Source organism: Pseudomonas sp. A-RE-22, from assembly GCF_019956035.1.
Classification (GTDB): Bacteria; Pseudomonadota; Gammaproteobacteria; order Pseudomonadales; family Pseudomonadaceae; genus Aquipseudomonas; species Aquipseudomonas brassicacearum.
The window spans coordinates 1-57671 of the sequence record NZ_JAHBCZ010000011.1; the positions used below are offsets into that span (position 1 = coordinate 1).

At 61.6% G+C, this 57671-nt stretch carries 50 protein-coding genes, 2 tRNA genes and 2 pseudogenes (1 of these 54 running past the window's edge); 15 read left to right on the plus strand and 39 right to left on the minus strand.

The genetic code is table 11. From position 1 onward, the window contains the following. The 6 genes and pseudogenes from KGA89_RS06325 to KGA89_RS06350 all read left to right on the plus strand — a co-directional run. Positions 1-88 (plus strand): annotated as a pseudogene (locus KGA89_RS06325) (TetR family transcriptional regulator); the annotation flags it as partial. A gap of 180 nt (positions 89-268) precedes the next feature. Beyond that, positions 269-769, plus strand: coding sequence for an urease accessory protein UreE (gene ureE, locus KGA89_RS06330; RefSeq protein ID WP_018606250.1), 501 nt, complete (start codon positions 269-271; stop codon positions 767-769). Then, the gene (locus KGA89_RS06335) at positions 766-1455 is read left to right on the plus strand and encodes an urease accessory protein UreF (RefSeq protein ID WP_223470934.1); all 690 of its coding nucleotides are present in this window, start codon (positions 766-768) and stop codon (positions 1453-1455) included. The genes ureE and KGA89_RS06335 overlap by 4 nt, the downstream gene beginning before the upstream one ends. A 9-nt stretch (positions 1456-1464) precedes the next feature. Further along, positions 1465-2079 (plus strand): urease accessory protein UreG, encoded by a 615-nt coding sequence (ureG, locus tag KGA89_RS06340; RefSeq protein ID WP_003197309.1) that lies wholly within the window; start codon positions 1465-1467, stop codon positions 2077-2079. A gap of 32 nt (positions 2080-2111) precedes the next feature. Continuing rightward, positions 2112-2684, plus strand: a complete 573-nt coding sequence (locus KGA89_RS06345; protein WP_003197307.1) for a HupE/UreJ family protein — start codon at positions 2112-2114, stop codon at positions 2682-2684. Positions 2685-2814: 130 nt separating this feature from the next. Then, a complete protein-coding gene (locus KGA89_RS06350) occupies positions 2815-3948 on the plus strand; it encodes an AGE family epimerase/isomerase (RefSeq protein WP_223470935.1) in 1134 nt (377 codons plus the stop codon). Between the two features lie 118 nt (positions 3949-4066). Here KGA89_RS06350 and KGA89_RS06355 read toward each other — a convergent pair whose 3' ends face one another. From KGA89_RS06355 to KGA89_RS06395, 8 genes are all read right to left on the minus strand, one after another. After that, positions 4067-4831 carry an SDR family oxidoreductase gene (locus tag KGA89_RS06355; protein WP_003197302.1) on the minus strand — a complete coding sequence of 255 codons (765 nt, stop codon included), beginning with the start codon at positions 4829-4831 and terminating at the stop codon, positions 4067-4069. An 847-nt stretch (positions 4832-5678) separates the two neighbouring features. Beyond that, positions 5679-6395: an ABC transporter ATP-binding protein gene (locus KGA89_RS06365; RefSeq protein ID WP_003197300.1), complete on the minus strand. Its 717-nt coding sequence runs from the start codon at positions 6393-6395 to the stop codon at positions 5679-5681. Next, entirely contained in the window at positions 6392-7264 is an 873-nt protein-coding gene (locus KGA89_RS06370; RefSeq protein ID WP_003197298.1) for an ABC transporter ATP-binding protein, read from the minus strand. Before KGA89_RS06370 ends, KGA89_RS06365 begins: the two co-directional genes overlap by 4 nt. After that, positions 7261-8541: a high-affinity branched-chain amino acid ABC transporter permease LivM gene (gene livM / locus KGA89_RS06375; protein WP_003197297.1), complete on the minus strand. Its 1281-nt coding sequence runs from the start codon at positions 8539-8541 to the stop codon at positions 7261-7263. The genes KGA89_RS06370 and livM overlap by 4 nt, the downstream gene beginning before the upstream one ends. A gap of 2 nt (positions 8542-8543) precedes the next feature. After that, positions 8544-9458, minus strand: a complete 915-nt coding sequence (locus KGA89_RS06380) for an ABC transporter permease subunit (protein WP_003197295.1) — start codon at positions 9456-9458, stop codon at positions 8544-8546. A 163-nt stretch (positions 9459-9621) separates the two neighbouring features. Next, positions 9622-10758 carry an ABC transporter substrate-binding protein gene (locus tag KGA89_RS06385; RefSeq protein ID WP_003197293.1) on the minus strand — a complete coding sequence of 379 codons (1137 nt, stop codon included), beginning with the start codon at positions 10756-10758 and terminating at the stop codon, positions 9622-9624. Between the two features lie 370 nt (positions 10759-11128). Continuing rightward, positions 11129-12412 carry an NAD(P)/FAD-dependent oxidoreductase gene (locus tag KGA89_RS06390; RefSeq protein ID WP_223470936.1) on the minus strand — a complete coding sequence of 428 codons (1284 nt, stop codon included), beginning with the start codon at positions 12410-12412 and terminating at the stop codon, positions 11129-11131. 155 nt (positions 12413-12567) lie between these two features. Beyond that, on the minus strand, positions 12568-14058 hold the full coding sequence (locus tag KGA89_RS06395; protein WP_038857759.1) for an aldehyde dehydrogenase family protein: 1491 nt from the start codon (positions 14056-14058) through the stop codon (positions 12568-12570). A gap of 178 nt (positions 14059-14236) precedes the next feature. Here KGA89_RS06395 and KGA89_RS06400 point away from each other — a divergent pair, with 178 nt between their 5' ends. From KGA89_RS06400 to nadE, 3 genes are all read left to right on the plus strand, one after another. Further along, the gene (locus KGA89_RS06400; RefSeq protein WP_223470937.1) at positions 14237-15145 is read left to right on the plus strand and encodes a LysR family transcriptional regulator; all 909 of its coding nucleotides are present in this window, start codon (positions 14237-14239) and stop codon (positions 15143-15145) included. A gap of 113 nt (positions 15146-15258) precedes the next feature. After that, positions 15259-16485 (plus strand): nicotinate phosphoribosyltransferase, encoded by a 1227-nt coding sequence (gene pncB / locus KGA89_RS06405; protein ID WP_003197284.1) that lies wholly within the window; start codon positions 15259-15261, stop codon positions 16483-16485. Positions 16486-16489: 4 nt separating this feature from the next. Next, entirely contained in the window at positions 16490-17317 is an 828-nt protein-coding gene (gene nadE, locus KGA89_RS06410) for an ammonia-dependent NAD(+) synthetase (RefSeq protein ID WP_003197282.1), read from the plus strand. A gap of 182 nt (positions 17318-17499) precedes the next feature. Here the strand turns inward: nadE and azu are convergent, their stop codons facing one another. Continuing rightward, positions 17500-17946: an azurin gene (gene azu, locus KGA89_RS06415; protein WP_003197280.1), complete on the minus strand. Its 447-nt coding sequence runs from the start codon at positions 17944-17946 to the stop codon at positions 17500-17502. Between the two features lie 342 nt (positions 17947-18288). On the opposite strand from azu, the gene KGA89_RS06420 reads away from it, so the two are divergent. After that, positions 18289-18876 carry a TIGR00730 family Rossman fold protein gene (locus KGA89_RS06420; protein WP_214511439.1) on the plus strand — a complete coding sequence of 196 codons (588 nt, stop codon included), beginning with the start codon at positions 18289-18291 and terminating at the stop codon, positions 18874-18876. 68 nt (positions 18877-18944) lie between these two features. Next, complete coding sequence (locus tag KGA89_RS06425) at positions 18945-19133, plus strand: hypothetical protein (protein WP_003197274.1); 189 nt, start codon at positions 18945-18947, stop codon at positions 19131-19133. Between the two features lie 73 nt (positions 19134-19206). Here the strand turns inward: KGA89_RS06425 and KGA89_RS06430 are convergent, their stop codons facing one another. The 15 genes from KGA89_RS06430 to rnr form a co-directional block, all read right to left on the minus strand. Further along, a complete protein-coding gene (locus KGA89_RS06430; RefSeq protein WP_003197272.1) occupies positions 19207-19584 on the minus strand; it encodes an NUDIX hydrolase in 378 nt (125 codons plus the stop codon). Positions 19585-19657: 73 nt separating this feature from the next. Then, a complete protein-coding gene (locus tag KGA89_RS06435; RefSeq protein WP_223470938.1) occupies positions 19658-20551 on the minus strand; it encodes a transglutaminase N-terminal domain-containing protein in 894 nt (297 codons plus the stop codon). Further along, on the minus strand, positions 20551-23037 hold the full coding sequence (locus KGA89_RS06440; RefSeq protein WP_223470939.1) for a circularly permuted type 2 ATP-grasp protein: 2487 nt from the start codon (positions 23035-23037) through the stop codon (positions 20551-20553). The genes KGA89_RS06435 and KGA89_RS06440 overlap by 1 nt, the downstream gene beginning before the upstream one ends. A gap of 199 nt (positions 23038-23236) precedes the next feature. After that, on the minus strand, positions 23237-26527 hold the full coding sequence (locus KGA89_RS06445; protein ID WP_223470940.1) for a DUF2126 domain-containing protein: 3291 nt from the start codon (positions 26525-26527) through the stop codon (positions 23237-23239). A gap of 174 nt (positions 26528-26701) precedes the next feature. After that, positions 26702-27163: a hypothetical protein gene (locus KGA89_RS06450; protein WP_223470941.1), complete on the minus strand. Its 462-nt coding sequence runs from the start codon at positions 27161-27163 to the stop codon at positions 26702-26704. A 72-nt stretch (positions 27164-27235) separates the two neighbouring features. After that, entirely contained in the window at positions 27236-27679 is a 444-nt protein-coding gene (locus tag KGA89_RS06455) for a hypothetical protein (RefSeq protein WP_223470943.1), read from the minus strand. Then, positions 27676-28596, minus strand: coding sequence for an NAD synthetase (locus KGA89_RS06460; protein ID WP_223470945.1), 921 nt, complete (start codon positions 28594-28596; stop codon positions 27676-27678). The genes KGA89_RS06455 and KGA89_RS06460 overlap by 4 nt, the downstream gene beginning before the upstream one ends. A 290-nt stretch (positions 28597-28886) precedes the next feature. Further along, on the minus strand, positions 28887-31187 hold the full coding sequence (locus KGA89_RS06465) for a YgiQ family radical SAM protein (protein ID WP_057448265.1): 2301 nt from the start codon (positions 31185-31187) through the stop codon (positions 28887-28889). Between the two features lie 202 nt (positions 31188-31389). Next, complete coding sequence (gene dnaB, locus KGA89_RS06470; RefSeq protein WP_014336312.1) at positions 31390-32787, minus strand: replicative DNA helicase; 1398 nt, start codon at positions 32785-32787, stop codon at positions 31390-31392. 117 nt (positions 32788-32904) lie between these two features. After that, positions 32905-33351 (minus strand): 50S ribosomal protein L9, encoded by a 447-nt coding sequence (gene rplI, locus KGA89_RS06475; RefSeq protein ID WP_003197251.1) that lies wholly within the window; start codon positions 33349-33351, stop codon positions 32905-32907. 18 nt (positions 33352-33369) lie between these two features. Beyond that, positions 33370-34260: a hypothetical protein gene (locus KGA89_RS06480; RefSeq protein ID WP_223470947.1), complete on the minus strand. Its 891-nt coding sequence runs from the start codon at positions 34258-34260 to the stop codon at positions 33370-33372. 36 nt (positions 34261-34296) lie between these two features. Further along, positions 34297-34527, minus strand: a complete 231-nt coding sequence (gene rpsR / locus KGA89_RS06485; protein ID WP_002551829.1) for a 30S ribosomal protein S18 — start codon at positions 34525-34527, stop codon at positions 34297-34299. A gap of 28 nt (positions 34528-34555) precedes the next feature. After that, positions 34556-34984, minus strand: coding sequence for a 30S ribosomal protein S6 (rpsF, locus tag KGA89_RS06490; protein ID WP_003186395.1), 429 nt, complete (start codon positions 34982-34984; stop codon positions 34556-34558). 304 nt (positions 34985-35288) lie between these two features. After that, complete coding sequence (rlmB, locus tag KGA89_RS06495) at positions 35289-36047, minus strand: 23S rRNA (guanosine(2251)-2'-O)-methyltransferase RlmB (protein WP_013692133.1); 759 nt, start codon at positions 36045-36047, stop codon at positions 35289-35291. Then, positions 36044-38680 (minus strand): ribonuclease R, encoded by a 2637-nt coding sequence (gene rnr, locus KGA89_RS06500; protein ID WP_003197244.1) that lies wholly within the window; start codon positions 38678-38680, stop codon positions 36044-36046. Before rnr ends, rlmB begins: the two co-directional genes overlap by 4 nt. A gap of 226 nt (positions 38681-38906) precedes the next feature. On the opposite strand from rnr, the gene KGA89_RS06505 reads away from it, so the two are divergent. Together KGA89_RS06505 and KGA89_RS06510 are read left to right on the plus strand one after the other, a co-directional pair. Beyond that, a tRNA-Leu gene (locus tag KGA89_RS06505) sits at positions 38907-38993 on the plus strand. A 175-nt stretch (positions 38994-39168) separates the two neighbouring features. Further along, positions 39169-39255 (plus strand) — tRNA-Leu (locus tag KGA89_RS06510). Positions 39256-39471: 216 nt separating this feature from the next. On the opposite strand, the gene KGA89_RS30685 is transcribed toward KGA89_RS06510, so the two are convergent. The 13 genes and pseudogenes from KGA89_RS30685 to KGA89_RS06570 all read right to left on the minus strand — a co-directional run bounded on the left by KGA89_RS30685 (position 39472) and on the right by KGA89_RS06570 (position 54480). Continuing rightward, complete coding sequence (locus tag KGA89_RS30685; RefSeq protein WP_394351213.1) at positions 39472-40356, minus strand: methyl-accepting chemotaxis protein; 885 nt, start codon at positions 40354-40356, stop codon at positions 39472-39474. Next, a pseudogene (locus KGA89_RS30690) lies at positions 40330-41070 on the minus strand (HAMP domain-containing protein); the annotation flags it as partial. The pseudogene KGA89_RS30690 and the gene KGA89_RS30685, both read right to left, overlap by 27 nt. Positions 41071-41557: 487 nt before the next feature. Beyond that, positions 41558-42850: an adenylosuccinate synthase gene (locus KGA89_RS06520; RefSeq protein ID WP_003197240.1), complete on the minus strand. Its 1293-nt coding sequence runs from the start codon at positions 42848-42850 to the stop codon at positions 41558-41560. Positions 42851-42904: 54 nt separating this feature from the next. Continuing rightward, on the minus strand, positions 42905-44092 hold the full coding sequence (locus KGA89_RS06525) for an ATP phosphoribosyltransferase regulatory subunit (RefSeq protein ID WP_223470951.1): 1188 nt from the start codon (positions 44090-44092) through the stop codon (positions 42905-42907). Positions 44093-44417: 325 nt separating this feature from the next. Further along, positions 44418-45287 (minus strand): protease modulator HflC, encoded by an 870-nt coding sequence (gene hflC / locus KGA89_RS06530; protein ID WP_223470953.1) that lies wholly within the window; start codon positions 45285-45287, stop codon positions 44418-44420. Then, positions 45287-46459: an FtsH protease activity modulator HflK gene (gene hflK, locus KGA89_RS06535; RefSeq protein WP_003197228.1), complete on the minus strand. Its 1173-nt coding sequence runs from the start codon at positions 46457-46459 to the stop codon at positions 45287-45289. Before hflK ends, hflC begins: the two co-directional genes overlap by 1 nt. A gap of 85 nt (positions 46460-46544) precedes the next feature. Further along, complete coding sequence (gene hflX / locus KGA89_RS06540) at positions 46545-47846, minus strand: ribosome rescue GTPase HflX (RefSeq protein ID WP_003197227.1); 1302 nt, start codon at positions 47844-47846, stop codon at positions 46545-46547. Positions 47847-47858: 12 nt separating this feature from the next. Beyond that, positions 47859-48119, minus strand: a complete 261-nt coding sequence (hfq, locus tag KGA89_RS06545; protein ID WP_003186419.1) for an RNA chaperone Hfq — start codon at positions 48117-48119, stop codon at positions 47859-47861. Between the two features lie 91 nt (positions 48120-48210). Beyond that, positions 48211-49182, minus strand: a complete 972-nt coding sequence (gene miaA / locus KGA89_RS06550) for a tRNA (adenosine(37)-N6)-dimethylallyltransferase MiaA (protein WP_018610076.1) — start codon at positions 49180-49182, stop codon at positions 48211-48213. Further along, a complete protein-coding gene (gene mutL, locus KGA89_RS06555) occupies positions 49182-51095 on the minus strand; it encodes a DNA mismatch repair endonuclease MutL (protein ID WP_223470955.1) in 1914 nt (637 codons plus the stop codon). The genes miaA and mutL overlap by 1 nt, the downstream gene beginning before the upstream one ends. Then, on the minus strand, positions 51092-52522 hold the full coding sequence (locus KGA89_RS06560; protein WP_013692130.1) for an N-acetylmuramoyl-L-alanine amidase: 1431 nt from the start codon (positions 52520-52522) through the stop codon (positions 51092-51094). The genes mutL and KGA89_RS06560 overlap by 4 nt, the downstream gene beginning before the upstream one ends. A 3-nt stretch (positions 52523-52525) precedes the next feature. Then, positions 52526-52993, minus strand: coding sequence for a tRNA (adenosine(37)-N6)-threonylcarbamoyltransferase complex ATPase subunit type 1 TsaE (tsaE, locus tag KGA89_RS06565; protein WP_003197219.1), 468 nt, complete (start codon positions 52991-52993; stop codon positions 52526-52528). After that, complete coding sequence (locus tag KGA89_RS06570; RefSeq protein ID WP_223470957.1) at positions 52981-54480, minus strand: NAD(P)H-hydrate dehydratase; 1500 nt, start codon at positions 54478-54480, stop codon at positions 52981-52983. The genes tsaE and KGA89_RS06570 overlap by 13 nt, the downstream gene beginning before the upstream one ends. A 64-nt stretch (positions 54481-54544) precedes the next feature. Between KGA89_RS06570 and queG the strand changes: the two genes are divergently transcribed. Continuing rightward, the gene (gene queG / locus KGA89_RS06575; protein ID WP_003197215.1) at positions 54545-55624 is read left to right on the plus strand and encodes a tRNA epoxyqueuosine(34) reductase QueG; all 1080 of its coding nucleotides are present in this window, start codon (positions 54545-54547) and stop codon (positions 55622-55624) included. On the opposite strand, the gene KGA89_RS06580 is transcribed toward queG, so the two are convergent. Then, entirely contained in the window at positions 55606-56220 is a 615-nt protein-coding gene (locus KGA89_RS06580; protein WP_172681391.1) for a trimeric intracellular cation channel family protein, read from the minus strand. The genes queG and KGA89_RS06580 overlap by 19 nt on opposite strands. 223 nt (positions 56221-56443) lie before the next feature. Then, positions 56444-56986 carry an oligoribonuclease gene (orn, locus tag KGA89_RS06585; protein WP_003197208.1) on the minus strand — a complete coding sequence of 181 codons (543 nt, stop codon included), beginning with the start codon at positions 56984-56986 and terminating at the stop codon, positions 56444-56446. A 109-nt stretch (positions 56987-57095) separates the two neighbouring features. On the opposite strand from orn, the gene rsgA reads away from it, so the two are divergent. Beyond that, positions 57096-57671 carry the 5' portion of a small ribosomal subunit biogenesis GTPase RsgA gene (rsgA, locus tag KGA89_RS06590; RefSeq protein ID WP_028237543.1) on the plus strand. It continues 456 nt past the right edge of the window, so 576 of the gene's 1032 nt are visible here — the first part of the coding sequence; the start codon lies at positions 57096-57098; its stop codon lies beyond the right edge, outside the window.

Genomic DNA, 57671 nt, shown 5'->3' on the forward strand with positions numbered 1-57671 from the left:
CCTCACGCCCCAGGCGAAGATTACCCAGCAACTGCGGTTCATCTTTATTGGCCTCAAGCATTGGCAAGGGCTGGGCAGTACCGAATAACCCCGCTCCAACAGGTTTTTTGTGCAAGCCGCAAAATGGTGCGCGATAGCCAATCTCGCACCAATATGGGACGCAACCCGCCCCATCCTGAAACGCCATCCCCAGCTATTTCCTACATCTCTTTCGGTTGGCAAGCCCCTTGCTCTAAACACAGCACTGTTCATTGCTGGAAGCACTCCGATGCTGGTGATTCATCGCAGAATCGACACTCAACCGCGCTGGGACGCCGAGCTGCACCTGACCTTTGACGCCCGCAGCAAAAGCCGCCTGCGCTGTTTCAGTGCCGAGGGTGAAGACGTGGGGTTGTTCCTGGAGCGAGGCCAGCCGCCGCTGTACGACGGCGAATGCCTGCAAGCTGAAGACGGGCGCATCGTGCGCGTTTGCGCCCGCGCCGAACAACTGCTGCATGTCACCTGCGCCAACGCCTTCGAACTGACCCGCGCCGCCTATCACCTGGGCAATCGCCATGTCGCCCTGCAAGTGGGCGATGGCTGGTTGCGCCTGCTGGACGATTACGTGCTCAAGGCGATGCTCGAACAACTGGGCGCCCGCGCCGAACCTATCGAAGCCCCGTTCCAGCCGGAACATGGCGCCTATGGCGGCGGTCACCATCACTCCCGGCACGGCGACGAAGATTTCAACTACGCGCCGCGCCTGCATCAGTTTGGCGTGCGTACATGAACCCGGCCTGGGCGCTGCTGCGTCTGGCCAGCCCGCAGTTGCCGATTGGCGGCTACAGCTATTCCCAGGGGCTGGAGATGGCGGTGGACAACGGCCAGGTGAAGAATCCCGATGACGCCCGTCGCTGGATCAGCGATCAACTGCTGCTGAACCTGGCGCGCTTCGAAGCGCCCTTATTGCTGGCGCACTGCAGCGCAGCCGCCGCTGACGATTGGGACGCCCTGCTGCTGCATTGCGAAGAACATCGCGCCAGCCGGGAAACCCGTGAGCTGTATCAGGAGAGCCGGCAGATGGGCTACTCGTTGCAACAACTGCTTGCCGGCCTGCCGGAACTCGACGGTGCCGCGCGCGGTTTTCTTGAACAGCTCAGTCTCCAACAACGCAGCGAGCCGCACCTGGCGCTGTGCTGGGCTCTGGCGGCGCGCGCCTGGCATATCGCCCCCCGGGACGCTCTTGCCGCCTGGCTGTGGAGCTGGCTGGAAAACCAACTGGCGGTGCTGATGAAAACCCTACCCCTGGGCCAGCAAGCCGCCCAGCGCCTGACCAGCGAACTGCTGCCGCTGCTGCAACAGACCCAGCACGACGCCTCGAACATCGACCCCGACCATTACGGCAGCGCCGCCTTTGGCCTGTCCCTGGCGTGCATGGCCCATGAGCGCCAGTACAGCCGCCTGTTCCGTTCCTAGGAGACACTCATGAATACACAACCTCTGCGCGTCGGTATCGGCGGCCCGGTAGGTTCCGGCAAGACCGCCCTGACCCTGGCCCTGTGCCTGGCTCTACGTGAACGCTACAACCTGGCAGTGGTCACCAACGACATCTATACCCGCGAAGACGCCGACTTCCTGGTGCGCAACGAGGCCCTGGCGCCGGAGCGGATCATCGGCGTGGAAACCGGTGGCTGCCCGCACACGGCGATTCGCGAAGATGCGTCGATCAACCTGGAGGCGGTGGACCAGTTGAACCGGCGCTTCCCGGGCTTGGACCTGATTCTGGTGGAGTCGGGCGGCGACAACCTGTCGGCGACCTTCAGCCCGGAGCTGTCGGACCTGACCATCTATGTGATCGACGTCTCGGCCGGTGACAAGCTGCCGCGCAAGGGCGGGCCGGGCATCTGCAAATCCGACTTGCTGGTGATCAATAAAATCGACCTGGCACCGCTGGTGGGGGCGTCCCTGGAAATGATGGACAGCGACACCCGGCGGATGCGCAACGGCAAGCCCTTCGTGTTCAGCAACCAGAAGACCGGCCAGGGCCTGGACGACATCATTGCGTTCATCGAGCGCCAGGGCCTGCTGACCGCCGCCTGATTTTTTCCGACTGACCACAAGGAAGCTTATCGATGACCTTCAAACGCATTCTCGGCGCCCTCGCCCTGCTGCTGACCCCAGCCCTGGCCTTCGCCCATCCCGGCCATGGCGACAATGGCCTGATCGCCGGCCTCGGCCACCCTATCGGCGGGCTCGACCACTTGCTGGCGATGCTGGCGGTCGGTTTGTGGGCCGCACAACAACAAGGTGCCGCGCGCTGGGCGCTGCCATGCACCTTCGTCGGTACGATGCTGCTCGGCGGCCTGCTGGGTTTTGAAGGCCTGGACCTGCCAGCGTTGGAAAGCGGGATCGCCGCCTCGGTACTCGCCCTGGGCCTGGCGGTGGCACTGGCGGTGCGTCCGCCGTTGAGCCTGGCAGTCGGTGCGACGGCACTGTTTGCGCTGTTCCATGGCGTGGCCCATGGCTTGGAACTGCCGGACATGTCGAGCCCGTGGGCCTATGCGGCAGGGTTCGTCGCGGCCACGGCGGCGTTGCATGGCGCCGGGTTTGCCCTGGTGCGGGTGTTGCCACGAGCGGCGGCGCCATTGGTTCGATTGGCCGGGGCAGCTTCGGCGGCGGCTGGGGTCTGGTTGCTGGCGGGCTGATTCTTTAGCGCCTGCCAGGCCGCTATCGCGAGCAAGCTCGCGATGACGGACTTGCAGGCGCGATCTCTCTGAAGTCGGTCACTCTGCTACCATGTCGCGCAATCGCCCCCAGCCGTGACGACATCCGCCAATGCCTCATGCTTCCCGCCCCGCTCCCCAGCCTGAATTGACTGCCCTGTTTGCAACGGTGCGTCAGCATTTTCACGACGTGATCGTGCCGATGTGGCAAGGCCCGGGCTGGAATGCCGAACTGGCGTTGCCCTATGAATCCCTGGATGCCGAACATGTGCCGCTGCCACCCCAGCGCTACCGCGCCATGGCCTGTGCGCGGCAGTTGTATGTGTTCGCCAGCCTGATCGGCGAAGTGCCCCAGGCCGAGGAACGGGCCAGTGCACTGTTCCGCTCGCTGCAGCGCCATTTCCACGATGCCGAACACGGCGGCTGGTTCTACAGCATCGACCCGCAAGGCGTGCCGCTGGACACCGGCAAAGACCTCTACACCCACGCCTTCATCCTGTTCGCCTGCGCCCATTACTGGGGCAAGGTCCGCGAACCACTGGTGGAATCGGTGCTCAACGCGAGCCTGGAGGTCATTGCCCAGCGCTTTGCCAGCGCAGATGGGCTCTACGAAGCCAGCCTCAAGCGCGACTGGTCGACGACCGGATCCGGCCCGTTGCAGAACCCCTTGATGCACCTGGCCGAAGCGTTCCTCGCCACCCTGTCGGTCCGCGAAGACGCCAACGTCCGCCAGGCGTTGCTGAGCCTTTGCGACGGGATGTCCAAACAGTTCATCGAGCCGCAGCAACGCGTGATGATGGAGAAGCCGCTCAAGGCTGTGGATAACTGGTTCGAACCGGGACACCAGTTCGAATGGTATTACTTGCTGGCCTCATCGCCCCTGTTGCGCAACGGCAAGTTGCACACAGCCCTGGAACACAGCTTCGGCCATACCGAACAGCGCGGCGTCGCCCCGGACTCCGGCGCTGTGTGTGCAATGCTGGCCTTGGGGTCCCAGGCAGGCCCACGCGATGCCACCCAACGCATCTGGGCCCAGGCGGAATACTTGCGGGCACTCAGCTTGCGCCCGGGCAGCCAAGGGTTGCTGCTGCGTCAATTGCAGGCGCTGCAGCAGCATTTCCTGCATGCCAAGGGCTGGAACGAATGCCTGGACGCCGACGGCATCGTCAGCCGCCGGGACATGCCGTCCACCACGCCGTATCACCTGCTGACCTGCTATCGCGGGCTAGCCGATTATCTAGGCTGATTGGCAAACCGCTATCGCGGGCAAGCCTTGCTCCCACAGGGATTTGAGCAGCCCTGCTCTCAGAGATGAATCAAACCTGTGGGAGCAAGGCTTGCCCGCGATGAACGATAACGCGCTCTTATGTTTTGTTGCGTTCAATGGCAAACCCGGCCCAGGTCTGGCTCACCGGCATCAGCTCCAGGCTGTTGATGTTGATGTGCGCTGGCGCATTGAGCACCCAGAAAATCGTATCGGCGATGTCCTGTGGCTGGATCGGCTCGGCGCCGGCGTAGGTCGCGTTGTAGCGCTCCTGGTCGCCACCGAAGCGCACCAGGGAGAACTCGCTCTCGCACAGGCCCGGCTCAATATTGCTCACCCGCACGCCCGTGCCTTGCAGGTCGCAACGCAGGTTCAGGGAGAACTGTTTGACGAACGCCTTGCTCGCGCCATACACGTGGCTGCCCGGGTACGGGTAGTTGCCGGCGATGGAGCCCAGGTTGACGATCCCGGCCCCACGGCCGTGGGCGATCAGGCGCGGCAACAGCAGGCGAGTGCTGTAGATCAGGCCTTTCACATTGGTGTCGACCATGGTGTCCCAGTCATCGAGGTCGCACTTGGGTGCAGGGTCGACGCCCAGGGCCAGGCCGGCGTTGTTGATCAGCCCGCGCAATTTGGCGAAGGATGGCGGCAGGTTGGCGATTGCCTCTTCCATGGCCTTGCGATCACGCACGTCCAATACCAAGCCATGGACTTCAGTCTGCTTCGACAGCTCGGCACAGAGGGCATTGAGGCGCTCTTCACGACGACCGGTCAGCACCAGTTTCCAACCGGCCTCGGCAAAACGACGGGCACAGGCTTCACCAAAACCGGACGTCGCGCCGGTAATAAACAGGGTGTCAGACATCGTGTTCTCCTTGTTTGAACTTCAACAGCCATTAAATGGAAATCGGCCCACAGCATGCCCGCCCTGGCACGGTAGGGGCAAGACTTGCACACGGCTTTTGCCCCACGACTGCTCATAAAACAACCAATCAACGCCAGGCCTTGCCAAACAAGGGCCGCAGCCGGTTGCCCGCACCTTATCCACAGGCACGTCCACAGTAATCGGGGGCAAGTGCAAAACCTGCAAGCCGCTGTGCATAAGGCTTTGCGGGGTATTTGGAAAATTTTTTCGCTTGACCCTGCAAGTGAGGTTGTGCAGCGCAAGTTATCTGCTATAAGCCAACGCGAGATGGGCGATGGCTCCAAGCCAGTAACGACGGTGCTCAGCGCGGTCTTTCCAGAGTTTAATCACAGACTTATCCACAGGCTTGCCCACCGATTTTCGAGCCCATTGCAGCGCTCATAAAAGTGTTGACAGCCGCCACTCCCGCTTGAGCAAAAACGCCTGATCAAAAAACGACCACAGCCCTGGAAGCCACGTATTCAAAGGCTCGCAGCCAGCTACTCCCACGTTACCCACAGCCAGCTCCAAAGCAAACGGGGACAAGTCAAAACCGTGACAAAACAACTGTTTGCGGCGACTTTATGTCGCGGTTTCGCAGGGGCTCAGGATTGTTGTCCACAATTGCAAAAACGCATAAAAAACCTGTGGGAGCGAGCTTGCTCGCGAAGGCGGTGTATCAGCCACATGGCGTGTCGACTGACCCACCGCTTTCGCGAGCAAGCTCGCTCCCACAGGGGTTGGTGGTGTTTTGGAGGGATAAAAAACCGGCGATCACTCGCCGGTTTTTTTCATTGCAACAACCGCCTCAATGCCCGCCCAGGTACGCGTTGCGCACTTCCTCGTTGGCGAGCAGCTCCTTGCCCGTGCCGGTCAGGCGGATTTCACCGTTGACCATCACATAGGCCCGGTCCGACAGCTTGAGGGCATGGTTGGCGTTCTGCTCCACCAGGAAGATGGTCATCCCGGTGGACGCCAGTTCACGCAGGGTGGCGAAGATCTGCTTCACCACGATAGGCGCCAGCCCCAGACTCGGCTCATCGAGCAGCAACAACTTTGGCCGGCTCATCAATGCCCGGGCAATGGCGAGCATCTGCTGCTCGCCGCCGGACATGGTCATGGCCCGCTGGTTGCGGCGCTCCTTGAGCCGTGGAAACAGCTCGAACATGCGCTGCATGTCTTCACTGGCGTGCTTGTCACCGATGGGGATGGTGCCCATCAGCAGGTTTTCCTCGACGGTCATGTCCGGGAATACCCGCCGCCCTTCCGGCGACTGCGCGATGCCATGGGAGGCGATGTAATGGGACGACTTGTGGGTGATGTCCACACCCTGGTAGATGATCTGCCCGCCTGCTGCACGCGGCTGGCCGAAGATCGACATGAGCAACGTGGACTTGCCGGCACCGTTGGAGCCGATCAGGCTCACGGTTTCACCTTCGCCAATGTGCATCGAGACTTTTTTCAGGGCCTGGATCGGCCCGTAGAACACGTCCAGCTCCTTGAGCTCGAGGATAGGTCCACTCATACCAGTTCCTCTTCATCGGCACCCAGGTAGGCCGCGATCACCTTCGGATCGTTGCGAATCGCCTCCGGACCGCCCTCGGCGATCACGTTGCCGTGGTCCAGCACCACGATGTGGTCGGAAATGCTCATTACCATGCCCATGTCGTGTTCGATCAGCACCACGGTCAGATCATGCTCGTCGCGCAGCAGCCGGATCATCGCGCTCAGCGCTTCGGTTTCCTGAGGGTTGAGGCCGGCGGCCGGTTCGTCGAGGCAGATGATCTGCGGGCGCGTGCACATGGCCCGGGCGATTTCCAGGCGGCGTTGCTGACCGTAGGAAAGCTCGCCCGCCAGGCGGTTGGCGCAATCCACCAGGTCCACCACTTCCAGCCAGTAGAAGGCATGGTCCAGGGCGTCGCTTTCGGCCTTGCGGTAGCCCTTGGTGTTGAGGATACCCGCCACCATGCTGCGGTTGACCCACATGTGCTGGGCCACCAGCAGGTTTTCCAGCACCGACATTTCCTTGAACAGGCGAATGTTCTGGAAGGTGCGCGCCAGGCCGGCGCGGTTCACCAGGTGGGTGCCGCCAAACATCTTGTAGTACAGCCGGCTGGCGAAGGACTTCGGCGACACGAAATCAGTCGGGCGAAACGCCTCGCCCAACAGCTTGATGACGTTGGTTTGCTCGCCACGCACGTTGAGTTCGATCTTCCCGCCCGTGGCCTTGTAGAAACCGGTCAGGCAGTTGAACACCGTGGTCTTGCCCGCACCATTGGGGCCGATCAGGGCAAAGATCGAGTTGCGTTTGACTTGCAGGCTGACGTCGCTGAGGGCCCTGATGCCACCGAACTGCATCATCAGGTTTTCAACTTTGAGTACGACTTCGCTCATGGCGCTACCCCCTTGCGCGGCGTCACCCCGGTACGGCTGATACGGATCAGGCCGCGCGGACGCCAGATCATCATCAACACCATCAATACGCCGAACAGCAGCACCCGGTATTCGGAGAAACTGCGCAGCAGCTCCGGCGCCACAGTGAGTACGAAGGCGGCAATCACCACGCCGACCGTCGAGCCCATGCCGCCCAGCACCACGATGGCCAGGATCAGCGCCGACTCGAAGAAGGTGAACGAAGACGGGTTGACGAAGCCCTGGTAACTGGCAAAGAACACCCCTGCCAGGCCCGCTGTGGAGGCGCCAATGGTGAAGGCCGAGAGCTTGACCAGCACATGGTTCAGGCCCATGGAGCGGCAGGCGATTTCATCCTCGCGCAGGGCTTCCCAGGCACGCCCGACTGGCATGCGGGTCAGGCGATGCTTGATATAGAGCACCAGCAGTACCGTGATGAACAGCACGATGTAGATGAACAGGAATTTGATATTGGGGTTGTAGTCGATGCCGAAGAACTCATGGAACGGCACCCCACCATCCTTGGCCCTTCGACCAAACTCCAGGCCGAAAAAGGTCGGCGACGGCACGGGCATGCCATTCGGCCCGCCGGTGAACGACAGCCAGTTGTTGAGTATCAGGCGAATGATCTCGCCAAAACCCAGGGTCACGATGGCCAGGTAGTCACCGTGCATTCGCAACACCGGGAAGCCCAATATGCACCCCGCCATCGCCGCCGCGATGGCCGCCAGTGGCAGTACCGTCCAGAACCCCAGCCCCAGGTATTGATAGCCCAGCGCCAGGCCATAGGCACCGATGGCGTAGAACGCCACGTAACCCAGGTCGAGCAGCCCCGCCAGGCCGACAACGATGTTCAGGCCCAGGCCCAACAGCACATAGATCAGCCCGAGGATGACCACAGTGAGTACGTATTTGTTGGCGAAGAACGGAAACACGATGGCAATCACGATCAACGCCGGGATGACCCAGCGCAGGCGCGACTTGTAGTCCGGTGGCAGCACATGCACGCCGGAGCCGGTACTCTCGAAACCCTGGAGAATCTTCAGCCCCTTGGGGGTTTGCAGGAACAGGCTCAAGGCAAAGCGCCCGATCATCACGATCGCCACCAGCCAGCCAACGCGAGCCGGTTGCAGGTTGAAGCTGTAGCCGTCGAGCACCACGCCGACGATCGGCCCGAACACGATCAGCGAGATCAGGCCGGCCAGGATCGCGTCGATGACGCTCTTTTTGATATCAATCGATTTATTGGCAGCAGACATACTTATACCTTCGCCACGAGTGGGCGACCCAACAGGCCTTGGGGACGGAAAATCAGAATCAGCACCAGCAGCGAGAAACTGAACACGTCTTTGTAGTCAGAGTTGATCAGACCGGAGAACAGCGACTCGGAGATGCCGAGGATGATCCCGCCGAGCATCGCCCCAGGCAGGGAGCCGATGCCGCCAAGTACCGCCGCGGTGAACGCCTTGATGCCGATGATGAAGCCGGCATAGAAGTCGAACGTACCGTAGTTCATGGTGATCAGCACGCCGGCCAGGGCCGCCATCGCCGCACCGATGATGAACACGTAGGAAATCACCCGGTCGGTGTTGATCCCCAGGATCGAGGCCATCTTGCGGTCTTGCTGGGTGGCGCGGCACATGCGTCCGAGCTTGGTGTACTTGATGATGTAGGTCAGCAAGCCCATCCCGGCGAACGCGGCGATCAGGATGAAAATCTTGGTGTAGGTGAGCTGGACGAAACCGCTGCCGATATCGACGCGCATGGCGCCTTCAAGCAGTGTCGGGACTCCCTGTTGGCGGGCGCCCTGGCTGATCTGCGCGTAGTTCTGCAGGATCAGCGAGATGCCGATGGCACTGATCAGCGGTGCCAGCCGGGTTGAGTTGCGCAGGGGTTTATAGGCGACGCGTTCGATGACCCAGCCATATACTCCGGTGACCACGACCGTGAACACGAGGGTGCCGAGGATCATAAGCGGAAAGGATTCAATACCGAAGTAAGCCAGCAGAGCCAGACTGATTGCCGCGAGGTAAGCGGAAATCATGTAAACCTCGCCGTGGGCGAAGTTGATCATGCCGATGATGCCGTAGACCATTGTGTAGCCGATGGCGATCAGACCATAGACCGACCCGAGGGTCAGGCCATTGATCAGTTGCTGCAGGAAAATACCATCCATAACGCAATCTCACGCAGTGAGAACCTGCACACCCTGGGATGTGCGGTTCTTCTAAGGAAAATACAGATTTACGTCGGAGCAATGTCAGCCACGACCGACGCGCGGCCCTTGGAAGCCGGGGCTTGCCCGGTTCCAAAGAAGGCGTGGACGGTCGCTTCGGCCCTTACTTCTGTTTTTCCAGCTGGTGATACTTGCCGTCCTTGTCCCACTGGTAAACCACGTAGTCGGAGACTTTCAAGTCGCCCTTGGTGTCCCATTCCTTCTTGCCCATCACGGTCTGGACCGAGTTGGCCTTGAGCCACTTGGCCGCGTCTTCGCCCTTATTGGACTTGGCGCCATTGAAGCCGGCGGCCAGGGCCTGGACCGAAGCGTAGGCGTACAGGGTGTAGCCTTCAGGCTCGGTGCCGTTCTTGCGGAACTCTTCAACCACGGCCTTGCTGTCTGGCAGCAGGCGCGGGTCGGCGCCAAAGGTCATGTACACGCCATCGACGTATTGCGCGCCGCCGGCGGTGGTGACCAGTTCGTCGGTGACGATGCCATCGTCAGACATGAACTTCACGTCCTTGAGGCCTTGCTCGCGCAACTGGCGAACCAGCGGGCCGGCTTCCGGATGCAGGCCACCGAAGTAGACCACGTCGGCACCCGCCGCACGGATCTTGGTCACCACGGCGCTGAAGTCTTTCTCGCCGCGGGTCAGGCCTTCGTACAGCACCTCCTTCACGCCACGCTTGGCCAGTTGTGCCTTGGTGGCATCCGCCAGGCCTTGGCCGTAGGTGTCCTTGTCGTGCAGCACGGCCACTTTCTTGCCCTTGAGCACGTCGACGATGTAGTCGCCCGCCACGATGCCCTGCTGGTCGTCACGACCGCACATGCGGAACATGGCGTTCAGGCCGCGCTCGGTGACTGCAGGGTTGGTGGAGCCCGGGGTAATGGCGATGATGCCGGCTTCGTCGTAGACCTCCGAGGCCGGGATGGTGTTGGACGAGCAGAAGTGCCCGACCACGCCGATCACCTTGTCCTGGTCAACCAGGCGGTTGGCCACGGCCACGGCCTGCTTGGGTTCGCAGGCGTCGTCGCCAGCGACCAGTACGATCTTCTCACCGTTGACGCCACCTGCCTTGTTGATGGCATCGGCTGCCGCCTGGGCACCCTTCATGTACTGCTCGCCAAATGCAGCGTTGGCGCCGGTCATCGGCCCCGCCACACCAAATTTCACATCAGCTTGAGCAAACGCAGAAACACCCAACGCAGTTGCCACTGCGAGGGCCAGGAAACCTTTCTTGTAAAACGTCTGGGACATGAGGTGGTGCTCCAAGGTTTTTTTTAGTTGGCACTGCGACTTCATTTCACTGAAAAGCTCAGAGCAAGGGCCGTGCCATCGGTTTTTTATTCTGAAAAAAGTCGCTGCTTTATTGTTATTTCGACTGTTTCGAGCCCTTTTTCATAGGGCGTGCAACCGTCTAAACCGCACGAGGTGCAACCTTTTATTTAAATGGGTAAAACCCTCCGTGAGCCATCATTGCAACCATCGCACGAAACGGCGTGCAACCACTGTGTAACAACCCACGTCACCGAACTGCACACTGTCGGTGCGCGATTGCTACAACCCGCACCATAACAGGCTAGACGCTACGCCGGAAAACGCGGCTTCCAGCAACAATTTTCAACACTCAAATGACGATCCGCAGGCACTGGCCCGCGTGATACAGGGAAAAGCCCGCCTCATACAGGCAACTGCGCAATCCCACCCCGGCCAATGGCTGCATGGGTGCGAACGGGATCGGCAGGGCCTGGGCATTACCGTGACACAGGTAATCGGCGAACGCCTTGCCGACCACCGTGCCGGTGGTCACGCCCCGACCGTTGTAGCCGGTAACGGCCACCAGCCCGGGAGCGGGCTCGAACAGACGCATCAGGTGATCGGGGGTGAAGGCAATGCAACCGGTCCAGGTGCACTCCCACTCCACCGACTTGAGGTAAGGAAAATAGTGCTGCTGCACCCGGTCGGCCCAGGCCTTGAGGAACCAGGTCGGCTTGCGGTTGCCATTGCCCAGGCTGCCCAGCAGCAAACGGCCATCCTTGTCCCGGCGGATGCTGCTCAATACCTGGCGGGTATCCCACGAGCCCTGCCCGCCCGGCAGAATGCGGCGGGCGGCCTCGTCGGTCAGCGGGACCGAGGCGACCTGATAGTAATAACCGGGGAAGAAATTGCGCCGCAGTTCGGTCCAGTCGCCCTCGGTGTAGGCGTTGGAGGCGATCACCACCTGCTCGGCCAGCACCGAACCCTGGGCGGTCTGCACCGACCAGCGCTGGCCTTGGCGTTCCAGGCGTGTCACCGGCGAGTGGTCGAACAACTGGCCGCCAAGGTCCGTGGCCGCCTTGGCCAACCCGCTGGTGTAGGCCATCGGGTTGAGCGTGCCGGCACGATGGTCGAGCAGTGCCGCGGCGATTTTCGACGTGCCGGTGGCATCGACACAGGCCTGGCCGGTGAGCAATTCCACCGGGGCACCACGGCGCTTCCATTGCTCTTCGCGACTGCGCAGGTCGGCCTCGCCCCGGGCGTTATGAGCCATGTGCAGGGTGCCTTCGCGGCGCAGTTGGCAATCGATGTTGTATTTATCGATGAGGCTGAACACCAGGGCCGGCGCCGCCCCCAGCATGCGATTGAGCTGGCTGCCCACCGCCTCGCCGAACCCGGCCTCGATGTCATCCGGCGGGATCCACAGGCCGGCGTTGACTAACCCGACGTTACGCCCCGATCCGCCGTGCCCGGCCCGATGAGCTTCCAGCACAACCACGCGTTTGCCTTGCTCGAGCAAATGCACCGCCGCCGACAGCCCGGTAAAACCCGCGCCGATCACACAGACGTCAGCCGTGACTTCGCCGGTGAGCGCGCTATTTTCAGGCCTTTGCGGCGTCAGTTTTTCCCACAGACATTCTTCGCGTAACGGCATTGCCAGACTCCGAAAAAGAAACCTAACCACTACACACAAATTCATTGTGGGAGCGAGCTAGCTCGCGATGGCGGCGGCACATTCAATAACTATGTGACTGACAGACCGCTATCGCGAGCAAGCTCGCTCCCACAGGGGACTTTGTTGACTCGACCTCAGTCGAAGGTAATCCCCTGCGCCAATGGCAACTCCAGCGAGTAGTTCACGGTGTTGGTCTGGCGGCGCATGTAGCCGCGCCAGGCGTCGGAGCCGGATTCGCGACCGCCACCGGTTTCTTTTTCGCCCCCGAATGCGCCGCCGATCTCCGCGCCGCTCGGGCCGATGTTGACGTTGGCGATGCCGCAGTCGCTGCCCACGGCCGACATGAATTGCTCGGCTTCACGCACGTCGGTGGTGAAGATGCAGGACGACAGGCCCTGGGGCACGGAGTTGTTCAGGTGCAAGGCCTCGGCAAAGTCCTTGTAGCCGACCACGTACAGGATCGGTGCGAAGGTTTCGTGGCGCACCACATCGCTCTGCTCGGGCATCTCGACGATGGCTGGCGAGACGTAATAGGCATTCGGGAACTGGTCTTCAAGCTGGCGCTTGCCACCAAAGACTCGCCCGCCTTCGCTCAAGGCCTGCTCCAGCGCATCCTGCATGCTGTCGAAGCTGTGCTTGTCGATCAGCGGCCCGACCAGGTTGCCTTCCAGCGGATGGCCGATGCGCACTTTCGAATAGGCGGCCTTGAGGCGGGTGACGATTTCATCCTTCACCGATTCATGGGCAATCAGCCGGCGCAGGGTGGTGCAACGCTGGCCGGCGGTGCCGACGGCGCTGAACAGGATGGCGCGCACGGCCATGTCCAGATCGGCGCTCGGGGCCAGGATCATGGCGTTGTTGCCGCCCAGTTCCAGAATGCTGCGGGCGAAACGCGCGGCGACTTTCGGCGCCACTTCGCGGCCCATGCGGGTGCTGCCGGTGGCGCTGATCAAGGCCACGCGCGGGTCATCCACCAGCGCTTCACCGGCATCGCGACCACCAATGATCACCTGGCTCAGGTACGGCGGTGCATCGCTGAAGTTCTTCAGCACGCGCTCGAACAGCGCCTGGCACGCCAGGGCGGTGAGCGGGGTCTTTTCCGACGGTTTCCAGATCACCGCGTTGCCGCACACCAGGGCCAGCGTGGTGTTCCAGGCCCAGACCGCCACGGGGAAGTTGAAGGCACTGATCACCCCGACCACGCCCAGCGGATGCCAGGACTCACGCATGTGGTGGCCCGGACGCTCGGAGGCGATGGTCAGGCCGTACAGCTGGCGAGACAGGCCGACGGCGAAGTCGCAGATGTCGATCATCTCTTGCACTTCACCCAGGCCTTCCTGGGTGATCTTGCCGGCTTCCCACGACACCAGCTCGCCAAGGTCGGCCTTGTATTCACGCAACAGGTCGCCAAATTGACGCACCAGCTCGCCGCGACGCGGGGCCGGCACCTGGCGCCACAGGTCGAAGGCGTGTTCGGCACGACTGACCTGCTGCTCGACTTCAGCCGCGCCTTCCCAGTTCACGGCGCCGATACGGCTGCCATCGATGGGCGAATGCACCGGTTGTGTGCCGTTCTGGTACAGGGCCGAGTCGACGCCCAAGCGATCAAGCAATGCAGCAACCATGGAAAATTTCCTCACACGAAAGACAAAGGATTGGCAGCCGGACGAATGCGACTGATCAGACCTGTAGTTGTAGCTGGCTCGAGACTTGCCAACAAACGACCTTTAAGCGAGATATCATTCCGTTTATTCATGCTGGCCATGACCGGATAAGCAGAGCCACAAGAAATAAGGCCTCATCATGCTCAATAAACGCTACTTGCCGTCGATCACGGCGCTGCAATGCTTCGAAGCGGTGACCCGCCACTTGAGCTTCACCCGTGCCGCCGAAGAGCTGAACCTGACCCAGAGCGCCGTCAGCAAACAGGTCGCGCAACTGGAAGAGTTGCTGCAGCACTTGCTGTTCCGGCGCGTGCGCCGACGCTTGCAGCTGACGCCAGCCGGTGATTTGTACCTGGGGGAAGTGCGAAAAATCCTCACGCAGGTGGAAATGTCTACCCATTACCTGCGCTCCTACGGCGGCGACACCGAAGTCCTGCGCGTTTCCACGCCCCCGACCTTCGGCGCCCGCTGGTTGGTCCCACGCTTGAAGGGCTGGCGATTGCGGCATCCGAAGATTCATCTGGATCTGTGCAGCGAGCAGGAGGCCGACGATTTGCTGCAAGGGCGCAGCGACCTGGCGTTCTATTTCGGCCAAGGCTCGCGCCCCGGCACCGAATCCCTGAAACTGTTTGGCGAAGAACTGGTACCGGTCTGCGCGCCCGGCAGCCTGCCTGACCAGCCCTTCACCGACCCGACCCAACTGGCCGAGCTGGTGCTGCTGCAAAACGCCTCACGGCCCCAGGCCTGGCACGATTGGTTCGACAATCAGGGCTATCACACCGAACACAGCTACCACGGGCCGCGTTTCGAAACTTTCTACATGTGCATCCGCGCCGCCCAGGTCGGCTGCGGCGTCGCCCTGCTGCCGCGGTTTCTGGTGGAAGAAGAACTGGCCGACGGCAAACTGGTCATCCCCTGGCAACACGCGATGCCCAGCACCAATGCCTATTACCTGGCCTATCCGGAACATTCGGCGGAAGTACCCAAGGTGCGGCTTTTTGTGGAGTGGATGCTGGAGCAGATCGACAACCCGGATGCACCGCAATAGCGGCAGCTGACACAAAACACTGGCAATACCCACCACGGTTATGCGCCACTAGCCCTTTCACTACAAACCGCCGAACCTCGCTGCCCACGGCTGCGGCCTGTCTGGAGAACCCTATGAGCGAGAGCGTATTTGCCGATCGTATCGTGCAGAACCTGCTCGACACCGACTTCTACAAACTGACGATGATGCAGGCGGTGTTGCACAACTACCCCAACGTCGAAGTCGAATGGGAATTTCGCTGCCGCAACAGCGAAGACCTGCGCCCGTACCTGGCGGAGATCCGCTTTCAGATCGAGCGCCTGGCCGAGTTGAGCCTGAGCGCCGACCAGTTGGGTTTCCTGGAGCGCATCAGCTTTATGAAGCCGGACTTCCTGCGTTTCCTGGGCCTGTTTCGCTTCAACCTGCGCTACGTGCACACCGGTATCGAAAACGGCGAGTTGTTCATCCGCCTGCGCGGGCCGTGGCTGCACGTCATTCTGTTCGAAGTGCCGCTGCTGGCCATCGTCAGCGAGGTACGCAATCGTTATCGCTATCGTGAAATCGTCCTGGAACAGGCGCGGGAACAGCTTTATCGCAAGTTCGACTGGCTGAGCGCCAACGCCAGCGCCGAAGAACTGTCCGAACTGCAAGTCGCGGACTTCGGCACCCGTCGTCGTTTTTCCTTCCGCGTCCAGGAAGAAGTGGTCAACGTGCTCAAGCACGATTTCCCCGGGCGCTTCGTCGGCACCAGTAACGTGCACCTGTCCCGGGAACTGGACATGAAGCCCCTGGGCACCATGGCCCATGAGTGGATCATGGCCCACCAGCAACTGGGCCCGCGACTGATCGACAGCCAGATCGCCGCCCTCGATTGCTGGGTGCGCGAGTACCGGGGCCTGCTGGGGATCGCCCTGACCGATTGCATCACCATGGACGCCTTCCTCAAGGATTTCGATCTGTTCTTCGCCAAGCTGTTCGACGGTTTGCGCCATGACTCGGGCGACCCGGTGATCTGGGCCGAAAAAGCCATTGCCCACTATCACAAGCTCGGCATCGACCCGATGAGCAAGACCCTGGTGTTCTCCGATAGCCTGACATTGCCCAAATGCCTGGAGATTTTTCGGGCATTGCGTGGTCGCATTAATGTCAGCTTCGGTATTGGCACCAACCTGACGTGTGACATTCCAGGTGTAGAGCCGATGAGCATCGTGCTTAAAATGATCAGCTGTGACGGGCAACCCGTGGCCAAGATTTCAGACGAGCCCGGCAAGACCCACTGCAAAGACCCGAATTTCGTCGCCTACATGCGACATGTTTTCCAAGTACCTGCCGCCCTTTCTGACACATCAAGCAAGGAGTGAATTCATGCAAGCCGTACAGCGTGAGATTGCTGAACAGCTCAAGGTCCAGCCGCCGTTCACCGATGACGCGGCCCTCAAGGCCGAAATCGCCCGTCGGGTGAGCTTTATTCAGGATTGCCTGGTCAACTCCGGACTCAAGTCCCTCGTGCTGGGCATCAGCGGTGGCGTTGACTCGTTGACCGCCGGGCTGCTGGCCCAACGTGCCATGCGCGAACTGCGGGAGAAAACCGGTAACGCCGCCTACAAGTTCATCGCCGTGCGCCTGCCGTACGAAACCCAGTTCGACGAGCATGAAGCCCAAGCCTGTGTGGACTTCATCGACCCGGACGAGCGCCATACCGTCAACATCGGCCCGGCGGTCAAGGCCTTGGCCGATCAAGTCGCGGCGTTCGAAGGCAAGGCAGCGGTCTCGCGGGATTTCGTGCTGGGCAATACCAAGGCGAGGATGCGCATGGTGGCGCAATACACCATCGCGGGCACCGAGCACGGCCTGGTGATCGGCACCGACCATGCCGCCGAAGCGGTGATGGGTTTCTTCACCAAGTTCGGTGATGGCGCCTGCGACCTGGCGCCGTTGAGTGGCCTGGTGAAAAACCAGGTCCGGGCCATTGCCCGTGACTTTGGTGCGCCGGAGTCGCTGGTGGAAAAAATCCCCACGGCCGACCTTGAGGACCTGTCCCCAGGCAAGCCGGACGAAGCCTCCCACGGCGTGACCTACGCCGAGATCGATGCGTTCCTGCACGGCGAGCCTGTGCGGGACGAGGCGTTCAGGATCATTTGCGAGACTTATCGCAAGACTGAGCACAAGCGGGTGATGCCTTACGCTCCGTAACGGGTAATCACTGTGGGAGCGGGCTTGCTCGCGATGGCTGAGGGGCGTGGGTTGGTGTGTATATCCGTTACGCAAAAAACGGATATACACCCCAAAACAACCAGACACCCACCGAAAAAAACCCAAAAAAACGGCGCTTCCCATTTCTGAAAGAAGCGCCGCTTTTTTGTGCCTGAAGCTGATTATTTCAGGGTAACGGTGCCTTTCATCATCGAGATGTGGCCCGGGAACGAGCAGAAGAAACCGTATGCCTCACCGGCAGCCAGTTTAGACACGTCGAAGGTCACCGAGTCTTTTTCCCCGGCTCCGATGACCTTGGTGTGGGCGATGATGCGAGTATCACCTTCCTTCAGGTAATTCTTGTCGATGCCAGCGCCCAGGCCATCGGTGGCGATCGGCTGCATGTCAGCCTCTTTGCTCAGCACCCAGTTATGGCCCATGACGTTTTTCGGCAAACTGCCCGAATGCGTCAATTCTACGGTGAACGTCTTGCAGCTCTTGTCGATCTCGATGGCCTTGGTGTTGAAGGACATCTGGTCGGTCGAGTCGATGGTGGTCTTGCACTCCGCTGCCATCAGTTGGCTGCTGGCCAGCGTCAACAGAGATACTGCAACAAGTTTGGCAAACATCGTGAATCTCCAAGGCATGGTTAACAAAAATCCGTCAAAGGGGAAGACTGCCTGAATTTCAGACAAGTTCCTATGACCTGAATCAAAGATTGTATACAACTTAAGGCTATCAGCCTGATGGACACAATCAACCAACCAGAGGGATGACACCGCTCTATGATCGGCCTCACCACCTCTCGGGAGCGCCCATCATGAACGTCAACAGCCTGTTATGCAGCTTGCTCGCCGCCTACGCCTGCGGCGCCAGTGGCACCTACGAAAAACCTCAACGCGAGGTTTAATCGCTTTGCGCGACCAAGACCAGGCTTTACTCTGGGTCGGTTACTGATCATGGAGTAAAGCATGTCCATCGCGTCTGTTTGTGTATTTTGCGGCGCCAGCACCGGCACCGATCCAGCGTATCGTGAAGCGGCGCAGGCCCTGGGCCGGGCATTGGCGGAACGAAAATTGACCCTGGTCTACGGCGGCGGTGCCGTCGGCCTGATGGGGATCGTCGCTGACGCGGCCCTGGCGGCCGGCGGCGAGGTCGTCGGCATCATCCCGCAAAGCCTCAAGGACAAGGAAATCGGCCACAGCGGCCTGACCCGCCTGGAAGTGGTGGACGGCATGCACGCCCGCAAGGCACGCATGGCCGAACTCAGCGATGCCTTCATCGCCCTGCCCGGCGGCCTCGGCACGCTGGAGGAGTTGTTCGAAGTCTGGACCTGGGGCCAGCTCGGCTACCACGGCAAACCGCTGGGGCTGCTGGAAGTGAACGGTTTCTACAGCAAGCTCACCGGTTTTCTCGATCATATCGTCGGCGAAGGCTTCGTGCGCGCGCCCCATCGTGACATGCTGCAAGTGAGCGAATCAGCGCAGAACCTGCTCGATGCGCTGGACGAATGGCAACCGTCAGTGCAGCCAAAGTGGGCCGAACAAAAACCCAGCTAACGGCTCGGCCCCGATACAGGGCAGAATATGCGCCGCTCAACCTCACCTTCGACCCCAGAGGATCGCCCATGGCCAAACCCAATTATTCCTTCGCCAAACGTCAAAGAGACTTGGCCAAGGAGCAGAAGAAAGAGGAAAAGCTGCAGCGCAAGAAAGCCACAGCTGAAGAAGAAGCCGCACTGACCCCGGATGCCGAAGGCGAAGTGGCGGCAGAAGATGATGTTGATGCACCGAAAGATCAGGCGCCCGACGCCTGATACCCCCTGGGCCCGATGATTCGATCCGGCCCCCCGGTTCTGTGTCCAGGGCCGGCAGTCCCACTGCCGGCCCTCACAATCCCAGCGCCTTGATAATCGACAGGCGATAGCCTGCAGGTAGATTGGCCGGCAATTGGCCAGGCTCGAACAACCCGATCTGCTTGTGCTCATGGCTGATCATCGGCACGAAACCGCCCAGCAACTGGCAGCGGTACGTGGAGATGAAGACATGCTTGCCGGGAATGACCTCGAACAAGTACGAATCCAGCGGCTCCCCCACACTTACCTCAACCGCCAGCTCCTCATCGATCTCCCGTGCCAGGCACTGCGGCGCCGTTTCGCCCAGCTCGATCCGTCCACCGGGCAGTTCCCATTCGTCCCGTTCGTTGAGCATCAGCACGACCAGGCCTTCGGGGGATTGCAGCACGCCTTTGATGGAAACCGGGAACATGGGAAAACCTCATCATCCATAGGACACACAATCTGTGGGAGCCGAGCTTGCTCCCACATTTTCCACACAGCGATCATGACTCCAGCGGCATCACCGTCACCCGTACCTCGGGATCATGATTGCCGCCGCCCAGGATCACTCCCCGCAACGGCGACACATCGGAAAAATCCCGGCCCCAGGCCAGCGTGATGTGTTCCAAGGCCGGCTGGACGTTGTTGGTCGGGTCGAAGTCCACCCAACCCAATACCGGGCAATACACCGAGACCCAGGCATGGGACGCATCGGCGCCAATCAGCCTTGGTTGGCCGGGTGGCGGCTGGGTCAGCAGGTAGCCACTGACGTAACGCGCCGCCAGCCCGCGAGAACGCACGCAGGCCAGCATCAAGTGGGCGAAGTCCTGGCACACGCCCCGCCGCCGCTCCAGCACCTCCACCAGCGGCGTGGCCACCTGGGTGGCCTCGGCATCGAAGGTGAACTCATCGAAAATCTTTTCCATCAGCGCCCGCACGCCAACCATCAACGGTCGCCCCGGCGGGAAGCAACTTTCGGAAAACTCGACGAAGCTGCGCTTGAGGTGCACATACGGCGACTCGAAACGAAAACGGCACGCCTCCAGCAATGGCGCCGCCAGTGGCCGGCCGCTGTAGGTCAGCGCGTTGCAGGTCGACTCCCAGGCCGGGGACAGGTTGAAGTCCAGCGCGGGGCGAGACAGCACCTCAACGCTGAGGCGAGCATTGACCAGCAGCTCGTCGTGGGGGCGTTCGAAGGCCAGGCGGGTCAGCGGGTTGCCGAACACATCCTGCTCATCGCGACGGGTCGTCGGCTCCGGGCTGATCAGCAACTGCTGTTCGGTGCAACGCTGCCAGTCACAGGCGCGCGGCCACAGATGGGCAAGCTGCTGGGCCAGGGACACCGGGCTGTCATAGTGGTAATGGGTGTCGTGGAGGATCTGGTAACGAGCGCTCATCAGACGGACACCGTGCGTTGGCTGACGTCATCGACGTGGGCGAAATGACGCAAGGCCAGGCGATCGGATACCTGGCCACCGACATCGGCCACTTCCTGCAATAGGTCGGCCAGCCCATCAAGTGCTGCGCGCAGGCTGGCCTCACCAAACAGGGGATTTTCCAGGCAACGCAAGTCAAAGCGAGAAAGACGCGTCACCAATTCTGGCAAGGCCGTTTCCTTCGGTGCGCCAAAATCGTCGTTCAGGCGTTTGAGCGTGCGGGCCACCAGCTTTAACTGGAAAAGCACCGCGTGGGGGTTCTGTTCGTCCAGCAACAACAGATCCAGCACCGGGATCAGTTGCGCCACCGCCAGGTAGCGCGACCGGTAGGTGATGCTGCTGTTGCCCAGTTCCAGCAGCCACTCAAGCCCAGCCTGGTCGAACACTGCATCGCTGCGCAAAAACGCCGCCAGGCTGCTGCTGAGGAACTGCAAGCGTTCCAGGCGCCGGCCAATCATCAAGAAGCGCCAGCCCTCGTCGCGGGTCATGTCGTCCAAGGCAAATCCGGACAACGCCGCCAGGGACATCACCAGCCGATTGAGGAAATCCAGCAACTCACCGAAATCCGGTTCCTCGGTTTCCAGCTCCATCGCTTCGCGCTGCAACTCCACCAGCGCCTGCCAGTTCTCCCGGGACAGCTTGCCGCGAACCTGCGAGGCCGCCCACTGCAAGCGCTGCAGGTTGGAGCGCAGGCTGAACGACCAGTCGTCCCCCAACAGCGCCGCCAGCAAACGCTCGTGCAGCTCGCCCTCCTCAGGCAGCAGCATCAGGCTTTCGCCCAGGGACACCGCCGACTGCAGGGCCTGCGGGTCGTCGCCATCGACGTAACGCCCCAACATGATCCGCAGCAGCCGCGCGCTGTCGTCGCAGCGTTCGCAGTAACGGCCGAACCAGAACAGGTTTTCCACCACCCGCGACGGCAGGTACGGATCGCGTCGAACCAGGTCGTGGACGCCTACGGTTCGCTGGGCCGTCCATTGTTCACCACCGGGGGCCTGCTCGCCCAACACCCAAGTGTCCTTGCTGGCGCCGCCGCGCTGCATCGACACCACTTCGGCGTCGGCCTCGGCAGCCACGCGGGTCAGGCCACCCGACAGCACCCGATAATCATCCTTCCCGGACACGGCATACACGCGCATGCCAATGGCCCGAGGCTGGATGTGCCCGTCTTCGGCCTGCCAGACCGGGGCCTGGGACAGTTGCGCCAGCTCCTGGGCGACATAGGCATAGGGCCGAGCCTGCATGCGCGCCGCCAGTTGGCCGCGCTGCGCCTCGTTCAGGTCCCGGCCGAACACCGGGGTGAAGCTTTGGGAAGGAAACGCCGGCTTGATCAACAGTTGCGGCAGCTTTTCCAGGGCCTGGGCCAGCACCGGCGGCTCACCGCACCACCAGGTGGCGATGGACGGTAGTATCAATTCCTCGCCGAACAGATACTGGTTGATCTTCGGCAGGAACCCCAACAGGCCCGGTGACTCCAGCACGCCGCTGCCCAAGGCATTGGCCACCAGCACACGGCCCTGGCGCACCGCTTCCAGCAGTCCCGGCACGCCGAGGGCTGAATCGGTACGCAGCTCCAGGGGATCGCAGAAATCGTCGTCGAGCCGGCGCATGATGGCGTGAACCCGGCGCAGGCCGCTGAGGGTCTTGAGGTAGACCGTGGCGTCCCGCACGGTCAGGTCGCCCCCCTCCACCAGCGGATAGCCAAGCTGGCGTGCCAGATAAAGATGCTCGAAATAACTTTCGTTGAACCGCCCCGGCGTCAACAGCACCACCAGTGGCGACTCACCGTCGCTGGGCGCCTGTCGTGCCAGGGTTTCCTGCAAGGTGCGGAAGAACCCGGACAGGTGGCGCACCCTCAGGTCGCGATACAGCTCGGGGAACGCGCGGGAAACGATCATGCGATTTTCCAGCGCATAACCGGCCCCCGAAGGCGCCTGGGTCCGATCCGCCGTGACCCACCATCGGCCATCGGGCGTGCGCGCCAGATCCACCGCATACAAGTGCAGGAAGCTGCCATCCGGTGGGGCAATGCCCTGGCAGGGCCAAAGAAAATTGTTGTGCCCGAATACCAGCTCCGCCGGCAGCAGCCCTTCGCTGATCAGCCGCTGTGGCCCATACAGGTCGGCCAGAACCGCATTGAGCAGCCGCGCACGCTGGGCGATCCCGGCCGACAGATGTTTCCATTCCTGCGGGTCGATCACGTGGGGCAGCAGGTCCAGCTCCCACGGCCGGTCGGCGCCCTTCGGATCGGCGTAGACGTTATAGGTGACACCGTTTTCCTGGATCTGCCGAGCCAGCAGCGCCTGACGCTGGATCAGGTGAGCCGGCGTGCTGCGCTGCAACTGATCGAACAACCGCCGCCAGTGCGGACGCACCGCACCGTTGTCGTCCAACAGTTCGTGATAGGTGCCCGTCGTCAGCGGGTAACGGTCAAGCAGGTCAGGCATGGAAAGCTCGGCAGACGGCAATAAAAGGTGAGACTAGCGCAAGCGCATGACGCCCGGATAGGTGGAAGAGTGTGACCAGACGCTGGGTCGTGCCCTGTAGGAGCTGCCGGAGGCTGCGATCTTTTGATCTTTCGCTTGGGACTCAAGTGTCCGGGGAAAGATCGCAGCCTCGTTGCACTCGACAGCTCCTACACAGCTCCTACATTGAAGCCCCTGGAAAGCGTCGCAGATCGAGTGTGAGCGGAAACTCGTCATCCATGGCCAGGCTGGGTATCGGAAGTTTCCCTGGCGTATGTCCGATACGGAAGAAACGCGCCATCCGCCGGCTTTCGGCCTCGTTGGCATTCACCGGCAAGCTGTCGTAGTTACGCCCGCCCGGATGGGCCACGTGATACTGGCAGCCGCCCACGGAACGTTGCATCCAGGTGTCGAGCAAATCGAAGACCAGCGGCGCATGCACCGGGATGGTCGGTTGCAGGCAGTTGGCCGGTTGCCAGGCGCGGAAACGCACCCCGGCGACGAACTCGCCGACCCGGCCGGTGGGTTGCAAAGGCACCGGTACGCCATTGCAGGTCAGCAGGTAGCGTTGCGGCGCCAGGCCGCTGAGCTTGACCTGCAAGCGCTCCAGGGAGGAATCCACATAACGCACGGTGCCGCCCACCGCGCCCTCTTCCCCCAGCACATGCCAAGGCTCGAGGGCCTGGCGCAATTGCAGCTCGATACCGCTGACCGCGTAATCGCCCACCTTGGGGAAGCGGAACTCCAGGTGCGCAGCGAACCACTCGGCCCGCAGCGGGTAGCCGGCGGCATTCAGCTCATGGATGACGTCGGCAAAATCCTGCTCGATAAAGTGCGGCAACAGGAACCGGTCATGCAGCTCGGTGCCCCAGCGCGCCAGTTTCGCCGGCGCATAAGGCTCGCGCCAGAACCGCGCCACCAGCGCCCGCAGCAGTAATTGCTGGGCCAGGCTCATGCGGGCGTGGGGTGGCATCTCGAAAGCACGCAACTCCAACAGGCCGAGACGCCCGGTGGCGCCGTCCGGCGAATAGAGCTTGTCTATGCAGAATTCGGCACGGTGGGTATTGCCGGTCACGTCGATCAACAGGTTGCGCAACAGGCGATCGACCAACCACGGCGGGCATTCCTCGCCGGGCTGTGGCATTTGCGCGAAAGCGATTTCCAGCTCGTACAACGCGTCGTTGCGCGCCTCGTCCACGCGAGGTGCCTGGGAGGTCGGGCCGATGAACAATCCGGAAAACAGGTAGGACAACGACGGATGGTTATGCCAGTAACTGATCAGGCTGCGCAGCAGGTCGGGACGCCGCAGAAACGGAGAGTCAGCCGGTGTCGCGCCACCCAGTACGAAATGGTTACCGCCGCCGGTGCCTGTGTGCCGGCCATCGATCATGAATTTCTCGGTGGTCAGCCGGGTCTGTCGCGCTTCTTCGTATAAAAATTCAGTGCGCTCGACCAACTCATCCCAGGTCGCCGAAGGCTGCACGTTGACCTCGATCACACCGGGGTCGGGGGTGATGCGGAAATTGCCCAGGCGCGGGTCGCTCGGCGGCTCGTAGCCCTCCAACAGCACCGGACAGTGCAGCTCCTCAGCCGTCGCCTCGATGGCGCTGACCAGTTCCAGGTAATCCTCGACCCGCTCCAGTGGCGGCATGAACAGGTACAGCCGACCTTCGCGGGCCTCGGCGCAGAAAGCCGTGCGGGTCAGCCAGTCGGCGGATTTGTCGATCTCCGGGACATGCTCCTGCTCGGTCGCCGGCTCGCCGTGACGCGCCAGTTGCTCGGTGCCGGGCAGCACGGGCAAGTCCTGGTTCGGGTCGGTGGGGTGGATGAACGGGTACTCGGCCGCCGTCACCCAAGGCTGGGACGCCAGTGGCAAGCGATAGCCCAGGGGCGAATCCCCCGGCACCAGGCGGCAGTGACTGTCACGCAGGTACCAGCGACCGCTTTGCCATTGATCGCCCTTGGCGGTGCGGGCCAGCGGCAGGACCTGGCCGATGACCTTGTCCAGGCCTTGGTTGAAGACCTTGCGCAACCGTGCACGCTCCAGGGCGTCCTCCAGGCGTGGGTCCTCGGCCGTGACATTCGAAGGCAATGCACCTTCGCGCCAGAGGTAATAGAAGTTGTCTTCGTAGGCCGGAAACACGAAGCGCGCAGGAATTTTCAAACGCTCGGCAACGCTCGCCAGGAAACGTCCGGCCAGTTCGCCATCGGCGCCGTAGTCCTCCTGCTCATCGGCGATCAACGCGCTGTTGTGCCAGATCGGCACCCCGTCGCGCCGCCAATAGCAATTGAGCGACCAGCGCGGCAATTGCTCGCCGGGGTACCACTTGCCCTGGCCGAAATGCACCAGCCCCTTGGGCGCATAGTGCTTGCGCATGCGCTGGAACAGCTCGGCGGAGAGCCGGCGCTTGTCCGGCCCGAGTGCCGCGGTGTTCCACTCGGCGCCATCCGGGTCATCGATGGAGACAAAGGTCGGTTCGCCCCCCATGGTCAGGCGCACGTCGCCTTCCAACAGGTCGGCATCGATCTGGCGCCCCAGTGCCTGGATCGCCAGCCACTGTGCGTCGGTGTAAGGCTTGGTCACCCGCGGTGCTTCCCAGACCCGCTCGACGGACATTTCGTGGCTGAACTCACACTCGCAAGGCTCCACCAAGCCACTGATCGGGGCCGCCGAGGACGGATCGGGACTACAGGCCAACGGGATGTGGCCTTCACCGGCGAACAACCCGGATGTCGCATCCAGGCCGATCCAGCCAGCACCGGGCAGGTAGACCTCGCACCAGGCATGCAGGTCGGTGAAGTCCACGTCGGTGCCGGACGGGCCATCAAGGCTTTTCACATCGGCAGTCAACTGGATCAGGTAACCGGAAACGAAACGCGCGGCCAAGCCAAGGTTGCGCAACAGCTGCACCAACAGCCAGGCCGAGTCGCGGCAAGAGCCGGATGCGTGCTCAAGGGTGTGCTCCGGGGTCTGCACGCCCGGCTCCATGCGAATCAGGTAGTTGATGTCTTCGCTCAGGCGCTGGTTGAGCGCCACCAAAAAATCCACCGCAGGCAACGGCGTGCGGTCGATGCCGTCCAGATAGGCCTGGAATTTCGGCGTCAGCGGCAGGGTTTCCAGGTAAGGCGCCAACTCCTTGCGCTCGTCGGCCGCGTAGGCGAACGGGATCTTTTCGGCGTAGGGCTCGAGAAAGAAGTCGAACGGATTGAACACCGCCATTTCCGCCAGCAGATCGACTTCGATGCGCATCTCCCGGGTTTTCTCGGGAAACACCAGCCGCGCCAGGTAGTTGCCCTGGGGGTCCTGCTGCCAGTTGATGAAATGCTGCTCGGGCGAAACCTTCAGCGAATAGGAAAGAATCCGCGTGCGGCTGTGGGCCGCCGGGCGCAGGCGAACGATCTGCGGGCCGAGCTCGACGGCGCGGTCGTAGCGGTAATGCGTGACGTGATGCAATGCGACATGAATCGACACGACGTGCCTCCTGCGAGCCTGGGCGTTATCGAAAGCGGCGCAAGACTTATGCCATGCAGGCAGGCCGGACACTTTCTTTGTCTACTCAAGGCAGTAGAGCACTAAAAACGCGCGCTGCCCGAATTCATCTGCAAAGCAATGCACATAAATGCGGCGCCGACAGCGCAAATCGACTCAGCGACGCGGGCGTGATGCCTTGGCGGCCTGGATGATCAGCGCGCGTTGGCGGCGGATGTCGACGAGTTTGCTGCGCATCTCCCGATGGCGCTTGCTGTTGAGCAGCAAGAGCCCCAGCAGCGGCAACAACACCGCGAATAGGTACACACCCTGATGCGGTCGATAAGCGAACGTCGGCAGCACCGCCGCCAGGCAGGCCAGGAAATACCCCGCCACCCACCAGACCGCCCAGGCGCGCCCGCGAGCGATCAAGAGGTTGCCCAAGACCAGAACGATCACCAGGGCCAAAGTGCCGAGCCCGACATAGTCGGTCCTGGCTGACGGCTCCAGGGCACGCCAATAAGTGGTCCCGGCCAACACAAGCAGCGTGGACCCGGAAAAGCAGCCCAGCAGGATCGTCCCCATGAAAACCGGAAAATAACGGGCGAGGAATGGCTTCAGCGATCCACCACCGATCATGGCGCAATCTCCTTAAAGCCATCAACGACAGCGCACGCCCTGACGGAGCGAAACGCTTGCAGCGTTACGCATTCATGATCGAGGGCCACGCAGAGCCTCCCGCTTTCTGCGGATAGCGACAAGTTTGTCACGCATATCCCGTTGCCTTTGGCTTTGCAGCAGCAACAGGCCAAGCACCGGGAATAATACCGCCATAGCGTAGAGCGCCCGATGAGGGGCGTAACCAACCATCGGAAGGACAAATACCAGGCAGGAGACGAATACCCCAACCAACAACCATACCCAGCGCGGTCGCCCCCAAAGGACCATCAGGTTACCGTGCGCCACTAACAGCGTAACCGCTGCGCCCCCCAGCATGATGTAAACGCCGCTTTCAGCTAGGGGCAATGATCGAAAATAGGTTATGAAAGCCAGTGAGATAGCCAAGGCAATTGAAATGTAAGCCGCGAAGATACCGGCAATAAACCCAAGAAAATGCCTTTGGAAGAAGCCTCGAAGTGTAAGTTCGTTGTTCATTCATCAAGCTCTTCGTACAGACCAATAGCGATAGTCTTGACATTGCCTGATAGGGCGCTCCCGCTCAGCCCGATAGCTGCGCCAAGCGAATCCTTGATTTGGGTAATAGTGCCGTGCTTGAGTTCGGCGGCCGTGAAGCGCTTGGGTAACTCACCGGCAAGTTGCTTCAACTTGAGCATTTTTGACGTCAAACGAGGATCATTGATACTCAACAATTCCTTGGTCAGCTTAGCCCTCTCCTGTCGGTTCAAGCCCCGCAGGACCTCGCGCAGAGTTTTACCGGTCGAAGCCTTGGCAACCCTGACCATTTTGATTGTCGTCAAAGCAGAGGCCCCCACGCCGACCAACGAAGCGGCATCCAAGCCTATTGAGGCGTTTTGATACCATGCCTCACTGTCCAGCCAGTCATTCGTTTGGGGGCTGGCAACTTCGAGGCTGGTGCGAACAAGTCCATTGACGCACTGGAGGCTGCTCGCTCCCGCAGCTGTCCAGGCAATTGCCACCATCACACCACTGGCTCCGGCACTGAAAGGGACCAGGATGGTTCCACTGGCAATCACGACCCAACTGATTACCGCTCCCGCACAAGAAAGTGTCGTGTTCACCGCCTCAATAACTAGACGCGACTCACGTGGATTGCTCTGTACCTGCTGGGCAAATTGCTCCGGCGCTATATATTTCTGCGCCTCGCGCAAGATGATCCGTTTAGGCTTGATGCTGCAAATCGGCTTGAACTCACGCAAAGTCAATACATTGAACTCAGCATCGATATACACCACACCCGCGCCGACGATGCTTGGATCGGCATCAATGGCGGCGAACAACCGTGGCAGGTTGATTTGACTTTCTATGCGGCGACGGGCCATCAACTGGGAGATGCTGTTGTCCATGCCGATGCCGGGTAACGGAGTGCTCATATGAATCGTCCTTGAGAATCGGAGGGTGAGACTTTATCCACACTGAACCCTGTGGCGAGGGAGCAGCCCCAAACAAACCCATGCAGCTTTCCCAGACAGACCGTGCCAGCCGGTTTACGACGGCTTCGCCGCCGAGCGGGAGCAAGCTCCCTCGCCACAAGGGCTGTGTCCAGCTTGACTGCACTTAATTGACTGACATTGGCGGGCGCCACGATAACAAACGGCCAGCACCGCCGCTAGAAAGCAAAACGCCAGCACTTAGGCTGGCGTTTTGCGAGGTGGCAGGGCGATCAGCGCGGCACGACAGGCTTGCGCGCCGGTTTCGGTCCTTTGCCCTTGGCGGCGTCCTTGCGTTCCTTGGCGGCCTGCTGGTTGCGGGCGAATGCCGCAGCCTTGGCCTGCTCGCGCTTGTCCCATGGGTTGCCGCCGTCGCTGGCGCGCGGTGGCAGGCCGGTGTGCTGGGTCAGGATCTTGGTGGTTTCCTTGCCTACCTTGTGGCTGCCGGCTGGCGTCGAGTTCTTGCGACGGGCGCTCTGGTAGCTGTCGGTGGCCGGCTGGTGCAACGGAATCAATTGGTTCTTGCCCGGCCCGATCAGGTCGGCGCGGCCCATGCGGGTCAGCGCTTCGCGCAGCATCGGCCAGCCCTTGGGGTCGTGATAGCGCAGGAAGGCCTTGTGCAGGCGGCGCTGCTCCTCGCTCTTGACGATGGTCACCGCGTCGCTCTTGTAGGTGACCTTGCGCAGCGGGTTCTTGCCCGAGTGGTACATGGCGGTCGCCGTGGCCATTGGCGACGGATAGAACGCCTGCACCTGATCGGCGCGGAAACCATTGCCCTTGAGCCACAGCGCCAGGTTCATCATGTCTTCGTCGGTGGTGCCCGGGTGGGCGGCGATGAAGTACGGAATCAGGTACTGCTCTTTCCCGGCTTCCTTGGTGTACTTCTCGAACATCCGCTTGAATTTGTCATAGCTGCCGATGCCCGGCTTCATCATCTGGTTGAGCGGGCCTTCCTCGGTGTGCTCCGGAGCGATCTTCAGGTAACCGCCGACGTGGTGGGTCACCAGCTCCTTGACATATTCCGGCGACTCGACCGCCAGGTCGTAACGCAGGCCAGAGGCAATCAGGATCTTCTTCACCCCAGGCAAGGCCCGGGCGCTGCGGTACAGCTGGATCAACGAAGAATGGTCAGTGTTCAGGTTCGGGCAGATGCCGGGGAACACGCACGACGGCTTGCGGCACGCGGATTCGATTTCCGGGCTCTTGCAGGCAATGCGATACATGTTCGCGGTCGGGCCGCCGAGGTCGGAAATGACTCCGGTGAAACCCGGGACCTTGTCGCGGATCTCTTCGATCTCGCGAATGATCGACTCTTCGGAACGGTTCTGGATGATCCGGCCTTCGTGCTCGGTGATCGAGCAGAACGTGCAGCCACCGAAGCAGCCACGCATGATGTTCACCGAGAAACGGATCATCTCGTAGGCCGGGATCTTCTCCTTGCCATACGCCGGATGGGGGACGCGTGCGTAAGGCATGCCAAACACGTAGTCCATTTCTTCGGTGGTCATCGGAATGGGTGGCGGGTTGAACCAGACGTCGACTTCGCCGTGCTTCTGCACCAGGGCGCGGGCATTGCCTGGGTTGGTTTCCAGGTGAAGCACGCGGTTGGCGTGAGCGTAGAGCACCGCGTCGCCACGAACCTTCTCCACCGATGGCAGACGGATCACGGTCTTGTCGCGGGTCATTTTCGGGCTCGCCAGGATCTGCACGACCTTGGCTTCGCTCGGGTCCTCGACCGGACCCTTCTCCTGCTCGATGGCGCAGGCTTGCGTGTCCTGGGTGTTCACATACGGGTTGATGATCTTGTCGATCTTGCCCGGACGGTCGATGCGCGTGGAGTCGACTTCGTACCAGTCTTTCGGCGTATCACGACGGATGAAGGCCGTGCCGCGCACGTCGGTGATGTCTTCGATCTTGTGGCCGTAGGACAGGCGCTGGGCGACTTCGACAATCGCCCGCTCGGCATTGCCGTAGAGCAGGATGTCGGCGCAGGCGTCGATCAGGATCGAGTTGCGGACACGGTCCTGCCAGTAATCGTAGTGAGCGATACGGCGCAGCGACGCTTCGATGCCACCCAGCACGATCGGCACATGTTTGTAGGCTTCCTTGCAGCGCTGGCTGTAGACCAGGCTCGCGCGGTCCGGCCGTTTGCCCGCCATGCCGCCCGGGGTGTAGGCGTCATCGGAGCGAATTTTCTTGTCGGCGGTGTAGCGGTTGATCATCGAGTCCATGTTGCCGGCCGCGACACCGAAAAACAGGTTGGGCTCGCCAAGCTTCATGAAGTCGTCTTTGGACTGCCAGTTCGGCTGGGCAATGATCCCGACGCGAAAGCCCTGGGCTTCCAGCAAACGGCCAATGATCGCCATGCCGAACGACGGGTGATCGACGTAGGCATCACCGGTCACGATGATGATGTCGCACGAATCCCAGCCGAGCTGATCCATCTCCTCCCTGCTCATGGGCAGGAATGGCGCCGGACCGAAACATTCGGCCCAGTACTTGGGATAGTCAAATAACGGCTTGGCTGCTTGCATGTCGATAACCGGTATAAAAGATGAAAAATCGCGGGCGCGGAATATAGCACAAAAAATAACCAATTCCGACGGCTATGGTCGGAAATTGGTGGCGCACCTTTCGCGAGCAAGCTCGCTCCCACAGAGGAATGTATTCCAAGGTGGGAGCGAGCCTGCTCCGGGCGGCGTTCCGACGATGAGGCCGGATCAGACGATGAAGAGCTTACTCGTCGTCATCAAAATTGTAGCTACCCGGCGCCAGGTTCTCGAACCGGGTGTATTTACCGATGAACGCCAGGCGGATGAAGCCGATCGGGCCGTTCCGCTGCTTGCCGATGATGATTTCGGCGATGCCCTTGTGCTCCGTCTCGGGGTGATACACCTCGTCGCGATACACGAACATGATGACGTCGGCGTCCTGCTCGATCGCTCCGGATTCCCGCAAGTCGGAGTTCACCGGACGCTTGTTGGGGCGCTGTTCCAGGGAGCGGTTCAACTGGGAAAGAGCCACCACCGGGCAGTTGAATTCCTTGGCCAGGGCCTTGAGGGAACGGGAGATTTCGGAAATCTCGTTGGTCCGGTTGTCGCCGCTGGAACCGGGGATCTGCATCAGTTGCAGGTAGTCGATCATGATCAACCCTACCTCACCGTGCTCACGCACCAGGCGACGGGTCCGGGCGCGCATTTCCGATGGGCTGATACCAGCCGTATCGTCGATGAACAGCTTGCGGTCGTTGAGCAGGTTGACCGCCGAGGTGAGGCGCGGCCAGTCGTCGTCTTCCAGTTGGCCGGAACGAACCTTGGTCTGGTCGATACGCCCCAGAGACGAGAGCATACGCATGATCAGCGATTCGCCTGGCATCTCGAGGGAGTACACCAGGACAGCCTTTTCGCTGCGCAGCACGGCGTTTTCCACCAGGTTCATCGCAAAGGTGGTTTTCCCCATGGACGGACGGCCGGCGACGATAATCAGGTCGGACGGCTGCAGGCCGCTGGTCTTCTCGTCGAGGTCGGTGTAGCCGGTGGACAGGCCGGTGATGGCGTTGTCAGTATTGAACAAGGTGTCGATACGGTCGATCGCCTTGGTCAACAGGTCGTTGACGCTGACCGGGCCGCCGGTTTTCGGGCGGGCCTCGGCGATCTGGAAGATCTGCCGTTCGGCTTCGTCAAGGATCTCGGCGGCGGTGCGGCCTTCCGGGTTGAAGGCGCTGTCGGCGATTTCGGTGCTGATGCCGATCAATTGGCGCAAGGTCGCCCGCTCGCGCACGATCTGCGCGTAAGCCTTGATGTTGGCGACCGACGGCGTGTTTTTCGCCAGTTCGCCCAGGTAACCGAGGCCACCGACCTGAGACGTCTGCCCTTCCTTGTCCAATTGCTCGGCCAGGGTCACGACGTCGATCGGCATGTTCTGATCGGCCAGCTTGGCGATCGCACGGAAAATCAGCCGGTGGTCATGCCGGTAGAAATCGCCATCGGAGACTTGATCGAGCACGCGTTCCCAGGCGTTGTTGTCCAGCATCAGACCACCGAGCACGGCCTGTTCGGCCTCGATGGAATGCGGAGGCACCTTCAGGGCAGCGGTTTGCAGATCGTATTGCTCGGGAGCGGTGATTTCGTTCATGGCCACTTCTGGTTATGAAAATCAGGAATTGCAGAAAGACAAAGGGCACGACCTGTAAACAGGATCGTGCCCGATGTTACCGGCAAGCACCCGAGGGTGCCAGCCGACAGGTGTTGCTTAAGCTGCTACCACGACAACGCGTACGGTGGCTTCAACTTCGGCGTGCAGGTGCACGGCTACGTCGAATTCGCCTACGTTGCGGATGGTGCCGTTCGGCAGACGAACTTCGCTTTTCGCAACTTCAACGCCGGAGGCGGTCAGTGCGTCAGCGATGTCGTGAGTACCGATCGAACCGAACAGCTTGCCTTCGTCGCCAGCGGTGGCAGTGATGGTCACTTCCAGCTCGGCCAGTTGGGCAGCACGGCTTTCAGCCGAGGTTTTACGGTCTGCGGCAGCTTTTTCCAGCTCAGCACGACGCTCTTCGAACGCAGCCAGGTTGGCAGCCGTCGCAGCGGTGGCTTTGCCGTAAGGCAGCAGGTAGTTACGACCGTAACCGGCCTTAACGTTTACTTTGTCACCCAGGTTGCCCAGGTTGGTGACTTTTTCCAGAAGGATCAGTTGCATGTGAAAATCCTCTAACTTTTAACCTTCACCGTTCGCGTTGTCGGCGTCTTTCGGCGCCATACGACCGCGAAAATCAATCAGGCTGTCGACGATGGCCATGACCACGAGCAACGGACCGAGCAAGTGCATGAAAGGCAACAACGTCACGTACATCCCCACCAGCCAGAACGTGGCCAGTCGTTTCTGCGCCACCAGCCCATGAATCAGGGCCAGGCCGGCGAAGACCAGCGGTACACTGCACAACGGCGACAGGATCAGTGCATGCAGCCCGAAAAACGGAGCCACACACATGACGGCCAGTAGTGACAGCGCCACGCTTTTGGGGAATCGGATGGCGCGAAATTCGCGACCGAAACCACCGGGGTTATACAACGACGCCTGCCAATAGCGCCCAAGAATCAGGCACAGCACGCTAAAGATCTGCGACGATAACGCTATCGAAATGATCAGCAGCGGAGCGCTCATAGCGGTGAAAAGCGCCTTCTGGTCTGCCGAGAATGTCTCGTAGACCCCACCCATCGCCAGCGGCAGGACGTCTTCGAACGTCTGCGCCAGTGACTCGATGAAGGAACTGAAGACAGTTCCCAGGCTCACCGCACACAACAACCCCACGGCCACGCTGCACAGCAGCACGCGGTTCCAGGTATGACCGGCGCGCAGAACCAACGCCAGGCCACCGGCCCCGAGCAACACCAGGAGTGTTGTCGGGTCCTTCAGGAAATACCAGCTCACCAACGCTGACAATAACCCGATACCCAGGACGCTCAAGGCGTCCGAACCGCGCCGCAGGAGCACAAGGCACCCAGCGGCGGCACTCAACCAGAACAACAGCGGCAATGCCGCGGATCCGGCCACAACCAACGTGGCCTGCACACGTCCCCGCATGATGAAGTCAGCTAAGGCGCGCATGCATTCAATCCCTTACTACTCGTCGACTGCCCGGTCTCAGCGGCCGTGGCTGTCGGTGTAGGCCAGCAGGGCCAGGAAGCGGGCGCGCTTGATAGCGGTGGCCAGCTGACGCTGATAACGAGCTTTGGTACCGGTGATACGGCTTGGAACGATTTTGCCGGTCTCGGATACGTAGGCTTTCAGAGTGTTGAGATCTTTGTAATCGATCTCTTTCACGTCTTCAGCGGTGAAGCGGCAGAATTTACGACGACGGAAGAAACGTGCCATGTGATTGGCTCCTTAAAAGGTCCGTGGATTACTCGTCAGCGTTATCGCTGTTGTCGCTGTCGCTATCGCTGTCATCGCCATCGGCGCTGTCAGAGTGCTCAGGACGGTCGCGACGCTCACGGCGCTCACTGCGGTTTTCTTCAGCCTTGAGCATCTCGGATTGGCCGGTGACGGCTTCTTCGCGACGGATGACCAGGTTACGGATCACTGCATCGTTGTAGCGGAAGTTGTCTTCCAGCTCGGCCAGGGCCTTGCCAGTGCACTCAACGTTCAGCATCACGTAGTGAGCCTTGTGAACATTGTTGATTGCGTAGGCCAGCTGACGACGGCCCCAATCTTCCAGACGGTGGATTTTGCCGCCGTCTTCTTCGATCAGCTTGGTGTAACGCTCAACCATGCCGCCGACTTGCTCGCTTTGATCCGGGTGGACCAAAAAGATGATTTCGTAATGACGCATGAATGCTCCTTACGGGTTGTAGCCTGCCGCTCAAAAACGGTCAGACAAGGAGTGAATGACACTTATGGACTTGTGGACGCTAGACACATGAGTGCCTGCCATCACAGCAAGGGGCGCAATTGTAGAGAAGGGTCGAGGGAGGTGCAAGGCAATTGGTGATTATTTGAACAACCGCCGATCCTGCCCCACACAAAACACTGTGGGAGCGAGCTTGCTCGCGATAGCGGCGTGCCAGTCGACATTTCTGGCACTGATACACCGTCATCGCGAGCAAGCTCGCTCCCACATTTGATACGCGTCTGGCTCAGGATTTTTTGGCGGAAGCCTTGACGCTGCGCTGGCGCAGCGCTTCGAACAGGCACACGCCGGTCGCGACCGAAACGTTGAGGCTACTGACGCTGCCGGCCATCGGCAGCTTGACCAGGTAATCGCAGTGCTCGCGGGTCAGGCGGCGCATGCCCTTGCCTTCGGCGCCCATGATCAGGATCGTCGGGCCCGTCAGGTCCTGGTCATAAATGCTGACCTCGGCCTCACCCGCCGTGCCAACCACCCACAAGCCGCGCTGCTGGAGTTTTTCCAGGGTACGCGCCAGGTTGGTCACCGCCACCAGTGGAATCACTTCCGCCGCGCCGCAGGCGACCTTACGCACAGCCGGCGTCAAGGTTGCCGACTTGTCTTTAGGCACGATCACCGCCAACGCACCCGCCGCATCCGCCGAACGCAGGCAGGCGCCGAGGTTATGCGGGTCGGTCACGCCGTCCAGCACCAGCAGCAGGGGCGCGCCTTCGGTGCGATCGAGCAGTTCGTCGAGCATCGCCTCGCCCCAGACCTGGCTCGGGCTTACGTCCGCAACCACACCCTGGTGAACGCCTTCGACCCACACGTCCATTTCACGACGCTCGGCCTGGCCGATGGCAACCTTGTTTTGGGTGGCCAGTTCGACCAGCGCCTGCACACGCGGCTCGCTGCGACCTTCCGCCAACCATACTTGCTTGACACGTTTAGGGTGGTGACGCAGCAGTGCTTCTACGGCGTGCACGCCGTAGATTTTTTCCAGACTCATGACTTGGCCTTAGGTTTGCGCGACCCGCCGCTTTTCGCGGGGGCCGAACCCGCTTTTGGCGGGCCTTTACGGTGTTTACTTGGCTTGCTCGACGGTTTTTCCGCCCCGTGGGACTTTCCCCCAGACGCCGCTTTACCACCGCTTTTGGCTTCGTTGAGCAACTGCTGCTTCAACTCGCGGCTCTTGCGCAGTTCGGCGTTTTTCGCCGCAGCGTCGCTGGGGCGGTAGGCCTCGGGAGCCTTATCCTTGACAGACGAACGGCGACCGGCCCTGGCTGGCTCAGGCTCCGCGGTTTTTGCAGGAGCACCTTTACCCTTACCTTTGGTCGCAGGCGCTGCGGTCTCGTTGCCACGCTTTTTACGGCCAGTCGGTGCTTCGGCGGGCTTGTCAGACATTCCGAAGTCGATCTTGCGCTCATCGAGGTCGACGCGCATGACCTGCACTTCCACGGTGTCGCCCAGACGGAAGCTGCGACCGGTGCGCTCGCCCGCCAGGCGGTGGTGCACAGGATCGAAGTGGTAGTAATCACCCGGCAAGGCGGTGACGTGCACCAAGCCCTCGACGTAGATGTCGGTCAGCTCGACAAACAAACCGAAGCCGGTCACTGCAGTGATCACACCCGGGAACGACTCGCCCACGCGGTCTTTCATGAACTCGCACTTGAGCCAGTTCACCACGTCGCGAGTGGCTTCGTCGGCGCGGCGCTCGCTCATGGAGCACTGCTCGCCCAACTGTTCCAGGGCCGCTTCGTCGTACGGATAGATCCGTGCCTTCGGAATGGTCATGGCACCGGCGCGCTTGACGTGCGGGGTGTTCTGCTTGGAATGGATCACGCTGCGGATCGCGCGGTGCGTGAGCAGGTCCGGGTAACGGCGGATCGGCGAGGTGAAGTGGGTGTACGCCTCGTAATTCAGGCCAAAGTGACCCTGGTTGTCGGCGCTGTACACCGCCTGGCTCAGGGAGCGCAGCATCACGGTCTGGATCACATGGTAATCCGGACGGTCCTTGATGCTGGCCAGCAGTGCCTGGTAGTCCTTCGGCGTCGGGCCGTCCTTGCCTTTGTGCAGGGACAGGCCGAGCTCGCCGAGGAAGGCGCGCAGCTTTTCCAGACGCTCCGGCGGCGGGCCGTCGTGCACGCGGTACAACGCAGGAATCTCGTGCTTCTTGAGGAATTCCGCGGTGGCCACGTTGGCCGCCAGCATGCACTCTTCGATCAGCTTGTGCGCATCGTTACGGGTCGTCGGGGTGATTGCGGCGATCTTGCGCTCGGAACCGAAGACAATCCGGGTTTCCTGGGTCTCGAAATCGATTGCGCCACGCACGTGACGGGCACCCAGCAATACCTTGTACAGCGAGTACAGCTGCTTGAGATGCGGCACCACGCCAGCGTATTCGGTACGCAGGGTCTTGGCTTCACTGGTCTTCGGCGTTTCCAGGATGGTGCTGACCTTGTTGTAGGTCAGGCGCGCCTGGGAGTGGATCACCGCTTCGTAGAACTGGTAGTCGGTCATTTCGCCGGTCTTGGAGATGGTCATCTCGCACACCATGGCCAAACGGTCGACTTTCGGATTCAGCGAGCACAGCCCGTTGGACAACTGCTCAGGCAGCATCGGGATCACGCGCTCAGGGAAATACACGGAGTTGCCGCGCACCTGGGCTTCGTTATCCAGGGCCGAACCGATCTTCACGTAGCTGGACACGTCGGCAATCGCGACGAACAACTTCCAGCCGCCGGAGAACAGGCGCAGCTTGCCAGGCTTGGCTTCGCAGTAGACCGCATCGTCGAAGTCGCGGGCATCTTCGCCGTCGATGGTGACGAACGGCAGATGGCGCAGGTCGATGCGTTTTTCTTTATCTTTCTCTTCAACTTCCGGCTTGAGCTTGGCGGCTTCCTTGAGCACAGCCTCGGGCCAGACGTGAGGGATGTCGTAGGTGCGCAGCGCGACGTCGATCTCCATGCCCGGCGCCATGTAGTTGCCGACCACTTCAACGATATCGCCCTGTGGCTGGAAGCGCGCAGTTGGCCAGTGGGTGATTTTCACCTCGACGAACTGACCCACCTTGGCGGCGCCATTACGGCCCGGGGTAATCAGCACCTCCTGCTGGACCTTCGGGTTATCCGGCACAACAAAACCGATACCGCCTTCTTCGAAGTAACGGCCGACGATGGACTCGTGGGCACGGGACACCACTTCGACGATCACGCCCTCACGGCGACCACGACGGTCCAGGCCGGAAACACGGGCCAGGGCCCGGTCACCGTCGAACACCAGGCGCATTTGCGCCGGGCTCATGAACAGGTCGTCGCTGCCGTCGTCCGGGATCAGGAAACCGAAGCCGTCACGGTGACCGGCGATGCGGCCCAGGATCAGGTCGAGCTTGTCCACCGGCGCATAGGTGCCGCGCCGGGTGTAGATCAGTTGAGCGTCGCGCTCCATGGCGCGCAGACGGCGGCGCAGGGCTTCGAGTTGGTCCTCGGTGGTCAGACCGAACTCTTCGACCAACTGCTCGCGGCTAGCAGGCGACCCCCGATCGGCGAGATGCGCCAGGATCAGTTCGCGGCTAGGAATAGGGTTTTCATATTTTTCCGCTTCACGAGCGGCCTCGGGATCGAGGGACTGCCAATCGGCCATTAGAGAGTTTTCACCTTGTCTATATGCGGGTTAGTTTGGCATAGGCTTAATGAAACGGGAAATTTCAAGCATCCGATCGCTTTTCTAAAGTCATTTGGCCCGCCTTGGAAGCCCGGAAAAGCACCGCTCGTGAAATTTAGCGGTTTTTTTCTCAGGAGGGGTTTACAGTTAAAAAGACGCTCCGTATAGTGCGCGCCATCGACGACGTACACACGATGTCGATATTGCCCAGATGGTGAAATTGGTAGACACGCCAGCTTCAGGTGCTGGTGACCGCAAGGTCGTGGAAGTTCGAGTCTTCTTCTGGGCACCAATTTCGAGCAACAGGTCAATGACCTGCATGCTCAACAAAAACCCGCGAAAGCGGGTTTTTGCATTTTTGCCCCTGCAATTGCGTTTGGCAATTACTAAAACAAAAACAGGGGTTTACAGATCAAAATGCGCTCCGTATAGTGCGCCACATCAACAGCGGCAACGCTGAAGATGCTGCCCAGATGGTGAAATTGGTAGACACGCCAGCTTCAGGTGCTGGTGACCGCAAGGTCGTGGAAGTTCGAGTCTTCTTCTGGGCACCAATTCAAGCTTCAAGGTTACGGCCTTGAATCTCACAAAAACCCGCGAAAGCGGGTTTTTGCGTTTCTGGCCTCTGGGAATATATCTGAGCCGCTGACATCGCTATCGCGAGCAAGCTCGCTCTCACAAGGGATTCATGCCGGACACAAAATCTGTATCCACTAAAAATCACCTGTGGGAGCGAGCTTGCTCGCGATGAGGCCAGCCTAGCAGCCTGATCAGGCCCGGAACTGCCCCAGGCTTGCCTTCAACTGCGCCGCCAGGTTGTCGAGCACCTTGCCGCTGGCGGTGGTCTCGACCACGGCCTGGGCCGCCTTCTCGGCCTGGGCATGGATGGTTTCCACCCGCCCGCGCACCGCTTGCGCACCCTGGGCCTGATGAGCCGCTGCCTGAGTCGCCAGGCCGATGGCCGCATGCACCTGCTCCACGGATGCCTGCACCGACTGCTGCAACCGCGCACTGTCTCGCAGCACCAACAAGCCTTCGCTGGCCTGGCGCCCGGCCTGGCCGATAGCGGCCACCGCCTCGCGAGCCCCCTGCTGCAAGGCCACGATATGCGCCTGGATATCGCCCGTTGAGCTTTGGGTCTTGCTCGCCAGGGCCCGCACCTCATCCGCCACCACGGCAAACCCGCGCCCGGTCTCCCCGGCCCGCGCCGCCTCGATGGCCGCGTTCAAGGCCAACAAGTTAGTCTGCTCGGCGATGCCGTGAATCACCGTCAGCACCACTTCGATCTGTTCGCTCTGCTGCGCCAGCCGCTCGATCACTTTCGCCCCGGTGTCTACCTGCCCGGCCAACGCCTCGATCAAGCTACTGACCTTGGCCGAAGTGCGAGTGTTTTCATCGGTGGCCTGGCGGATCTCCACCACCTGCTGCAAAGCCGCCTGCATCGCCTGGCTTTCCGATTGAGCCTCATCCGCCATTTGCGACAGCGCACGCAGGCTCTCGGCCACCTCATCACGCTGCATCCCGGCCGCCGCGTCGGCACCGGAGTTGCGCAAGGTCATCGCACCGATTTCCACACCGGTACGCTGGGCCACATCGCCCGCCTCGCGCACGATGGGTTGCAACTTATCCACAAAGCGGTTGACCGCTGAGGCCATGTCGCCGATTTCGTCCTTGCTGTTGATTTGCACACGCTTGGTCAGGTCACCCTCGCCCGCCGCCAAGTCGTTCATGGCCGCGATCAGCAACTTCAAGCGATTGACCACCCGACGCCCCAGCACCACGGCCAGCAGCACCAGCACGCCGAAGCCCACCAGCGCCAGGCCCAGGCCGATGCGCCAGCGCAAGGTGCCTGCGGCTTCCTGCACAGTGCTAGAGGTATTGGTCTGCATCTGTGTGGCGGTGGCCTGGGCCGACTCCAGACGACCGCGCATGGCGGTGGCGCTGTCGGCCGCCGCCCCCTTGAGGCTGTCACCGACCAACTGGTCGCTGCTGGCGATCAAGGCCAAGAAGCGTTGGTCCAGCGCCTTCAGGTCAGCTTCAACGGAAGCCGTGGAAACGCCCATCAATACTTTGCCAATCTCTACGCCGTTGGGGCTGATCGAGGCTTCAAGGTAATACACCGAGGGGTCGCTCTTCGCCGCATCCAGCACTTTATCCAACGCTCGCTCGCCCTTGCCTTTCTCCAGCAGCGCCTTGTTGATCGGGTTTTCCCGGTTCAGGTAGCGAGTCAGGTGCTCACCACTGGCGTCGTCATAAATAACGAACAACACATTGGGGTTGCGCTGGGCCCGGCGGGCGAATTCGGAAAGGGTCGGTATGTCGCTGTCCCACATGGCGCGTGGCGCGACCGAGGCCAGGAGTTGCGCCATATCGTTGGCGGAATCCTTGAGCGATTTCTCGAGTGTCGTGCGCAACTGCGCCTGCTCGTCCTTCAGGCGCGTCGACAAACCGGCGGTGAGGCGCTGACGAGTGCTGGCAGACAAACTGTCCAGGCTTGAAGTGACCTCGCGTCCGGCCTGCTCCAGTTCGCCAGACAGTTTCTGACTATCCACCCCCAGCCGGCCCCCTAGGTCGGCCTCCAGCGCGGTGACCGTGCTTCGGGTCAGCGCGACGGCCACGAGCACTTGCACCAAAAGGGCGATACCCAGGGTAACGAACACAGGCCGCAATAGACGGCTTTGTAACAGTGAGAGAACGGCCGACACAGGGGAATCCCTCTACTAAACGCCATTAAATTGATGGCACTTCAAAGAAGTACTTATTGTTAACGATGCATAGCAAAGGTCGTGCCGTTCGGCAGGCAGATACGACAAAGGCCCCAAACGAGGGGCCTTTGTTTTTTACATCAACGACTTATCAGGCAAACGGGTGACGCAGAACGATGGTTTCGTTGCGGTCCGGCCCCGTCGAAATAATGTCGATCGGCGCACCGACCAACTCTTCGACGCGCTTGATGTAGTTGCGGGCCGCCAATGGCAGCTCTTCCAGGGTCTTGGCGCCCACGGTCGATTCGGTCCAGCCCGGCATCTGCTCGTACACCGGCTCCAGGCCGATGTAGCTGTCGGCGTCGGTCGGTGCGTCGATGACGGCGCCGTCCTGGTTCTTGTAGCCCACGCAGATGTTGATGGTTTCCAGGCCGTCCAGCACGTCCAGCTTGGTCAGGCACAGGCCCGAGATGCTGTTGACGTCGATGGCGCGACGCAGGATGACGGCATCGAACCAGCCACAACGACGGGCACGGCCGGTGGTAGCACCGAACTCATGGCCACGCTTGGCCAGGAAGGCGCCGACGTCGTCGAACAGCTCAGTCGGGAACGGACCCGAACCCACGCGAGTGGTGTAGGCCTTGGTGATACCCAGGATGTAGTCCAGGTACATCGGACCGAAACCCGAACCGGTGGCGATGCCGCCGGCGGTGGTGTTGGAGCTGGTGACGTACGGGTAGGTACCGTGGTCGATGTCCAGCAACGAACCCTGGGCACCTTCGAACATGATGTCCTTGCCTGCGCGACGCAGCTCGTGCAGCTCGGCAGTGACGTCGAGCATCATCGGCTTGAGCAGCTCGGCGTACTCCATGCACTCGTCCAGGGTTTTCTGGAAGTCGATGGCTGGTTCTTTGTAGTAATTGACCAGGACAAAGTTGTGGTAGTCCAGCAACTCGCCCAGCTTGGCGGCGAAACGCTCACGGTGGAACAGGTCACCGATGCGCAGGCCACGACGGGCTACTTTATCTTCGTAGGCCGGGCCGATGCCGCGACCGGTGGTGCCGATCTTCAGCTCGCCACGGGCCTTTTCACGGGCCTGGTCCAGCGCGACGTGATAGGACAGGATCAGCGGGCAGGACGGGCTGATACGCAGGCGCTCGCGCACCGGTACGCCTTTTTCTTCCAGCTTGATGATTTCCCGCAGCAAGGCGTCGGGAGCAACCACCACACCGTTGCCGATCAGGCATTGGACGCCTTCGCGCAGTACGCCCGACGGAATCAGGTGCAGAACGGTTTTTTCACCGTCGATCACCAAGGTGTGACCTGCGTTGTGGCCACCCTGGTAGCGCACTACGGCGGCAGCATGTTCGGTCAGCAGATCAACGATCTTGCCTTTGCCCTCATCACCCCACTGGGTGCCCAGGACTACGACATTCTTACCCATAACACTTGTCCTCATTCGCGCAAACTTGGTGCCGGCCGCAGCCGGCAGGAAAACTCAAGAAGCCAGCGGCAATACTTGCCAAAGCCCGTTCTGCTGAATCAATTGCCGGTCGCAGTCCGCTTCACGGGCGGCGGCCAAAGGTTGCCCAGGCAAGGCCTGGACGACACGCTGACCCTCACTGCGCAACTGGCAGACTGCTTGCCAGAGTGCCGCATCCGTACTGTCAGGCATCCAGATACCGCCAGACGGTAGCTCGACTTCAGCACGCCCCAGGGTCACCAGGGTTTTCAAATCGGTAGAGAAACCGGTCGCCGGACGGGCACGACCAAAGTCGGCACCGATGTCGTCATAACGGCCGCCCTGTGCGATGGACTGGCCCACGCCCGGGACGAACACGGCGAACACGACACCCGTGTGGTAGTGATAACCGCGCAACTCACCCAGGTCGAAATACAACGGCAACTCGGGGAAACGCACCGACAGACGCTCGGCAATCGCCAGCAAGTCGTCCAGCGCCGCCAACACAGGCGCCGGCGCATGGGCCAGGCGTTCACGGGCAGCGGCCAATACTTCACGTCCGCCACACAGGCCCACCAGCGCCCGCAGCATGTCCGACAGATCGGTCGGCAGGCCCTCGGTCAGGCTGATGACTTCGTCGATGGCCTTGCGCTGCAGGGCATCGAACAGCTGTTGCTCCACTTCGCCGGACAAACCGGCCGCACGGGCCAGGCCGCGATAGATGCCGACATGCCCCAGGTCCATGTGGACATCCGGCACGTCAGCCAGTTGCAGCATGGCCAACATCAGGCTGATGACTTCTACGTCGCTGCTCGGGCTGGCGTCGCCATACAACTCGGCGCCCAACTGGATCGGGCTGCGCGAAGACGACAAGGCACGCGGCTGGGCATGCAGCACACTGCCGGCGTAGCACAGGCGGCTCGGACCTTCACGGCGCAGGGTGTGGGCGTCGATGCGCGCCACTTGCGGCGTGATGTCGGCACGAAAGCCCATCTGCCGGCCCGACTGCGGGTCGATAACCTTGAAGGTGCGCAGGTCCAGGTCCTGGCCCGCGCCGGTGAGCAGGGATTCCAGGTACTCGATATGCGGGGTGACTACGAACTCGTAACCCCAACTCTGGAACAGATCCAACACCTGCCGACGCGCTACTTCGATACGCGCAGCTTCCGGTGGCAGTACTTCTTCGATGCCATCTGGCAGCAGCCAGCGGTCTACCGTTGCCATTACGCCATTCCCCTATGGTCCGGGCGGCCAGCTTTCGGGCTGGCCTTGAGTGAAGCAGAAAATGCCTGCGCCAGGCGCGCATCCTAGGCAAAAAACGCGCAAGAGCGACGTGACGAATGGCCAGCAATCGGCCTCGCCCAGCACTTCCCTCGAAAAACCTGTCGAGTCGTCCAACTCGACGCCTGCACCTGTGAACCGCAATCGAACGTGCAGACGCAAAAAAGCCGGGAATTTCCCGGCTGCCGCATCATACACACGTTTTCCCAAAGGATCACCCCGCCCGACGCTTTAGCCGCCAGGCGGAGTGCCTCAGGTCAACGCCGCATCAAGGCTTGGCCTTTTCCAGGTAGCGGAAGAAGTCACTGCTTGGGTCCAGGACCATGACGTCGGATTTGTTCGCAAAGGCTTCGCGGTAGGCACGCAGGCTACGGTAGAACCCGTAGAACTCCTGATCCTGGCCATAAGCCTTGGAGTAGATCGCAGCGGCCTGGGCATCACCATCACCACGGACCTCTTCCGATTCACGATAGGCTTCGGCCAGCAGCACACGGCGTTGACGATCGGCGTCGGCACGGATGCCTTCGGCCAGTTCGTTACCCTTGGCGCGGTGCTCGCGGGCTTCACGCTCACGCTCGGTGCTCATCCGCTCGAATACGCTGCGGTTCACTTCCTTCGGCAGGTCGATGGCCTTGACCCGGACATCGACCACTTCGATACCCAGCTCTTTTTCCGCCATCGTGTTCAGCGAACGGGTGATGTCGGCCATGAGCGCATCACGCTCGCCGGACACCACTTCATGCAGCGTGCGCTTACCGAACTGGTCACGCAGGCCCGACTCCAGACGACGGGACAGGCGCTCGTCGGCGATCTGCTTCAGGCCCGAGGTCGCGGTGTAGAAGCGCTCGGCATCCTTCACGCGCCACTTGGCATAGGCATCCACCATCACGGCTTTCTTTTCCAGCGTCAGGAAGCGTTGCGTCGGCGCATCCAGCGTCATCAGGCGGCCGTCGAACTTGCGCACCTTGTTGACGTACGGCACCTTCACATGCAGCCCCGGCTGGACATCAGCCTGGACCACGCGACCGAATTGCAGCAACACCGCACGCTCGGTCTGAGCCACGATGTAGAAGCAGTTCCAGGCAGCGATCGCCACGACGACACCGACAATAAGGGCGATCAGCGATTTATTGCTCATCAGCGACTCTCCCTGGTACGTGCTTGCTGTTGCTGCAGGTCCGCCGCCGCACGAGCGTTGGCTTCATTGCTGGCGGCCGCCGAACTGGTCGCCGGCGCGCTGGTGTTGCGCCCGCTCTCGACCATCTTGTCCAGCGGCAGGTACAGCAGATTGCTCTGGCCGTTCTTGTTGCCGGTCACGAGGACCTTGCTGGTGTTGCTGAAGACTTCCTGCATGGTGTCCAGGTACAGACGCTCGCGGGTGACTTCTGGAGCCTTGCGATATTCGGCCACCAGCTTGGTGAAGCGATCAGCCTCACCCTTGGCACGGGAGACCACTTCGTCACGGTAACCGTTGGCATCCTCGATGATGCGCTGGGCCTGACCACGGGCTTCCGGCACGACGCCGTTGGCATAGGTTTCGGCCTGGTTGCGCGAACGCTGCTCGTCTTCACGGGCACGGATCACGTCGTCGAAGGCTTCCTGGACCTCACGCGGGGCTGCCGCGCTCTGGACGTTGACCTGGGTGACGGTGATACCGGTGCGATAGGTATCGAGGAACCGCTGCAGGCGCTCCTTGATTTCGCTGGCCATCAGTTCACGACCTTCGGTCAGCACCTGGTCCATGGCGGTGGAACCCACCACATGGCGCAAGGCACTTTCGGTCGCGTGCTGCAGGCTGGTTTCCGGCTGGTCGACGTTCAGCACGAAGTCCTGCAGGTTGGTGATCTTGTATTGCACGGTCAGCGGCACTTCGACGATGTTCTCGTCTTCGGTCAGCATCTGGCCCTGCTTGGTGTACGCCCGCTCACGCGTGACGTTTTCCAGGTACTTCTGGTCGATCGGCGGGAAATAGATATTCAGGCCCGGCCCAACCGTCTCGTAGTACTTGCCGAAGCGCAGCACCACGGCCTGCTCCTGCTCGTCCACGACATAGACCGCGCTGTACAGCCAGACAGCCGCCAGCACGACCAGACCGATGCCGAGCAGGCCGAAACCGCCGCCCTTGCCCGGACGACCGCCACCCTCGTCACCGCGTTTTTTACCACCACCGAACAAACCGTTCAGGCTTTCCTGCAGCTTTCGGAAGGCCTCGTCGAGATCCGGCGGCCCCTTGCGGTCGCCGTTGTTACGACGCTTGCCACCCCAAGGATCCTGATTATTCGAGTTGCCACCCGGCTCATTCCAAGCCATAGCGCTCTCCATCTGATAAAGCAAAGACGCACCCACGGCGCGCCGACCAATGCTACAGAATGCCTGACACAGCTTTCTCAGGCTTTTATTGCAAAGTGTGTTGCTCGATGAATTCCATCGGTTGCAGCCCTTCGCGGCTGACCAGCCGATTGAGCTCCGCCCGAGGCAGGCGAACAGCCAGCAGGCAGACGCCTTCGTCGTCGTGTTCTTCTTTTTGCACGGCCCCCAGCTCAAAGAACTGAGCTCGCAGCCGGGCGAAACGTTGCGGCAACTTCAGGGTGCCAACAAACAGATCGTTGCCCAACAGCTCGGCCACCGCCTGCTTGAGCAGGTCCAGGCCGGTGCCATCGCGGGCCGACAGCCAGACCCGTTGCGGCTTGCCGTCGGCATCGCGCTGGATCTGCGGCTCCACGCCTTCGAGCAAATCGAGTTTGTTGTATACCTCGAGGATCGGCAAGTCCTGGGCCCCGATCTCGCCCAGCACCACCATCACCTGCTCGATCTGCAGCATGCGGTCCGGTTCGGCGGCATCGATCACGTGCAGCAGCAGGTCGGAGTTGCTCGACTCTTCGAGCGTAGCCCGGAAAGCCTCGACCAGCTTGTGCGGCAGGTGACGGATGAAGCCCACGGTGTCGGCCAGCACGATCGGCCCCAGGTCGTCCAGGTCGAGCCGGCGCAGGGTCGGGTCGAGCGTGGCGAACAATTGGTCGGCGGCGTAGACGTCGGATTGGGTGACATTATTGAACAGGGTCGATTTGCCGGCGTTGGTATAACCCACCAGTGAAACCGTCGGGATATCCGCGCGCTTGCGGCCGCGTCGCGACTGCTCGCGCTGGCTACGGACCTTTTCCAGCCGCCCCTTGATCTGGCGCAGGCGCACCCGCAACAGGCGCCGGTCGGTTTCCAGCTGGGTTTCACCCGGGCCGCGCAGGCCGATACCGCCCTTCTGCCGCTCAAGGTGAGTCCAGCCGCGAACCAGCCGCGTACTCATGTGCTCAAGCTGGGCCAGTTCGACCTGGAGCTTGCCCTCATGGGTGCGGGCGCGCTGGGCGAAAATATCGAGAATCAGCCCCGTACGGTCGATCACGCGACACTCGAAGACACGTTCGAGGTTACGTTCCTGACTGGGCGTGAGGATGTGATTGAAAATCACCAGATCGACCTGTTCGGCCTTGACCAGGTCGCGCAACTCCTCGACCTTGCCACTGCCGATCAGGAACTTGGCGGTTGGCCGATGACGCGGCACGTTGAAAAACGCGACGGTCTCGGCGCCAGCCGAAAGTGCCAATTCCTGAAACTCCTGCGGATCTTCGCGCGCCTCAGGGTCCTGTCCATCCAAGTGAACGAGAATGGCCCGTTCACCACCACCGTGGCGCTCAAAGAACAAAGGAGGCTCCTATCAGGCGTTACCCGGTTCAGCGTCACCGCCTTCGGATTCGGTTGCGCTAGGCAGACGAATTGGACGAACTGGCACGACTGTCGAGATCGCGTGTTTGTAGACCATTTGGCTGACGGTGTTTTTCAGAAGGATGACGAACTGGTCGAAAGACTCGATCGTGCCTTGCAGTTTGATCCCGTTGACCAGATAGATGGACACCCCAACTTTCTCTTTACGTAAAGTGTTCAAGTAAGGGTCTTGTAGCGAATGCCCTTTTGACATGTGCCGCACTCCTTTAAGGATCAATAATAAAAATCGGAATCAGATGGCTTGGGCCGTCACACCCCCAAGGATAGACGGCAATTGCAAGGACTCAGCTCAATATGGAGATGGTCCCAAGGTATTTCAAGGCGCGTGGCAGATTGTCGCAATCGAGACTGTCGAGCCAATGCAAGTCAGTCCAGCTGCGCAGCCAGGTGAACTGGCGTTTCGCCAATTGGCGCGTGGCAATGATCCCACGCTCCTGCATCTCGGCTGACGTCAGCTTGCCGTCCAGGTAATCCCAGACTTGTCGATAACCTACCGCACGTATAGACGGCAACCCGGCATGCAGGTCACTTCGCTCACGCAGGGCTACGACCTCGTCTATGAACCCCTGTTCCAACATTAATGTGAATCTTTGTTCAATTCGCCGATGCAGCACTTGCCGGTTCGCCGGAGCGATGGCCAGATTCGCGACAGTATAGGGCAATTGTTGCAGTCCCGAAGCGGCTGCTTCAGTACTTTGCGCAGATTGTCGCTGGCGCAGGGCCGTCATGCTCTGGCCGCTGACCCGATAAACCTCCAGGGCCCGACTGAGCCGCTGCGGGTCATTGGGGTGAATACGCGCCGCCGATTCCGGATCGATGATCGCCAATTGCTCGTGCAGGGCTTGCCAGCCAAGGCGCGCGGCCTCTTCTTCAATCTGCGCGCGTACTTCGGGATCGGCTGCCGGCATGTCCGCCAACCCGTCGACCAAGGCCTTGTAATACAGCATCGTGCCACCCACCAGCAGCGGAATCTTGCCCCGCGCGGTGATCTCGGCCATGGCCTGGAGCGCGTCACGGCGGAAATCGGCCGCCGAATAAGCCTCGGCCGGGTCGAGGATGTCGATCAGGCGATGGGGAAATTCGGCCAGCAGTTCTTTCGACGGCTTGGCGGTGCCGATGTCCATGCCCCGGTAGACCAGGGCCGAATCGACACTGATCAACTCGCAGGGCAGGACCTTGGTCAATTCGATGGCCAGGTCGGTCTTGCCGGCGGCGGTCGGTCCCATCAGGAAAATCGCGGGTGGCAACTGGCTCATCAACGACCGCGCAGGAACAGTTTGTCCAGGTCGTCCAGGCCCAGTTGGGTCCAGGTCGGCCGGCCATGGTTGCATTGACCGCTGCGCTCGGTGTTTTCCATGTCCCGTAGCAGGCCGTTCATCTCCGGCAGGGCCAGGCGCCGGTTGGCGCGGATCGCGCCGTGGCAGGCCATGGTGCCGAGCAGTTCGTTCAGGTGCGCCTGGATCCGGTCGCTGGTGCCGTATTCCATCAAGTCCGCCAGCACGTCGCTGACCAGGCGATTGGCCTCGGCCTGCTTCAACAAGGCCGGGATCTGACGGATCGCCAGGGTTTCCGGGCCCAGACGCTGCAATTCGAAGCCCAGGCGCTGGAACCAGGCCACATGTTCTTCGGCGCAATCGGCTTCGCGCTGGCTGACCGCCAGGGATTCGGGCACCAACAGCGGCTGGCCGCTCAAGCCTTCGCTGGCCATGGCGATTTTCAGCCGCTCGTACATGATCCGCTCATGAGCGGCGTGCATGTCCACCAGGACCAGGCCCTGGGCATTTTCCGAGAGGATATAAATGCCTTTGAGTTGCGCCAGGGCATAGCCCAGCGGCGGGATATCGCCCTGGCCGTCGGGCATCGCCGCGGCTCCGGCTTCCGGCAAGGGTTTGAAGAACTCGCGATAGGCCGCCTGGGCCTCGGCTGCCGGTACGTTGGATTGCGGACGCGGGGTATATTGATACTGATAGCCGCTGCCGGCACCGCTCCCGGCCGTGTTGTAGCTCGGCTGAGGCTGGGGCTGCTCCAGCAGTGCATTGGCCGCCAGGCGCATTTCGCCCTGGGGCCCGAATTCGCCAGCTTCCAACCCCGTTGGCCGGACCATGCCGCCCACCGCCGCCGGCGCCGCCAGTTGATCTTCCGGGCGCACATCGCCCAAGGCGCGGTGCAAGGTGCCGTAGAGAAAATCGTGGACCATGCGCCCGTCACGGAAACGCACCTCATGCTTGGTCGGGTGCACGTTGACGTCCACCACGGCCGGATCGACTTCGAAAAACAGCACGAAGGTCGGATGCCGGCCATTGAACAGCACATCGCGATACGCCTGGCGCACCGCGTGGGCCACCAGCTTGTCGCGTACCGCCCGACCGTTCACGTAGAAATACTGCAAGTCCGCCTGACTGCGCGAGAAGGTCGGCAACCCGACCCAACCCCACAGGTGCAGGCCATTGCGCTCCACCTCGATGGGCAATGCCTGCTCCAGGAAACCTGCGCCGCACACCGCGCCGACACGGCGGGCGCGGGCCGCATCATCGTGGGCCTCGTGCAGGCTGAGGATGGTCTTGCCGTTGTGGCGCAAATGGAACGCTACGTCAAAACGCGCCAGGGCCAGGCGCTTGATGACTTCTTGCAGATGATCGAATTCAGTCTTCTCGGCCTTGAGGAATTTGCGTCGGGCCGGGGTGTTGAAGAACAGGTCGCGCACTTCCACCGAGGTGCCGACCGGATGAGCCGCAGGCTGCACACGGGAAGCCATGTCCCGGCCCTCGGTCTCGACCTGCCAGGCCTGCTCGGCGTCGCGGGCGCGGGAGGTGAGGGTCAGGCGCGACACCGAACTGATGGATGCCAGCGCCTCGCCCCGAAACCCCAGGCTCATGACCCGCTCGAGGTCTTCCAGGTCGCGGATCTTGCTGGTGGCGTGACGCGCCAGGGCCAGCGGCAGGTCGTCGGAAGAAATACCGCCACCGTCATCGCGGACCCGCAGCAGCTTGACGCCGCCCTGCTCGACATCCACGTCGATGCGCTTGGCTCCGGAGTCGAGGCTGTTTTCCAGCAGTTCCTTGATGACCGACGCCGGGCGCTCGACCACTTCACCGGCGGCGATCTGGTTCGCCAGCCGGGGGCTGAGCAGTTCGATGCGAGCGTTGCTGCCGATCACTTCATCACTCATTGCTGGACCGCCACGTCATTGCCGGGAATGGTCAGGGTCTGGCCGATCTTGAGCTCGTCGCTCTTGAGGTTGTTGGCGCTGCGCAAGGTCGCGGGCGACACCTGGTAACGCACGGCGATCATCGCCAGGGTTTCGCCGGGGCTGACCCTATGGTCCCGCGGGCCCTGGGCGATCTTGCCGGAGTCGCGCAGCCAGGCAATGTAAGTGCCTGGCGGTGGGTTCTGCTGGAAGAACTGCCGCACGCCGCTGCTGATGGAACGGGCCAGCGCCTGCTGGTGGTTGGAAGACGACAGCTTGGACGCTTCGTTGGCGTTGGAGATGAAGCCGGTTTCCACCAGGATCGACGGGATATCCGGCGACTTGAGCACCATGAACCCGGCCTGCTCGACGCGCTGCTTGTGCAGCGGCGTGACGCGACCGATGTTGCTCAGGACTTTCTGGCCGACGTTCAGGCTGGAGGTCAACGAGGCTGTCATCGACAAATCGAGCAATACACCGGCGAGCATCCGGTCCTTGTCGTCGAGACTGACGTTGCCGGCACCGCCGATCAGGTCGGAACGGTTTTCGCTGTCGGCCAGCCAACGGGCGGTCTCGGACGTGGCACCGCGGTCGGACAGGGCAAACACCGAGGCCCCGAACGCCGCCGCCGAAGGTGCGGCGTCGGCGTGAATGGAGACGAACAGATCGGCGCCTTTCTTGCGAGCGATTTCGGTACGTCCGCGCAAGGGGATGAAGTAGTCGCCAGTACGGGTCAGTTCGGCGCGGAAGCCTTTCATGCCGTTGACCTGGCGCTGCAATTCGCGGGCGATGGACAGCACCACGTCTTTTTCCCGCTGCCCGCGCGAGCCCGAGGCGCCCGGGTCTTCGCCGCCGTGACCGGCGTCGATCACCACGATGATGTCGCGCTTGCCGGCCGGCGCCGGTGGCAGCTTGAGCGCAGGTTCGGTCGGGGTCACCGGCACTGCCGGTACCGTGGCGACATTGGTCGGCGGCGGCGGAGGTGGCGCCGCATCGGCCGGGTTGTCGAACAGGTCCACCACCAGCCGGTTGCCGTATTGGGCATTGGGGGCCAGGGTGAAGCTTTTCGGGGTCACGGCTTTTTTCAGGTCGATGACCACCCGCAGGTCGGTCGGCGTACGCTGGGCCGAGCGCATCGCGGTAATCGGCGTGTTGGCGGTCGCCACGTTCAATGGCGCGCCCAGGGACGCACCGTTGATGTCGATCACCAGGCGATCCGGGGCGGTCAGGGTGAATACGCTGTGCTGCACCGGGCCCGTCAGGTCGAACACCAGCCGTGTGTTGTCCGGCGCCCGCCAGAGGCGAACGCTGTTGACCTTTGTCTCGGCCACAGCATCGACGGCCAGTGCCGTAAGCAACAGTCCTACGACAGCAACCACCGCGCGAAAGCGCATACCAAACCCCATCATCAATTAGTTTTCCAATGCCAAAGCGGCACACCACGACTCGCCACGCGAGCCTTGCGGCGTCAGTTTCAGCGAACGCCCGCCGTTCTGCGCGCCAATGGTAATGGTCAGGTCGGGCTTTGGCAAAAAGCCTGCACCCTTCTGGGGCCATTCGATCAGGCACAAGGCGTCATCTTCGAAATAATCGCGGATACCGAGGAATTCCAGCTCTTCAGGATCCACCAGTCGATACAGGTCGAAATGGAAGGCGCGAATGTCGCCGATCTCGTAGGGCTCGACCAGGGTGAACGTAGGGCTCTTGACGGAGCCGACGTGCCCGAGGCCGCGAATGATGCCACGGGACAGAGTGGTTTTTCCCGCGCCGAGGTCGCCTTCGAGAAAAATCAGGCCGTGGCCGGCGGTGATCTGCGCGATGCGGGCGCCAAATTGTGTCATGGCTTGTTCGTCCGCCACGTACAGGGTTACTTCAGACACGGTGAATGCTCCTCCAACAACTGACGAATGGCCGGAATCAGATCGGTGGCCGCCAGCCCCCGCCCCGAGCGACCGGCCTGGGCACCTGCGTTGGCATGCAGCCAGACCGCCAGGCACGCGGCCTCGAACCCCTCCATGCCCTGGGCCAGCAAGGCGCCGACCACGCCGGCCAGCACATCCCCCAGGCCTGCCGTGGCCATGGCCGGATGACCCTGACTGCAAACCGCCAGGCGACCGTCCGGGCTGGCAATCAGGCTGCCGGCGCCCTTGAGGATCACCGTGGCGGTGTATTTCAGGCTCAATGCATGGGCCGCCGCCGGACGGTCGGCCTGCACCTGGGCTGTGGATAACTCCAACAATCGCGCCGCCTCGCCCGGGTGCGGGGTGATGACACACTGTTCAGGCAAGCGAACCTCGCCGCTGCTCAACACGTTCAGCGCATCGGCATCCCATACTTGCGGCAGCGGCGCATTGGCCGCCGCCGACAACAGGCTGCGCCCCCACGCGGCCTGGCCCAGGCCCGGCCCGACCACCAGCACGCTGGCCTGCTGGAGCAAGCCCATCAATTGGTTCGCCGAATGGGTGCCTTGCACCATCACTTCCGGCAAACGCGTCAGCGCGGCGGATACATGCTCGCTGCGGGTCGCCATCGAAACCATCCCCGCACCGCAGCGCAGGGCGCTTTCGGCGCTCATCTGGATCGCGCCGCCAAAGCCCCGGTCGCCACCGATCAACAGCACGTGACCGAACTTGCCTTTGTGGGACGTGGCGGCACGAGGCGTCAGACGTGGCAGATTATGGGGTGAGAGCAATCGGGCACTGGCCGGTGCCGCGTCAACAATATCTGGATCGGCGTGCAGGTCGTTGAACACCAGTTCACCGACCCGGTCCGCCGCTTCGCCGGTAAACAGACCAAGCTTCAAGCCAATAAAGGTCACGGTGAGGTCGGCCACCACTGCCGTGCCCAGTACCCGACCGGTGTCGGCGCACAACCCCGAGGGGATATCCACCGCTGCGACCGGCAGACCGCTGACATTGATCGTATCGATAGCCCGCACATAAGGCTCGCGCACATCACCACTCAAGCCCGTACCGAGCAGCGCATCCAGCAACACACCGCGCAATTCAGCCTCATCCGACCACGGCTCCATCGGCACGCCCACCGCCACCGCCTCGGCGTGGGCATTGGCGGCGTCACCCTGCAAGCGCCGGGGTTCGCCCACCGTCAGCACCCGCACCGACCAGCCGGCGCGCCGGGCCAGGGTCGCGACCAGGTAGCCATCGCCAGCGTTGTTGCCATGCCCGGCCAGCACCGTCAGCTCCTGGGCGTCAGGCCAGCGCCGGACGATCGCTCGCCAGGTGGCGCGGGCGGCGCGCTGCATCAATTCGAAACCGGTGGTGCCGGCCGCGATCAGTTGTGCGTCGAGGGCCCGGACCTGCGCGGCGCTGTACAGCGCGTCGGGAAAATCATCTTTAGTGTGCGGCATGCGTCTTCGGGCTCCGATGTCTGGCAGAATTATACGCATCTCAGCTCTGGGTTTCTCTCGCCTCATGCCTGCCATTCCCACAGACCTCCCCGCCCTCGCCCAATCCATCAAGGAGTGGGGCCGCGAGCTGGGCTTCCAGCAGGTCGGCATCAGCGGCCTGGACCTTGCCGAGCATGAGCAACACCTGCAACGCTGGCTCGATGCCGGCTACCATGGCGAAATGGACTACATGGGCGCCCACGGCAGCAAACGCTCGCATCCCGAGGAACTGGTGCCGGGTACGCTACGGGTGGTTTCCCTGCGCATGGACTACCTGTCGGGCGACACGCACATGGCGCAGATGCTCGGCCAACCGGAGAAAGCCTACGTCTCGCGTTATGCATTGGGCCGCGATTACCACAAATTGATCCGTAAACGTGTGCAGCAACTGGCAGAAAAAATTCAGGCGGTGATCGGTCCCTTTGGTTATCGCGCCTTCGTCGACAGCGCGCCGGTCCTGGAAAAAGCCATCGCCGAACAGGCCGGCCTGGGCTGGATCGGTAAAAACACCCTGGTGTTGAACCGCAAGGCCGGCAGCTATTTCTTCCTGAGCGAGCTGTTTGTCGACCTGCCGCTACCGGTGGATCCACCCCATGCCAGCGAACATTGCGGAAAATGCACCGCGTGCCTGGACATCTGTCCTACGAATGCCTTCGTCGGGCCCTACGTACTCGATGCCCGCCGCTGCATTTCCTACCTGACCATCGAGCTGAAAAGCGCCATCCCCGAAGAACTGCGGCCGTTGATCGGCAACCGGGTGTTCGGCTGCGATGACTGCCAGATCGTCTGCCCATGGAACCGCTTCGCCCGGCCGTCCGGGGAAAGCGACTTCAAGCCACGGCACAACCTGGACAATGCCGGGCTGGCCGAGCTGTTCATGTGGGACGAAACGACGTTCCTGAGCAGCACCGAAGGCTCGCCGCTGCGCCGCGCCGGTTACGAGCGCTGGCTGCGCAACCTGGCAGTGGGCCTGGGTAATGCGCCGTCAACGATTCCCGTGCTGCAAGCGCTGGAGGCGCGGCGCGACTACCCGTCGGAGCTGGTGCGCGAGCACGTGGAGTGGGCGTTGCGGCAACATGCCGAGCGTCAAGCCTCGTCGTTGTAGACGAACTTCGGCATTTCCCAGTGAAAACGGATCGCCAGGAGCCGCAGCAGGAAACCGCCGAACAAAGTGATGAGGATCGCCTGTTCGCTTGGCAGTTGCAGGAAGACGCACAGCAGATAACACCACGCAGCGGCAAACGAAACGCTGGCGTAGAGCTCCCGACGGAAGATCAACGGAATATCGTTGCAGAAGATGTCCCGCAGAATGCCGCCGAACACCCCAGTGATCACTCCGCTGACCGACGCCACCAGCATGCCATGGCCCATTTCCAGGGCCGTCATGCAGCCGATCAGGGTGAACGCCACCAGCCCCGCGGCGTCGAGCACCAGGAACAATGAACGCAGATGGCGCATCCAGCGCGCCAGGAACACCGTCAACATCGCTGCGGCAGTGGTCAGCACCAGATATTCGGGGTGCTTGACCCACGTGAGCGGGTAATGCCCGAGCAGCACGTCACGCACCGAACCGCCACCCAGCGCCGTGACACAGGCGATCAGCACCACGCCGAACCAGTCCATACCCCGACGCCCGGCAGACAAGGCGCCAGTCATGGCTTCAGCGGTGATGGCGATCAGATAAAGCATCAGCAACATGATGGCGGTCCTTACGAGAAGGCGCGCAGTCTAGCCATTTCGGGCAGGCACCAAAAGAGGGCAGCCATCGACCAAGCCAAACAAGGAATCTGTGGTCAGGATATCCGTGGGAGCAAGGCTTGCCCGCGATGAAGGCGATGCGGTCTTCCAGGGACCGAGTCGCCTGTTTCGCGAGCAAGCTTTGCTCCCACAAATCCCCGCGCCACAAGAGCGCCGTGCGCTTCAATCAGAACTTGATGAAGTGCTTACGGTAATGCTGCAACTCGGCAATGGACTCGCGGATGTCGTCCAGGGCCAGGTGGCTGCCGCCCTTCTGGAAACTGTCGCGTACTTGCGGTGCCCAGCGGGCGGCCAGTTCCTTGAGGGTGGAGACGTCCAGGTTGCGGTAGTGGAAGTAGCTTTCCAGGGATTTCATGTGGGTGTACAGGAAGCGACGATCCTGGCAGATGCTGTTGCCGCAGATCGGCGACTTGCCCTTGGGCACCCACTGCTCCAGGAAGGCGATGGTCTGGGCTTCGGCCTCGGCCATGCTGATCTTGCTCTCGCGCACCCGCTGGGTCAGGCCCGAGCCGCCGTGCTGGCGAGTGTTCCACTCGTCCATGCCGGCCAGGATCTCGTCGCTGTGATGGATCGCGATGACCGGGCCTTCGGCCAAGGTGTTGAGGTCGCTGTCGGTGACGATGGTGGCCATTTCGATGATGACGTCGGTGTCCGGGTTCAGACCGGTCATTTCCAGGTCGATCCAGATCAGGTTCTGCGGGTTTTGCATAGGGAAGCTCCTCGGCGTAGCCACGCAGTTTAGCCTAGGCCGCCCCTTGGGCGTGCTAAACTCGCGGCCGTTTTACCCTATTCGCTGCATTTCTTCATACGGAACACCCATGGCCAAACGCCAACTCAATCGTCGTCAAAACTGGCGCATCGAAAAGATCCAGGGCGAGCGCGCCGCCCGCGCCGCCAAACGCGAATCCAGTGCTGTCGAAGCCCTGGAGGGTGGCGACCTGGGCCCTGAACAGACTGGCCTGGTGATCGCCCACTTCGGCGTGCAGGTCGAGGTCGAGGCCCGGGAAGGCGAACTGGCCGGCCAAGTGTTCCGCTGCCACTTGCGCGCCAACCTGCCGGCGCTGGTGACGGGCGATCAGGTCGTCTGGCGTGCCGGCAACCAGGGCATCGGCGTGATCGTCGCGCAATTGCCGCGCCACACCGAACTGTGCCGTCCAGACAGCCGGGGCCAGCTCAAGCCCGTGGCCGCCAACGTCGACATGATCGTCATCGTGTTCGCCCCGCTGCCCGAACCCCACGCCAACCTGATCGACCGTTATCTGGTGGCCGCCGAACACGCCGGCATCCGTCCGTTGTTGCTGCTCAACAAATTCGACCTGATCGACGAGCACAACGCCCCGGCGCTGAACGCCCTGCTGTCGGTCTATCGGGATCTGGGTTACCCGGTGCTGGAA

Excerpts from the sequence above, each read along its gene's own strand:
- ureE (WP_018606250.1), top strand. The coding sequence starts at position 269 with ATGCTGGTGATTCATCGCAGAATCGACACTCAACCGCGCTGGGACGCC.
- KGA89_RS06335 (WP_223470934.1), top strand. The coding sequence starts at position 766 with ATGAACCCGGCCTGGGCGCTGCTGCGTCTGGCCAGCCCGCAGTTGCCG.
- ureG (WP_003197309.1), top strand. The coding sequence starts at position 1,465 with ATGAATACACAACCTCTGCGCGTCGGTATCGGCGGCCCGGTAGGTTCC.
- KGA89_RS06345 (WP_003197307.1), top strand. The coding sequence starts at position 2,112 with ATGACCTTCAAACGCATTCTCGGCGCCCTCGCCCTGCTGCTGACCCCA.
- KGA89_RS06350 (WP_223470935.1), top strand. The coding sequence starts at position 2,815 with ATGCCTCATGCTTCCCGCCCCGCTCCCCAGCCTGAATTGACTGCCCTG.
- KGA89_RS06355 (WP_003197302.1), bottom strand. The coding sequence starts at position 4,831 with ATGTCTGACACCCTGTTTATTACCGGCGCGACGTCCGGTTTTGGTGAA.
- KGA89_RS06365 (WP_003197300.1), bottom strand. The coding sequence starts at position 6,395 with ATGAGTGGACCTATCCTCGAGCTCAAGGAGCTGGACGTGTTCTACGGG.
- KGA89_RS06370 (WP_003197298.1), bottom strand. The coding sequence starts at position 7,264 with ATGAGCGAAGTCGTACTCAAAGTTGAAAACCTGATGATGCAGTTCGGT.
- livM (WP_003197297.1), bottom strand. The coding sequence starts at position 8,541 with ATGTCTGCTGCCAATAAATCGATTGATATCAAAAAGAGCGTCATCGAC.
- KGA89_RS06380 (WP_003197295.1), bottom strand. The coding sequence starts at position 9,458 with ATGGATGGTATTTTCCTGCAGCAACTGATCAATGGCCTGACCCTCGGG.
- KGA89_RS06385 (WP_003197293.1), bottom strand. The coding sequence starts at position 10,758 with ATGTCCCAGACGTTTTACAAGAAAGGTTTCCTGGCCCTCGCAGTGGCA.
- KGA89_RS06390 (WP_223470936.1), bottom strand. The coding sequence starts at position 12,412 with ATGCCGTTACGCGAAGAATGTCTGTGGGAAAAACTGACGCCGCAAAGG.
- KGA89_RS06395 (WP_038857759.1), bottom strand. The coding sequence starts at position 14,058 with ATGGTTGCTGCATTGCTTGATCGCTTGGGCGTCGACTCGGCCCTGTAC.
- KGA89_RS06400 (WP_223470937.1), top strand. The coding sequence starts at position 14,237 with ATGCTCAATAAACGCTACTTGCCGTCGATCACGGCGCTGCAATGCTTC.
- pncB (WP_003197284.1), top strand. The coding sequence starts at position 15,259 with ATGAGCGAGAGCGTATTTGCCGATCGTATCGTGCAGAACCTGCTCGAC.
- nadE (WP_003197282.1), top strand. The coding sequence starts at position 16,490 with ATGCAAGCCGTACAGCGTGAGATTGCTGAACAGCTCAAGGTCCAGCCG.
- azu (WP_003197280.1), bottom strand. The coding sequence starts at position 17,946 with ATGTTTGCCAAACTTGTTGCAGTATCTCTGTTGACGCTGGCCAGCAGC.
- KGA89_RS06420 (WP_214511439.1), top strand. The coding sequence starts at position 18,289 with ATGTCCATCGCGTCTGTTTGTGTATTTTGCGGCGCCAGCACCGGCACC.
- KGA89_RS06425 (WP_003197274.1), top strand. The coding sequence starts at position 18,945 with ATGGCCAAACCCAATTATTCCTTCGCCAAACGTCAAAGAGACTTGGCC.
- KGA89_RS06430 (WP_003197272.1), bottom strand. The coding sequence starts at position 19,584 with ATGTTCCCGGTTTCCATCAAAGGCGTGCTGCAATCCCCCGAAGGCCTG.
- KGA89_RS06435 (WP_223470938.1), bottom strand. The coding sequence starts at position 20,551 with ATGAGCGCTCGTTACCAGATCCTCCACGACACCCATTACCACTATGAC.
- KGA89_RS06440 (WP_223470939.1), bottom strand. The coding sequence starts at position 23,037 with ATGCCTGACCTGCTTGACCGTTACCCGCTGACGACGGGCACCTATCAC.
- KGA89_RS06450 (WP_223470941.1), bottom strand. The coding sequence starts at position 27,163 with ATGATCGGTGGTGGATCGCTGAAGCCATTCCTCGCCCGTTATTTTCCG.
- KGA89_RS06455 (WP_223470943.1), bottom strand. The coding sequence starts at position 27,679 with ATGAACAACGAACTTACACTTCGAGGCTTCTTCCAAAGGCATTTTCTT.
- KGA89_RS06460 (WP_223470945.1), bottom strand. The coding sequence starts at position 28,596 with ATGAGCACTCCGTTACCCGGCATCGGCATGGACAACAGCATCTCCCAG.
- KGA89_RS06465 (WP_057448265.1), bottom strand. The coding sequence starts at position 31,187 with ATGCAAGCAGCCAAGCCGTTATTTGACTATCCCAAGTACTGGGCCGAA.
- dnaB (WP_014336312.1), bottom strand. The coding sequence starts at position 32,787 with ATGAACGAAATCACCGCTCCCGAGCAATACGATCTGCAAACCGCTGCC.
- rplI (WP_003197251.1), bottom strand. The coding sequence starts at position 33,351 with ATGCAACTGATCCTTCTGGAAAAAGTCACCAACCTGGGCAACCTGGGT.
- KGA89_RS06480 (WP_223470947.1), bottom strand. The coding sequence starts at position 34,260 with ATGCGCGCCTTAGCTGACTTCATCATGCGGGGACGTGTGCAGGCCACG.
- rpsR (WP_002551829.1), bottom strand. The coding sequence starts at position 34,527 with ATGGCACGTTTCTTCCGTCGTCGTAAATTCTGCCGCTTCACCGCTGAA.
- rpsF (WP_003186395.1), bottom strand. The coding sequence starts at position 34,984 with ATGCGTCATTACGAAATCATCTTTTTGGTCCACCCGGATCAAAGCGAG.
- rlmB (WP_013692133.1), bottom strand. The coding sequence starts at position 36,047 with ATGAGTCTGGAAAAAATCTACGGCGTGCACGCCGTAGAAGCACTGCTG.
- rnr (WP_003197244.1), bottom strand. The coding sequence starts at position 38,680 with ATGGCCGATTGGCAGTCCCTCGATCCCGAGGCCGCTCGTGAAGCGGAA.
- KGA89_RS30685 (WP_394351213.1), bottom strand. The coding sequence starts at position 40,356 with ATGGCCTCAGCGGTCAACCGCTTTGTGGATAAGTTGCAACCCATCGTG.
- KGA89_RS06520 (WP_003197240.1), bottom strand. The coding sequence starts at position 42,850 with ATGGGTAAGAATGTCGTAGTCCTGGGCACCCAGTGGGGTGATGAGGGC.
- KGA89_RS06525 (WP_223470951.1), bottom strand. The coding sequence starts at position 44,092 with ATGGCAACGGTAGACCGCTGGCTGCTGCCAGATGGCATCGAAGAAGTA.
- hflC (WP_223470953.1), bottom strand. The coding sequence starts at position 45,287 with ATGAGCAATAAATCGCTGATCGCCCTTATTGTCGGTGTCGTCGTGGCG.
- hflK (WP_003197228.1), bottom strand. The coding sequence starts at position 46,459 with ATGGCTTGGAATGAGCCGGGTGGCAACTCGAATAATCAGGATCCTTGG.
- hfq (WP_003186419.1), bottom strand. The coding sequence starts at position 48,119 with ATGTCAAAAGGGCATTCGCTACAAGACCCTTACTTGAACACTTTACGT.
- miaA (WP_018610076.1), bottom strand. The coding sequence starts at position 49,182 with ATGAGCCAGTTGCCACCCGCGATTTTCCTGATGGGACCGACCGCCGCC.
- mutL (WP_223470955.1), bottom strand. The coding sequence starts at position 51,095 with ATGAGTGATGAAGTGATCGGCAGCAACGCTCGCATCGAACTGCTCAGC.
- KGA89_RS06560 (WP_013692130.1), bottom strand. The coding sequence starts at position 52,522 with ATGATGGGGTTTGGTATGCGCTTTCGCGCGGTGGTTGCTGTCGTAGGA.
- KGA89_RS06570 (WP_223470957.1), bottom strand. The coding sequence starts at position 54,480 with ATGCCGCACACTAAAGATGATTTTCCCGACGCGCTGTACAGCGCCGCG.
- queG (WP_003197215.1), top strand. The coding sequence starts at position 54,545 with ATGCCTGCCATTCCCACAGACCTCCCCGCCCTCGCCCAATCCATCAAG.
- orn (WP_003197208.1), bottom strand. The coding sequence starts at position 56,986 with ATGCAAAACCCGCAGAACCTGATCTGGATCGACCTGGAAATGACCGGT.